Raw genomic sequence first — 57,671 nt, 5'->3', positions numbered from 1 at the left:
CGGCCTTCTGCATGGCACGCAGTTTCGAGATTTTTTCCAGGCCCGGCCAGTCCTCGTGTTTGAGCATGAGGCAGGACGGATGGTCGGATATGATCTTGGCAACGACGCCCGAGGACATGACGACCGTCAGCGTCAGCGGATAGTCTTGCAGCACCCACGGAACGTCCGTGCCGACGGCTTCGACGGCTTGCGCGAAATACTGGATGATCTGCTCGTCGGTGCGGAGCGCCGGGGTCGGCGCGATCATGACACCCGCAGCACCCATGTCCATCGCATCGCGGGCGAGCGAACGCATCGCCGCAAAACCGGCTGCGGAAACACCGACAATGACCGGCACCCTGGAACGGCCGACGACCTGACGGATGATTGCCCGCGATTCGGCGGGCTCCAGTTTCGGCGCTTCACCCATGATCCCGAGGATAGTCATGCCTGTAACGCCGCTGTCCTGATAAAAATCGGTCAGCCGGTCGATCGACGGCGTATCGAGACTCCCATCCGGCAGGAATGGCGTGGTTGCGATAGCGTAGACGCCCTTGGCGTCAGTCCCGAAGCTCATTGTGCATCCTTCCACGCCTGATAGCGTGCCTTCGTTTCAGTATTCATGGGATAGAGACCGGGCAGCGGTACGCCCCGGTCGATTTCGGTCATGATCCAGCCTTCCATACGCTCCTGCTCCGGCGCTTCGGCAAGCACCGCATCCAGCAGAGCTGCCGGGATAAGCACGGCGCCGTCCTTGTCTGTAACGACGATATCGCCGGGGAAAACCGCAACACCGCCGCAAGCGATCGGCTGCTGCCAGCCGACGAAGGTCAGCCCGGCGACGGAAGGCGGTGCCGCCATGCCGTCGCACCAGACCGGCAATCCGCTCGCAAGTACGCCTTCGAGATCGCGCACGACGCCATCGGTCACCAGGGCCGCGACCTTGCGCTTCATCATCCGGGCGCAAAGGATATCGCCGAAAATGCCGGCATCCTGCACGCCCATGGCATCGACCACGGCAATGCATCCCTCGGGCATGTCTTCGATTGCCGCTCTTGTAGAAATCGGTGAAGCCCAGCTTTCAGGCGTCGCCAGATCCTCACGCGCCGGTACGAAACGCAGCGTGAAGGCCGGACCGACGACCCGCTCCTGGCCGAGCCGTAGCGGCTTGGTGCCGCGCATCCAGACGTTTCTGAGCCCCTTTTTCAGAAGCACGGTTGTCAGCGTCGCCGTGGAGATGCCCTTCAGAGTTTCTATGGCAGCCGGATCGAGAGACATTGTCAGCACCTCATATGCTCTGGATGAGGCCGCCGTCGATGCGGATGACGGAGCCGGTAATGTAGGATGCGCGCGGGCTTGCCAGAAAAGCAACCGTGTCGCCATATTCCTCTGGCCGCCCATAGCGTCCGACAGGGATAGCGGCCGTGCTTTCCGCCGTCACCTCTTCCACCGGCCGGTTCTCCCGCTTGGCCTTCTGCTCATCGAGGAAGGTGATACGGCCGGTCGCGATACGTCCCGGCAGCACGATATTGGCGGTGACGCCGTCACGTCCGATTTCGCGTGCAAGCGTCTTCGACCATCCGACCAGCGCCAGGCGCAAGCTGTTGGAAATACCGAGATTGGGAATCGGCGCCACGACGCCGGACGAGGTGGAGGTAATGACGCGGCCCCAGCCGCGCTCTTTCATGCCGGGCAGCACGGCATCCGTCACGGCAATCACCGAGCGCACCATCATGTCGAAATATTTCGACCAGGTTTCCGCCGATTGACCGGAAGCCGGTGTCGGTGGCGGCCCACCCGTATTGTTGACGAGGATATCGATGCTTCCTAACGTATCGGCGATCACAGCCAGCCTCGCCTCGATGACGGAGAGATCGGCAATATCCCAGCCGATCGCCAGCGCCTTTCCTCCCGCAGAAACAATGCCTTCCGCCGTCTTCGTTGCGGCACCTTCGTCAATATCGGCGACGGCAACGCGAACCCCCTCTGAAGCCAACGAGCGGGCAATCGCCCCACCCAGTCCGCCGCCCGCGCCGAACACCAACGCAGTCTTTCCGTTCAATTGCATATCCAAGGCAAATACTCCCGTTTCGCCCGCATTATGGCGATCGGGAAAAGAAGAAAAATCTCGCTTTTTCTGGTTTCAGAAGATAGAAAATCTATCCTTATGGAGACGCGATTTCTCGATACATTTCTACTGGTTGCCGAGCTTGGGTCACTGGCCGAGGCCTCCCGCCGCCTCGGCATTACGCCTGCCGCGGTGGCCCAACGCATGCAGGCACTGGAAGACGACGTCGGCGTGCCGCTGCTGACCCGCGTCGGCCGCCGTGTCCGCCCGACCGATACCGGCCACGCCATTATCGAAAAGAGCCGCAGGATCCTTGCCGAGGTCCGAGATCTGCGCAGCCTCGCCAATGCCGACCTGCCCTCCGGCGAGCTTCGCCTCGGCGCCATCACCACCGCGCTGACCGGACTGCTGCCATCAGCCCTGCACGACGTCTTCGCCAGCATGCCGCTTGTCGAGGTCTTCCTACTGCCAGGCCCGTCGACCGATCTCTACCAGCGGCTGATAGATCGGGATATCGACGCGGCAATCATTGTAAAACCACCTTTTTCGATACCGAAAACATTGGAATGGGAGCTACTGCGGGCCGAACGTCTGGTTCTCGTGGCCCCCGCCGATTGCCAGGGCAAGAACCCGCACGAACTCCTGAAGACCCGCCCCTTCATCCGCTACGACCGGAACAACTGGGGCGGCCGCCTTGCCGACGAATATCTTCAAAGACAGGGTCTGAAGCCGGCTGAACGTCTGGAACTCGATTCCCTCGAAGCAATCTCAGTCATGGTCGCCAACGGGCTCGGCGTCTCGCTGGTGCCGGACTGGGCAAGGCCCTGGCCGGAAGGCCTCAACCTCGCCGTCCTCGAACTGCCCGTACCCTTTCCACCGCGAGAGGTCGGAATGCTCTGGCCGCGCAGTTCCCCGTCGCGTCGGCTGACGGGCATCGTACTCGACGCGCTCAAACGCTCGCAGACCGCCATCGGGCCCTAATCGTTTTTGGCCGAAATCAGGTTCTTGCGCTGATAGACATGGATATAGTCGACCAACAGATAGGATGGGTTCGGCGTTTCATCGATCGGCCAGCCCGATCCGAGCGCAAGATTGACCAGCGGATAGAACGGCATATGGAATTCCGGCGGCGTATCGAAGCTCCACAACGGTTGACGATCCAGATAGAAGGTCGATTTCTGCGGACCAATATCGACGCCAAACGTATGGTAGTCGCTGCTCAGCGAGCCTTCAGGCACATTTGTCAGATGACCGTCCGTCGTGTGCTGGTTGCTTGGGCGCCAGACATGATAACCCATGCTGAACTCGCCGGGCGCGCGACCATAATATTCGATCACGTCGATTTCAGAGGTAAATTTGGACCGGTCGAGGCCGATCAGCCAGAAAGCCGGCCAGACGCCCTTGCCGGGCGGTAGCTTCATGCGTGCTTCAAAATAACCGAACGTCTGCGAAAAGCCCTCACCCTTCGGATTGGTCGAGGCTAGCAGGCCGGAACGCCACTTGCCTTCCGCATCCTTCCGGGCCTCGATGCGCAGGATGCCGTCATTGACCGTAAAAGGGAAACCGTCCATCGGGTCGGTAAACTGTGCATCGCCGAAATCACCATTCCATGGGGTGTGGGCAATCCACCGCGATCCCTTCTCGCCCCAGGCCGAAACGTCAAGCGTGTTGAAGTCTTCGGCGAAGGTTAGCTGGAAATCGTCGAGATTGAGCGGTTCTTCCGCTTCGCTGGGCCGGGGGCCCGGCGGACCGAAAAGGCCGATGATGATCAGAAGTGCAAATCTTCCGGCAAATTTCGAGTGACGCATTGTTCTCCCTCCCGGAGATGTTGAGCCCGCTGCGGGTTTTGCGAGCCGATCATGAAACGACGACTCCGTTTCGCCAGGGTACGATCTTTCTGACGATAATAGCTTCGAGCCCAGCTGGCCTTCCGACGGCCTGCCACAGGAGCAGCGAGAAAACCCAGAAGAGCGCCAGTGCGCCAATGCTGCAGAAACCGACGACGACGACGAGTTCCAAGCCGAGCGGTATGGCTACGAGAACTGGCTGGACCAAAAGCAGGAAGCCGACCATCGGCAGGCAGGCGACAAGCGGACGGACGAACGCGTAAAGCTGCGCGCCGATCGAGACGCCGATCAGCCGCTGCATGATGACAAGGCAGACGAGATAGGCGACGACGGCGGCGATGACGCGTGCCGCCAGGGCGCCTTCAAGCCCGAACATCACGACACCGACCACCGTAACCGGCGCTCTCACTGCGAATTCGGCAAACATCCGCAGCGCCACATAGCGGGTCTTGTCGAGAACCATGACGAGCGAAGGCATGATAGTGGTCGGCAGGCCAATCAGGCTGACGATGCAAAGCCACTGCAGGATCGGCGCTGCAACGATCCATTTCTCGCCAACGACGATACGCACGATCGGCTCGGCCAGAAGAATGATCACGAGCAGGATAGGCGCCGCCACGACCATGATCGCATTTGTGGCCTTCAAATAGGCGGTGATCTGCTGACCCCGGTCGCTGACATTGGAAAAGGCAGCCATCAGCGGACGCATTAGCGGGCCGACGAACGTCTGATAGGGGATACCGGCAAGGTTGTCGGCAACGCTGAAGGCGCCATAGGTGGAAAGGCTCGTAAAGCGCGGCAGCATCAATCGGTCCATCTGCCAGTTGAGCGAGTTGAGAACCTGAGAAACCGTATTCCAGCCAACCATGTCCTGGAAATGCTTCCATTCCGAAAGGCTGAGCCTCGGTCGCATCGGCGCGAAAATATAGGAGACGATGGTAGACGTCGTCGGCCCGGCAACGGCGCCAATCGCCAGCCCCCAGTAACTGTCGGTCGCAAGCACGACACCGACGCTGAAGATCAGCGTCGCCCCCTTGGCAAGGAGGTCGAGGGCGAATTCACGCCGGAAGTCGAAGCGCTGCATGAAGAGCACCATGCGCGGGCTGATCACGCTGCGCATCGCCGGCGCTATCGAAATCACGGCGACCAGCGGTAAAAGCCGCGGATCATTGTAGAAGAGAGCCATCGGCCAGGCGACGACGATCATCAACAGGCTGATCGCCGTTCCTCTCATGAGGCTCAACGTAAAGGCTGTTGCAAACATCCGCTCGGATGGCGAGGGAATGCGTACCAGCGCCTGGGTGAGCGGAAGATCGAGAATCGCCTCGACGATGACGAGCACCGACGTAGCGATGGCGACGATCCCGAAATCCGCCGGGCTCAGAAGTCTCGCAAGCACGAGCAGGCTCACGAAGTCGAGCAGTCGTGCCAGGAATTTTCCGCTTATTGTCCATATGCTTGCTGTCGCCGTTCTATGCGATACGCTTGACACGATTTATTCCTTGGCCATCTACAACGAACCTCTTCTGGGAGCGCCGTAGTACCGCCGCTCCGGGGTTTTGCCGGCCCTTTGGCCAGTTGTGCGTGTCAGCTTACTTTCTTCCTGACGGGACTTGCGGCCTGATAGCCGTGCTTAACGAGTTGCTCGTCGATGAGCGAGCCGAGGCGGTCGCGGAAAACCGCTGCGGAGAATTTCAGGGCGTGGTTATGGATCGCCGCCGGATCGAGCGCATCCTCGACCGCTTCGAACGCTGCTATCGTTTCCATCAGCGCTTCCACGCTTTGCTCGGCAAAGCGGAAGCCGACATGCGGCGCGCAGACGGTCTCACGTGCGCCGCCGGCGTCAAAGGCCAGAACCGGCCGGCCGGACGCCATTGCTTCCACCGGCAGTATGCCGAAGTCTTCGATGCCGGGAAAAAGCAGTGCACGGCAGCGCGACAAATGATCACGCAGAGCCGAGAATGGCTGATGGCCAAGAAACTGCACCGTCGGTCCAGCGATCGATCTCAGATAGGCTTCCTGCTCGCCCTCCCCGATCACGATCAGGTTGCGGCCCATTTCGGTGCAGGCCTTCACGGCAATATCCGGCCGCTTGTAGGCAGTGAGCTGGCCCGCATAGAGATAGAACTCGCCCTTGCCCTGCCCGATGACGAATTCGTCGGTCGCAACCGGCGGATAGATGACGACGGCATCGCGGTCGTAGAAGCGGCGGATACGGCCCGCGACATAGCTCGAATTCGCAACAAACGTATCGACGCGCGCGGCGGTCGTCACATCCCAGGCACGCAGCACCGGAGCCGTGAGCGACATCATTGCCTTGCCAATCCAGGAAACGCCGCGCCGGTACAGGTGAAACTGGTCCCAGATATAGCGCATCGGCGAATGGCAGTAGCAGATGTGAAGCGCATCCGCCCGCGTGATGATACCCTTGGCGGGACCGGATTCGCTTGAAATGACAAGATCATAGTCCTGAAGGTCGAAGTGCTCGAGCGCAAACGGCATGAGCGGCAGCATCTTCGTGTAATGACGCGTCGAACGCGGAATCTTCTGCAGGAAGGACGTATGGATGTTGCGGCTGTTCAGGAAATCACTGGTGCGTTCGGGATTGTACACCAGCGTGAATATGTCGGCCTGCGGGAACATGCGGCACAGTTCTTCGACCACCTTCTCTCCGCCGCGCATCGATACCAGCCAATAGTGGACGATCGCGACGCGAAGCGGTTTCGCATCGGCCCTGCCGCCGGCTTCGACGGGCCGGCTTCTTGCCACGACGGGCGCATCGCCACGGAATGCCATTGTTTCGGGGAGAGAGCTTGCTGCTTTGACAGTCACCTGAACGCTCCTTGTACAATTGCCTCGCCCTTCGGCTCGGGCACTACATGTGTCGGAATCAGACTGCGGTATTGTGCGAGAAGGGCATCGCGCCATTCTTCGTGCGTTGTTGCCAGATTGGGCGACAGCCGGAAGGCGCGCTCGCTCATGAGGCGAACATCCTCCTTCGGCATGTGCCGGAAGGCCGCAAGCGTTGCGGCAAAGGCCTCCTCATCCATCGTATTGCAGGAGATCGCCATTCCGGCCCTCTCCATCTCCTCGGCAAGGAAGGCGCCCTTGGTCATGATGACGGGAAGGCCGCTGCGTGCCGCCTCGATTGCCACGAGGCCGAACGGCTCCGGATAGCGGGACGGCATCACGAGCGCACTTGCCGTGCGGATGATACGACCGATCTCGGCATGCGACTGCCAGCCCATGGCCCGGACATGATCGCCGGCCGCCACGACATCAGGCATCAGTGGCCCATCGCCGATCACACAAAGCCTTGCTCCGGCTCTGCGCGCAGCGGCAAGCGCGTCTTCGATACCCTTTTCCTCATCCAGCCGGCCGATGAAGACGAACTCGTCATTGTCCTCGGCTGCAACACGCTCTGCCGTCAGCGGCGCGATCGGATTGCGGATGGTGATGAGCCGTTCCGGCTGGTAACCGGAGCCCTCAAGGAACTCGGCCATCTTTTCATGGAGCAGGATGATTCTGCCGAAGGCGGGACGGCTTCTCAGGGCACGGAAGAGATTGGCACCGCGGGCCGTCCGCCACAGTTTCTGCGCATAGCTGCGCTTGTCGCAGGATGTGGCAATACAACTCGCTCCAAGCGGACGCCGCTGGCAGATCTCTTGCGCCTGATAATCAAAAAACGCCCCGTTCGGGCAACCGGTGAAAAAGTCATGTGCGTGAACGACGCATCGGCCGGCAACGGGCGCAAGCGCGTCGAAGACGGCCGGCGATAGGATCTGATGCCAGCCGTGGACATGATAGGCCGTCCTCGGCGTATCATTGGCACGCACCCAGGCGGAAATCATGCTGGCTGCGGCAGGATTGTGAATGCCGGTCGCGAAGGCCTTCACTCGATTGGCGCTCAAGAGGTCGCGACTATTGAGCTTGACGATAGAAACGTCGAGAGACGCAAGCTCTTCACTGGCGCCGTCATCACCGCAGATGTAGGTGACAGCAAGGCCCAGTCCGCGGAACAGCTTCGCTGAGAGTACCGCAAGCGCAGTCGCCCCACCCCTCGCCGTCGAATAGTCGTCGATGACGACCACGCGGTCGAGCGCCGGGCGGGCGGCGATGCCGTCTCTCCATATTTTCGCGTAGCGTCCGGAAGCCGGCCACCGCAAGGTCGAAACGGCAGGCCCATTCTCATCAGGACGCAGTTGGCCCATGTCGTTCATAGAAGCTCTCCGACGACAGACACAATGGATGCTTTTGACGGCTAGGCCCCTAGGCCGTCTATGAGGGGTGAAGTGGTCGCGATCCGGCTGCGGACGGCAGCTGGATCGTGACGAAGTGCATCATTTGGYCAACGCTGCACCGTCGGCATAGGCTTCCAGCGCCTTGCGGTTGAGGATACGGATCCTGCCCTGGGCTCCGTCGATCACCTTGCATTCACGCAGGCGCCGCAAGCACTGGTTGACTTTTTCACGAGAAGCCGGAAGCGTCGCCGCCAGATCGTTCTGCGAAATTATCAGCACGTCCCGGTTGGCTGGCGTATCCTTTCCGTAGACCGAAGATAACCGCAGCAACATCGCCGCCAGCCGCGACTGCAGGCTGGATCCGGCGTTCGAAATGATGCGGCGCTCAAGCTCGGAAACACGCGCAAGCGTTCTCGAGAAAACCTTCTCCTGAAACTGCGGATCGGTGGCGTACCTTTCGCGCAGCAACCGACCTTCGAAGAAGTATAGCTCGCAATCCGAACTGGCTCTATACTCCAAATTCAGCATTTGCTTGCGTAATACTTCGAGTTCGCCGATCAGACCTCCCCTCGGAATGATCTCGACGATGAACTCCCTGCCATCCGGCAGCATCGTACTGGCACTGACCAGCCCGCGCTGCACGCGAGCGAACATGTCCACAAAGACTCCAGCGCCAGCAATAAGTTCGCCGCGACGGAAGTTGCGTACAGTCGCGCGGCAGAACGGGAAGTCGTCGTCACTTGAGATGCGATTGTTCAGAGATGTATCCGGAACAACGCTAATAGCCGCTTTGCCCATAGCGACTCTATAGTCTCTCGTTTGTGTAGCTCCGTCCATGCGCATAACTCCCCAACAAAACAGATTGGTCGTAGCTGATGCTGCACTGCATCATTTATATTGTCCTAACTTGAGAGTCAAATAACAATCGAAGATGACAAGAGCATCTCAAATAATAGTGACAATACCACCAGTTATGTAGATTATATTTTTTCTAGTATCCGTCGAATTCAGGGGGAGTACTACGCCAACCTGCCCATTTTTGGGGCTATTGGGATTAAAATTGCCCAAAAATAGCTACAACGCCCGGCTTCATCTATTCAAGCCGTGCGCGCAAGACGTCATATAAGTTAAATTTTCGAATAAATTAGGGTGTAGAAATCCCCTGCCGCCGAATTCGTAGAGAACTCTGTAGCATTACAGTATTAGCATAAATAATTTGCTAATCATTATGACCGCGGTCACAGACAAGCACATTGCGCTGCACCAAACTTCACGAGGTTCTAAACTTTTGGAGTCGGTCGATGACTTGGGAAGCACAGAGTATTGAAGTTCGTGAATCCTGGCCGAACGTTGACCAGTCCGGGCCGAATAACAATCCTCGCAGAGTATCGCGGCCTCATGTGGTCGGCAAAGCATCCAAGCGGGCAGTTGATATCGTATTGGCAGCCGCTGCTCTGGTTTTGCTGTCGCCTCTGATGCTCATCGCGGCACTCATCGTAAAGTTGAGTGACCAGGGGCCAGTCTTCTATTCGCATACGCGTATCGGATATGGGGGCGCCGCCTTTGGCTGTCTCAAGTTCCGCACCATGAAGACCGACGCCGCCGAAAGGCTCGCCGAGCTGCTGCGCGCCAACCCGTCAGCGCGGGCCGAGTGGGAAACGACACGGAAGCTGAAGAACGATCCGCGCATCACCGCTGTCGGCGAAATCCTCAGGAAGTCCAGCATTGATGAGCTTCCGCAGCTCATCAATATCTTGCGGGGCGAAATGAGTATCGTGGGCCCGCGGCCGGTGACGGCAGAAGAACTCGCCCGCTACGGCGAGCATGTCACGAGCTATATGGCCGCTAGACCTGGCCTGACGGGACAATGGCAGACCAGCGGCCGCAACGATGTGAGCTATGAACACCGTGTCGCGCTCGATGTCCAATATGTCCGTCATTGGTCGCTCGCGCGCGATTTCATCATCATCGCAAAGACCGTTCCCGCCCTGTTCTCACAGCGCGGCTGCTACTGATCCAGCCCGGACGCCGTGTGGCCCGACAGGGTCATGCGCACCAGCTGGATACCAATGAAGAAGATACTCTTGCCCTTTGGATCAGGACACTATGAACTCAAATCACGTCTTCAGTAGCGTCGCCCCGATATCCTTGCCGGCCACCGCCAGCAGTAGTTCGTCGTTGACACTGCGGGACATGTCCTTTTTCGTCAGGATGCGTTGGCCGTGGATTGTATTTACCACCGTGGTCTTCCTTGCCCTCGCCGCCGCCTATCTCTTCATCGCCAAACCGACCTATGTGGCCAGTACCCAGCTGATGGTCTTCCCGCAGGTGAACGGTTCGGACGCCCAAAGAGCCTTCGCCGAAGACGCCTTCATCGATGCACAGCTTGAAATAGCAAAGTCGAGCGATGTCCTTGGCGGGGCCGCCAGCGCGCTGAACCTTGCCAACGATCCGGCCTTCTCCAATCAGACCCTTTCCCTGCAGGATAAGGTCAAGGACTGGCTGACCGGCAATCTCGACGCCGCTCAGCCCCGGACTGCACAAGGAGATGCGACCTCGGGCAATGCCCAGCCTGCCAGTGCAAACCAGGAAGAGGCGGGAATCGACCGGGCGATCGCTCGTCTGCGCAACATAGTTGCCATGCGCCGCATCGGTCAGTCGACGATCCTCGAAATATCCGCATCCGCATCCAGCCCGCAAAAAGCGGTCGAGATCGCCGATGCGGTTGCCCAGCAATATATCCGCAAGAATGTGCAGATGAAGGCCGCCGCAGCCCAGCAATACAGCGAATGGTTGGAGCAGTTCGTCAACGAGCAGCAGCGTGGGCTCGCCGATGCCGCGAGCGCGCTGGCAACCTTCAAGGCCAATCCGCGCGACCAGTTCAAGCTCGCTGAATTGCAGAGCGCCACCGACGCCCGGCGCACCCTCTTCGAAAACACCCTGACGCAGTATACCGAGGCCAAGCAGCGCATCTCCTATCCGGTTTCCGACGCGACCATCGTTTCGCGGGCGACCTCGCCACTCTCCAAGGCGCAGCCGAACAATTCGCTGATCCTTGCCTTCGCGCTGGTGGTTGGCGCCGGTTCCGGCCTCGGCCTCGCCATGATCCGCCATGTCAGCGACCGGCGCATCATGCGCACCCAGCAGCTCTCGCATGCGACGGGCCTCTCTTTCGTTACACCTCTCGGACGCGCAAAGAGGACGAGCCGCGCGGCGGCGCTGTCTACGTCCAACGACAGCGGCACCGTCGCCTATCCGATGATCCCAGGAATGGCCGAGCTTGGGGCGACTGTCACCGGCTTCCGCCGCAGACGGCGCGTGGTAATCGGTATCGTGGCCGTCAATCCGGGCGGCGGCGCATCCACCATCGCCTGCGAGCTCGCCGTGCTCTCGGCAATATCCGGTTCGCGCACCCTGCTGATCGATGCCGCGGCGACAAAGTCTTCCCTGAGCAAGTCCATTGCGCCGAACAGTTCGGCTGGCCTGATCGACGTGCTCGACAATGTCGAGGCGATCCGCACCGCCACCCTGTCGCTGACGCCGACATTGAAATTCCTGCCTCTCGGCAAGGTCCGTGCCGTGACGCCCGCCGTCCGTCTGAGCTCGCGTCGCACCCAGCTCAACTTCAACGATCTGAAAAAGGAATTCGACGCCATTTTTGTCGATATCTCCGCCTTCACCTCGTCGCCGGACGCAAACGCGCTCGCTCCGGAGTTAGACGGTGTTCTCGTTGTAACCTCTTACGGCCGCACGTCGATTGACGAGACGGTTCGCGTCATCGACAGCATGCGCAATGTCGGCGCCGAAATCCTCGGTGCGATCGTCAACAACACACCATCGAGTGTTCAGATATGATGGCTCCGACCCCACAAGCAGCAAAGCTGAAGGTCGCCGTCGGCATTGCCTCGGCCGGCCGGCCTGCGACGCTTCTGGAGACGGTAACCTATATTGAGGGTCTTCAGCCTCACCCGGAGCGCATCATCGTCTGCGTCCCCAACCTGGATGACGCTGCCGGACTTGCCAATCGAAAGGGCGTGGAATTGATGGCCGGCCCCCGTGGCCTGACCTGCCAGCGCAACCGGATTATCGAAGCCGCCGGTGCGGACATGGATGTGCTGATCTTCCTCGACGACGACTTCATTCCGGCTCCTGGCTACATTCCACGCATGGCGGCGGTCTTCGCCGACAACCCGGATGTGGTCATTGCGACCGGCGACGTCCTGGCTGACGGGATTCTCGGCAAGGGGCTGACCCAGTCCGAAGCCATGCATGTCATCAAGACCGCAAGCGAAAGAGACGAGCAGGTGACGGAAGTCTATAACGCCTACGGATGCAACATGGCGGTTCGGCTGGCGCCAATTCTAAGTCACGGGCTCGCTTTCGATGAAGAATTGCCGCTCTATGGCTGGCTGGAGGATGTCGACTTCAGCCGGTCTATAGCGCGCTACGGACGGTCGGTGCGTATTTCGGGCGCTTGCGGTGTACATCTCGGCGTCAAGTCCGGACGCCAGCCCGGCAAGAGGCTCGGCTATTCGCAAGTCGCAAATCCCGTGCATCTGCTGCGTAAGGGCACGATGTCCCTGACCCGTGCTCTGGCGCAGATCGGCCGCAATATCCTGGCCAACGCCCGCGGCACCCTTCTCAATGATCGCGCAGTTGACCGTCGTGGCCGACTGAACGGCAATTTCCTGGCTTTGTCCGACCTTCTGATGGGACGCGCATCACCCATGCGCATCCTCGAACTCAGCCAGTCCTCAAATCGCGAGATGTCTTCGCCATCCATCGCGGCAAAACGGAGGTAACAGACGCCATGAGGCTTATGTCTTTCCCTGATCGTCTTACGCTCGCTGGCCTTGCCGCCGTCTTCACCTGCCTGCTGGGATGGACTGCCGCCCATGCCGACAACTACACGCTCGTTCCCGAGGACAAGATAAAGCTGCGTGTTGTGGAATGGCGTTCCACCGACTCCAAATATGCGAGCTGGGAAGCTCTCGACGGAACCTACAACGTCGATGATGCCGGCAATCTGTCGATCCCGATTGCCGGTCAGATCAGGGCCTCCGGGCAGACGACCGAGCAATTGTCGGAGACCATTTCAGACGCGTTGGCTGAAAAAGCCGACCTTCCCGGAAGACCTTTCATCGCTGTCGAGATCGACCAGCATGCGCCGATCTTCGTCAACGGCAGCATCGAGCGGCCGGGACGCTATCCCTTCGAGGCCAACATGACTGTCATGAAAGCCGTCAGCATTGCTGGCGGCTATATGCGGGCGCGTGACGAGAGCAGCTACTATGACAGGGACCGCATTCAGGCAGCCGGCGACTATCGCACAGCCGTCTTGAACCGCCGCGATCTCCTGATGCGCGCTGCGCGCCTGCGGGCCGAGATTGCCGGTCAGCCCGATTTCGACATTCCCTCGGAGATCGGCGGTGTGCCCGACATCGGCAAGCTCAAGGCAGAGGAACTGAACCTGATGCGCCTGAGAGCTGTCGAGACCAACAGCAAGGTCGAGGCGGCTGATGATCTGAGCCGTCTCTACACCCAGGAAATCCAGTCTCTCGAAGCCAAGGTTGTCTCCCAGAAGCGGCAGATCGATCTCGCACAGCAGGAGCTAAACAACGTCAACAGCCTCGTCAGCAAGGGCTTGACCAGCAATACCCGCCAATTTTCCGTCGATCGGAGCCTGGCAGAAACTCAGAGCGAACTGCTGGATCTGGAGATCGCACTCACCAAATCCCGTCAGGGCCTGAACGAGAGCCAGCGAGAAAAGGCTGATGTCATCAACAAGCGCAATGCCGAAAACCAGCAGGAGCTGAACACGATCAGCCTCGCCATCAACAAGGCAGGGATCGACATGCAGGTGGCGCAATTGCTCGGCGACCAGGCCGGATACAGTGCGGAACTCGCCCGCATGGGCGCGGAATCGACCTTGCTCGGAACGACGAAGAAGAACTTCAAGATCGTCCGTCGCAACGAGGATGGTAGTTACAGCAATATCGTCGCAGACGAGAACACGGCCCTGTTGCCGCACGACATCATCGAGATCGGCGTCGAGGCAGCCGCGGATGCCTCCTCTGCGGCGTCGCAGCCTCGGCAGCCGGCCGGCGCCCTCGTTCCCAATGTAGCCCGAAGCGATGCGCCCCGTCCGGAATGGGTACCGCAGACGGGATCGAACTAGGAGACCACGGTAGGAATATGCCTGTTAGCGTCGGAATTGAGTTCATGTCCGCATCTATGGAAAGTCTTCGACCCGGCTCGGAGGTTTCTGCATGACAATTGAACCGATCGGCTTCCTCGTCTTCCTGCTTGGCCTGGCGCTCGTCTATTATGGATTCCGCTTTGCGATCACGGCGCTCTGCATCTCCACGCTGCTCGGCGCGGCCGCAGCCTTCCAGCTTCCCGCACTCGGCGGCAGCAGCATTCAGCCGAGCCATCTCCTGCTGCTGTTCGTGACGATCGGTGTGCTGCTGCGTCCGCGCCAGAAACAGGCGGCGCTGACAAGTCTCGCCTATCCCGGCCCCGGCTTCTGGTTTGCTGCCTATGTCCTGTTTTCTGCGGTATCGGCCTTCTTCCTGCCGCGTATTTTCGCCGGCGCGACATTGGTGTATTCATCCGCACGCAGCAGTTCCGGCTTGATGTCGATCATGGCATCGCCGCTGGCGCCGGGTTCCTCCAATCTCACGCAGTCCGTCTACCTGCTCGGCGATCTCATATGCTTCGCCATTGTCTGTGGTTTTGCCCGGCTTGGACACGGACGCTTCATTGCCCGCCAGCTCATCGTTACGGCGCTCATCTGCCTGGGTTTCGCCCTCGTCGATATTGCGACCTTCACGATCGGCCAGCCCGACCTGCTCGATTTCATTCGAAACGCCAACTACACGATGCATACGGCCGAGGTGATCGGCGGCTTCAAGCGCATCGTCGGCTCCTTTCCGGAGGCTAGCGCCTACGGTGCAGCCGCCTTGGTCTTCTTCTCTTTCACGCTCATCCTGTGGCTTGAGCGCTTTCCGAGCCGTTTCACCGGCTTTGCGACGATATCGGTCGGCCTCACCGTGATCCTCTGCACCTCGACGACCGCCTATGCCGCCGGTCTCTTCATGATCGTCGTTGCAGTATTGTTCAGCCTGAGGCGCCTTCTGAGCGGCCAGGCGACTCGTCCCTATGCAACCTTCCTTTTGATCATGCTGCTTATGGTGCCCTGTTTGATCATGGCCGTGGCGCTGATCCCGAGTGCCTGGAACGCCATTGGCGACCTGGCGAATGCAACAGTTGCCAATAAGCTCGAATCCCAATCCGGCGAAGAACGAACCGCCTGGAACACGCTCGCGCTGATCTCCTTCATCGAAACGGCGACCTTCGGAGCCGGGCTTGGTACGGTGCGGGCGTCGAGCTTCGCCGCAGCCCTTCTGTCGAATGTCGGCCTTACCGGCACTGCTCTCTTCCTGCTCTTCCTCTATAGCCTGCTGAAGGCTGCGGGTCGCAGCAAGCTGGTGAACCGTGAAAACCGGGCTATCGGTATGGCGGCGGTTTTCGCCTCCGTCGCACAGATCGCCTCGGCGACGATTTCCGGAAGCAGCACCGATCTCGGCCTGCTTTTCAGCATCACGGCTGGACTTGCAAGCGGCTGCCTGACCGCACCCTACCCGCTGACAAACCGTATGGCCCGCCTGCAGAGGACACCGGCATCTCTGATGAGTACGCCGGTATTTTCGTCGCGATGATGCGCGGGGCGGAAAAAATGTCGGTTACGTCAGCCTTGCCGCTCGCTCGGCACAGGCGCCTGATCGGTAATCGCGCTTTCCTTGGACGACTTGCGGCTGCGGCGCCAGAAGCCGGTCGCAAAGACCCCCGTCACATAGCAGACCTGCATGAGCAGGAGGATACCGAGACCATAAAGCGCGGCTTCAAACAGCGACGTGTTTTGATGGGCTACGATGCCGAAACCAAGAGCTACAATAATCGCGAAAATCGCGAAGGCCCAGGCGCGAATGGCTGCTCCGGCTGCGAGCGAAATCAGTATCACAATGATTGTGCCGTTCAGCATTGCGATGCCTTATTCCTTTCTATCGTCCCACCGAGCCCTGCGCCGGGTTTCACATTACAGGACCAGATCCACAACACCCAGCTTTTGGTAGTGGAGCGATAGCAATGGTTAATTTTCCCACAATCCGTCGTGATCAAACCGCCGAAGAGGCACGATTGGCTCCCGAGCGGATGAAAAATTTCCCGCTTGCGACAAGTGGGAGACAGCACCTCAACAACGGTAAATTTTTGACGGATTTGAATAAAGGCACTTCGAGACGAAGAACTGCGAGAAGGATTGTATCATGAGTAATCAGTGCGTGGCCTACGTTACGGATGTCGAATATTCTTTCCCCACTATTCTTTCGGCACTGCAGGCGCGGAAGTTTGCAAATCCCGAGACAGATGTCTGTGTTCTCATGTCGGAACACCTCGACAATTTCGAGGAGCTGAAAAGCCTGCTGGCGCTCAGCGGCGTCACGTTGATGGACGCGACGGAAGCGCTGCACGAATCTCTCGGCAAGCTCGACGGTTCGCATTTCATGGGCCGTATCAGCGTCAGCACCATGGCCAAGCTCGTGCTCGCACAGATCCTGCCTGACAACTATACTCAGATCATCTATCTGGACGGCGACACGCAGATCGTCAGCAGCCTTGCTGATCTCGAAAATGCGTTCGCTCCTCCCGGAAAATTCTTCGCAGCCCGCGATTACACGTCGATTCATGGCCTGTTGCAAAACGGCAAGGACAGCAATTATTTCAATGCCGGCGTTTTGAAATTCCACCGCGACGGCTGGATCGGACCGGAAGCACTGCAGCTCTTTGCCACGAACCCGGAGGCTTGCGATGGCAAGCATGATCAGGGCGCGCTGAACTATGTCTGCGGCTCCTCGCTCATCCTGGTGTCGAACCGCTGGAACTTCCCCAAGCAATTCCTGCATCTGGTGGACATGTCCTCGCTTGCCATCGTCCACTACATGGCGCACCCGAAACCCTGGCACGGCACCTTCTTCCCGTGGAGCGACACCGAAAGCCAAGTCTACATCGACCTGCGCAAAACACACCCGGCCTACAACGCGCTCTACCGGGGCATCAGCTTCGATCGGAAGATGGTCTACAAATATCGTTCGATGCGCGAGCGCGTGAGACATGCCCTGCAGAATGAGATGCCCAATCCACGCGTGCAGACGCTGCTCGCCGGCGACTATGTCGTCTGACGAAAAATTGGCCCGATCCCTGCAGGCAGAGCTGGATATCAAAGCCAGCGCGAGTGTTCAGGAGCAGAAATGAGTGCTTTGACGACCAGCATCTCACACTACGCCAAGGCCCGTCTGCGCCGTTCGCTGAAGGCCGGCCAGATCGGCTATGCCGGCCTTCGCGACAGCCTGAAGCAGGCACGCCACGTGCTGATCTGCGTGATTCGCGACGAAGGACACCGGATGGAGTTCTTCCTGCAATATTATCGCGATCTCGGTGTCGAGCATTTCATCTGCATCGACAACGGCTCAAGCGACGGCACGGTCGAGCTGCTCTCCGGCATGGAGGATGTTTCGCTGCTGTCAGCCACCGGTTCCTACAAGGCTGCGCGCTTTGGCAATGATTGGATAAACGCCGTCATGAACCGTCATTGCCAGCAGAAATGGGTTCTCTATGTGGATGCCGACGAATTTCTCGTCTATCCGCATTGCGATACGCGTTCGATCAGCCAGTTGACCGCCTATATGGAATCCGTTGGCGCCCGCTCGCTGCGCTCGGTCATGATTGACATGTACAGCCGCAATCCCGTCAGCGAAAACGTCTGCGAGCCCGGCCGCAATCCGCTCGAAGTCTGCAGCCTCTTCGACCGCTCAGGCTATGAATCGCATTTCGACAGGAATAGTCGCACCATCTGGATCAAGGGCGGGGTCCGAGGTCGCGTCTATTTTCGGGGCCGCATCTGGGATGGCCCTGCGCTCAACAAGATCCCGCTGATCTACGTATCCGGCGAGCGCCTCTATCTCAAATCCTCGCACCAGGTCTGGCCGCTCGCACTGAACCTTGGTGAAATGCGCGGCACCGTTGGTATCACCAGCGCCCTCCTGCACTTCAAGTTTCTGTCGAGCTTCCTCAACAAGGTCGCCGATCCCGCCAACCGCTCGGAGCATACTGCCGAATACACGATGTATTCCTCCCCCGAAGACGCCCGCAATTTCGTCTATACGGGTACTGGCACCTTCAGCCACTGGAAGGATCTCACCGACAGCGGTCTTATACAGGGCGAAGGCTGGCAATTCTGGCGCAGCGCCTCCGATAGCGAGGTGCAGCAGCAGACCTTGCTCTCACAGGAAAAAGCAGCCACCCCGGCGCAGGGAGGCGCAGTCATTGTGGGTGAAGCGCAGGCCTCCCGTTGAATTCGCGCCCCTTCACCTCGTCGCTGTCGAGGCTGCTATAAAGACTCGTATTAACACCCGCATTTACGGTAACTTACTTCCATCCGCGATTTGCCGCGGCCTAGAGTGCCGGACTGTTGAACCAGGAAGTGATCATGCTGCGACGCATTCTCCTCGCCGCACTTTCCGTGCTGGCAGGCTGCGGCCATCCGACCGGGGTGATGACCCCTGTCGTCCTCACGGCCAATACTCCGAAAACCTCACAGGTCGAAATGCTGGTGGCGACCACCCGTCAGCCTTCCGCAAATCCTGCGACGCTTTTCAATGGAGAGCGCAGTCCGAAACCCTACCTGACGGATATTGCAATTTCCATTCCGCCGAAGCGTGCGGCCGGCACCGTACAGTGGCCCGAAAAACTGCCGCCAAACCCGGCGACAGATTTCGCGGTCACGCGGGTCGAGAAGCTCGAGACGCGGGCGGAAGGGCGTGCCTGGTTCCAACAGCATCTGGTCGACGGCCACGCACTCGTTTTCATACACGGCTTCAACAATACCTATGAGGATTCCGTCTTCCGCCTTGCGCAGATCGTCCACGACAGCGGCATGAAGGCGACGCCGGTCCTTTTCACCTGGCCTTCGCGTGCAAAGCTGACGGCCTATGAATACGACAAGGAAAGCACGAACTATTCGCGCACGGCACTCGAACAGGCGCTGCGAATCCTTGCCCAGGATCCAAGCGTCAAGGATATCACCATTCTTGCCCATTCGATGGGAACCTGGCTTGCCATGGAATCCCTGCGCCAGATGGGCATCCGTGACGGGCATGTGAACACCAAGATCCGCGATGTCATTCTTGCCTCCCCCGATATCGACATACAGGTCTTTGCCAAGCAGTTCGTGGAAATGGGCACACCCCGTCCGAAATTCACGATCTTCGTCTCGCAGGATGATCGGGCTCTGGCAGTTTCGAGCTTCATCACCGGAAAAGTATCCCGGCTCGGTGCCATCGATCCATCCAAGGAGCCCTATCGCAGCCGGCTGGAAGAAGCCGGCATTACCGCGATCGATCTGACCAAGGTCGACACCGGCGACAAGCTCAATCACGGCAAGTTTGCCGAAAGCCCCGAAATCGTCCAGCTCATCGGCCAGCGGCTGATGACGGGCCAGACCCTGACGGATTCCAACATCACCCTCGGCGAAGGCGTTGCCGCCGTCGTAGGCGGTACGGTGCAGACTGTGGGCAAGGTCGCCGGCACGGCGGTAGCCGCGCCGCTGACGATCGTCGGACAGCCTCTGCCAACCGCCGCAAAACCAGTAGAAGTCGAAGATACTCTTCGCGCCGATCCGCAATCGCAGCCGCTGACGCAGTAACGAACGCGATTTACGTGGGCGGTTACGTCCAGCAACATCGGCATTTACGGTAACGTACTTCCGCAGATGGCCTCAAAGTAGAAGTCTCTCCCGGTCGAATGGCGACGATCCAGTTCCGGCGGGCTCCGGCCTGCCCGACACCAGGGAGAGCGTAATGTTGAACGACCTTGCGGCGGGGAGAACGTGATGGCCACGACACTCTCCGGCAGACTTCTTTCGGCGACGGCAGCAGTGGCAATGRGCCTTGCCGCAGCACCTTTCATTTCATCGGCCTATGCCCAGGAAGCGTCCCCAGCCGCCCCGGCCGCGCCAGCCCCTGCACCGACACCCGACAAGCCGAACATTCTCGTCATCTTCGGTGACGATATCGGCCAGACCAATATCAGCGCCTATTCCTTCGGCGTGATGGGCTACAGGACCCCGAATATCGACCGTCTGGCCAAGGAAGGCCTGATGTTCACCGATTATTACGCCGAAAACAGCTGCACGGCCGGGCGCTCCACCTTCATCACCGGCCAGGTCTGCCTACGCACCGGCCTCTGCAAGGTCGGCATTCCCGGCGCCACCGTCGGCCTGCAGCCGCGGGACATCACCATCGCCCAGGCCCTGAAGCCGCTCGGTTATGCGACGGGCCAGTTCGGCAAGAACCATCTCGGCGACCGCGACGAATTCCTCCCGACCAATCACGGCTTCGACGAATTCTACGGCAATCTCTACCACCTGAACGCCGAGGAAGAGCCCGAACGTCCCTATTATCCGAAGGACGACGCGGAATTCGTGCGCACCAATTCGCCACGCGGCGTCCTGAAGGCGTCTGCCGACGGCAAGATCGAGGATACCGGCGCGCTCAACACAAAGCGCATGGAAACGATCGACGACGAGACGACCGCAGCCGCGATCGACTTCATGGACAGACAGGTGAAGGCCGGCAAGCCCTTCTTCACCTGGATGAACACGACCCGCATGCATGTCTTCACCCACGTGCGGGAATCGATGAAGGGGCAAAGCGGCATGCCGGGCAACGACTATGCCGACGGCATGGTCGAGCATGACGGCGATGTCGGCAAGCTGTTGAAAGCGCTCGACGACCTGAATGTCGCGGACAACACGATCGTCGTCTACACAACCGATAACGGCCCCAACCAGTTCTCGTGGCCCGACGCGGCAACGACCGCATTCCGCAGTGAGAAGGATACGAACTGGGAAGGCGCGTTCCGTGTTCCCGCGATCATCCGCTGGCCCGGCAAGATCAAGGCCGGCGAAGTCTCGAACGATATGATGTCCGGGCTCGACTGGTTCCCGACCCTGCTCGCCGCCGCCGGCGACGGCGATATCAAGGATAGGCTTGCGAAAGGCACCTCGATCAGCGGCAATCAGTTCAAGGTTCACCTCGACGGCTACAACCAGCTCCCCTACCTGACGGGACAACAGCCGAAGTCGGCGCGTGACGAGTTCTTCTACTTCAACGACGACGGTGAACTCGTCGYCTATCGCTACGGCAACTGGAAGATCGTCTTCTGCGAACAGCGGCAACCGGGAGGCTTCGTGGTATGGGCGAACCCCTTCACCTGCCTGCGGGTGCCGAAAGTGTTCAACCTGCGGATGGATCCCTACGAGCGCGCGGATGTCGTGTCGGATCAATATTATGACTGGGTGATGAAGAATGCCTATATCGTCCAATATGGCGTCTACAAGGTCGCACCCTTCCTCCAGACCTTCCGCGAATACCCACCGAGCCAACGGCCTGCAAGCTTCAGCGTCGACCAGATGATCGCGGCCCTGATGAGTTCGCTCGACCAGAATCCGGGAGGAAGCCGGTAGCTCTTTCTCCCGACCAAGACCGGCGCGGCGATTTCGCCGCGCCCCAATGCAATTGGCGAGGCTCCCATGACGGCACGTGACGACATCCTCGATCTCGGCAAGCGTATCGGCCAATCGATTATCGGACAGGAGACGATGGTCGAACGGCTGCTGCTCGGGCTGCTCGCCAACGGCCACCTGCTCGTCGAAGGGCTGCCTGGACTAGCGAAGACGAGGGCAATCAAGAGTCTCGCAAAAAACCTCGATTCAGAGCTTTCGCGCGTCCAATTCACCCCGGACCTGCTGCCTGCCGATATCACCGGATCGGAGATCTATTTCTCGGACGGCGGCAAGGGCGAGTTCAAGTTTCAGCAGGGACCGATCTTCGCCAATCTCATTCTTGCCGACGAAATCAACCGTGCCCCCGCCAAGGTACAGTCGGCCCTTCTGGAGGCGATGGAGGAACGGCAGGTCACTGTCGGCGGCAAGAGTTATCCGCTGCCTGATCTTTTCATGGTCATGGCGACGCAAAACCCGATCGAGCAGGAGGGCACCTATCCCCTGCCCGAGGCGCAACTCGACCGCTTCCTCATGCATGTCGAGGTTACCTATCCCGATGAGCAATCGGAAGCCGCGATCATGCGTCTCAACCGAGACGAGGAGAACAGTGCCCACAGCAAAGGCGCCGCTCCGGCCACCGAGCGACTGAACCCACAGGCGGTCTTCGATGCCCGCAAGGAAATCGGCGCGGTGACGGTCTCCGAACCGGTCGAGAAATATATCGTCGCTCTCGTCTTCGCCACGCGTTACCCGGATCGCTACGACAAGGATCTGGCGAGCCTCCTGCAGGTTGGCGTCAGCCCGCGTGGCGCCATCAGTCTCGACAAGGTCTCCCGCGCATATGCCTGGCTGAAGGGTCGCGACTATGTAACCCCCGACGATGTGAAGGCGATCGTCAACGATGTCTTTCGCCATCGCGTCATCCTGTCTTACGAGGCCCATGCCGCCAATACGAGCGCCGATCAGGTCATCGATCGCATCACCGAACTGGTTGCGGTCTCATGAGCACGGGCGCCCTCAGAAGCGACGGCGTCTATGTCACGACGGAACAGCTCGTCGCTCTCGAGGGTCGTGCCCGCAATCTGACTTTCGTCCAGAAAGCAAAAAGCCATCAGCAGCTCGCCGGCCGGATGCAGTCAGCCCTGCGCGGCCGCGGCCTGATCTTCGAGGAATTGCGGGATTATCTGCCGGGCGACGATATCCGCTCCATCGACTGGCGCGTGACGGCGCGCACCGGCACGCCGGTCGTCCGCATCTACGGCGAGGAGAAGGAGCGGCCGGCAATCCTCGTCGTCGACCAGCGGATCAATATGTTTTTCGGCAGCCGCCGCGCCATGAAATCCGTCACTGCCGCCGAAGCGGCCATGCTCTGTGCCTGGCGCATCCTGGGATCAGGCGATCGGGTGGGCGGTTTTATCTTTGGGGATGGCGACATCGAGGAAGTAAAGCCGCATCGTAGCCGCAATGCCGTCATCGCTCTTGCCGACAAGATCGCCACCAGGAATGCGGCGCTGAAAGCCGCCTTTGCCGGCACGCCCTCGCCGGGTTCACTCGATGACGTGCTGCGGCGCGTCACAGGCATCGCCCATCACGATCATCTCGTCGTCATCATCAGCGATTTCAGCGGACACGGCGAAGCGACCCGCGACCTGCTTCTGGCGCTCACCGCCCGCAACGACGTGATCTGTCTTTTGATCTACGACCCATTCCTTCTGGAGCTTCCCAAATCCGCCGATATCGTCATCAGCGGCGGCGGATTGCAGGCGGAACTGTCACTGAGCCAGGCCGGCGTGCGGAAATCCATCGACACTTTCGCTCGCAATCGCGGTCGCGAACTGATGGCCTGGCAGCGTGAACTCGGCCTCCCCATGCTGCCTGTCTCGACGGCGGAGGAGACTGCCCCACAGCTGCGCCGCCTGCTCGAACAATCCGCCTGGCGGCAGCGGAGGCGCTGATGGAGCAGACAATCCAACTCGATCCAATGACCCAGACGGCGCTCCGCTCTTTGCATGACATCGCAATTCCGCCGCCGGTCTCCTGGTTACCCCAAACCTGGGGTTGGGCGGCATTGGGTGCATTGCTCGTCATCGCGCTGCTATCGGCCATCCTTGTCTGGCTCAGGCGATATCGCCGCAATGCCTACCGGCGGGAGGCGCTCCGGATGCTTGCCGCTATCGAAACCGACATCCGCAACCCGGCACGCCGCGACAAGGGCATCCACGAACTCACGGAACTGCTCAAGCGGACAGCGCTCGCGGCATGGCCGAGGAGCGATGTTGCGTCGGTGACCGGTCGGGCATGGATTGAGCGTCTGAACCAGAGCGGAGGGGCCGGCGCACTGGCGCGCCTGCTTGATGATCTCGAATATCACGACAGCGCGGCCATTGCCGCTCTTCCTCCTGATAGCACCGATGAACTCGTCCTCAAGTCAAGGCGATGGATCAGGGGGCACCATGTATCAGCTTGAGTATCCGTGGCTGCTTCTGCTGCTTCCGCTCCCCTTGCTGATCTGGTGGCTGCTGCCGCCTCATCGAGAAACATCGGCATCAATCCGCCTGCCGTTCTTCGATCAGGTCACACGTGCCGCCGGGGTTCAGCCGACAGAAGGTTCGGTCGTGCCGAAACGGACCTGGCTGCAGACGATCGCCGAGGGGCTTGCCTGGTGCCTCGTTGTGCTGGCGCTTGCCCGGCCGCAATTCGTCGAACCACCCCTGGAAAAGACGGAGCCGCAGCGCGATATCCTGCTCGCGCTCGATCTCTCGCAATCGATGGAGACGCGTGATTTTCCGGTGCCTGATGGCAGCCTTGGAGCACGCGTCGATGCGGTGCGGTCCGTGGTCTCCGATTTCGTCACGAAACGGCCTCACGACCGCCTGGGCCTGATCGCCTTCGGCGATGCGCCCTACCCGCTCGCGCCTTTCACCATGGATCATGAACTCGTCCGGCTGATGATCAATGGGTTGCTGCCAGGGATCGCCGGCCCACGCACATCGCTCGGGGATTCGATCGGCCTTGCACTCAGAATGTTCGAAAAAACCACGGCACGCGAAAAAGTCCTGATCCTGCTGACCGATGGCAATGATACGGCAAGCAAGATGCCGCCGCTGAAGGCGGCAGAGATCGCCGGAAGAAATGACATCATCATTCATGCAATCGGCATCGGTGATCCCGCCGCGACAGGCGAGGACAAGCTGGATACGGCCACATTGCAGAAGATCGCCACCGATACCGGCGGACGCTATTTCTTCGGCGGCGACCAGAACCAGCTCGCGGCAATATACGACGTTCTGGATCAGATTACGCCTGACGAACAGAAGGTGGTGTCCTGGCGGCCGCGTATCGAACTTTTCCATTGGCCGTTGGGCGCTGCGATCGCCATTCTCGCTCTCTATCATCTCTTCGCAGGCTCTCGGGGCCTGATCCGCCGGAGGGCAGCGGCGTGATCACCGATCTTCATTTTCTGCGCCCGTGGTGGCTGCTCGTCTTGCTCGTTCCGCCCCTCATCCTCTGGCTTGCAGCCCGGTCGGATGATATTCGCGACCGCTGGAAGGGCATGATCGCGCCGCACCTGCTCGACAAACTGATTGTCGAGGCAAACCGCCATAGCCGCATCAATCCCTCATGGCTTCTGGCCGGCTTGATGGCTTTGGGCACGATCGCCGCGGCAGGTCCGACATGGCGGCGCGAAGCCCCGCCCTTTGTCGAGGATACCGCGCCCCTCGTCATTGCCGTTGATCTTTCCTCGACCATGGATGCGATCGACATCAGCCCCAGCCGCATCGAACGCGCCAAGCTGAAGATCCACGATATTCTCGCTGCGCGGCCAGGAGCAAAGACCGCGATCGTCGCTTATGCCGGCACCGCCCATCTCGTCGTTCCACTGACGGAGGATGCCTCCCTGATCGAGAGCTATTCGGATGCGCTGGCGACACGCATTATGCCCAAGCCCGGCAAGAGCACGCCCGACGCACTTTCGCTGTCGAACAGCCTGTTCAAGTCGGAGAATACGACCGGCACGATCGTCTTCCTGACCGACGGCATCGAACCGGCCGGGGTCGATGCGCTCAAGGCGGCAAATGCCAACGGCATCATCATTCTAGGTATCGGCACCGCCGAGGGCGGACCGGTCAGGACGGCCGACGGAAACTTCCTGACCAACGCCGGTGGCGGGCGCCTGCTACCCAAGCTCGATATGGGGGCCCTGAAACAGCTGCAATCGGCAACGGGGGCTGACGTCGCCACCATCAGTGACGACGATACCGATGTGCGCTGGATCATCCAGCGCGTCAGCAAGAACTTTTCCGATGCGCGGGCGTCCGAGGGCAATCGCTGGCGCGATGCCGGCTGGTGGCTGGTCGCCCCGATTGCCCTGCTGCTTGCTTTTTCCTTCCGGCGTGGTTGGGTGGTCAGGGTCGGCGCCGTGCTTCTCGCTTTCCGGCTGCTGATGCCATCTCCGGCGGAAGCGGCTGGTTTCGTCGATCTATGGCTGACGCCGGACCAGCAGGGCCGACTGGCTTTTGAACAGGGGGATTTTGAGGGGGCAGCCGACCATTTCCGAAACCCGATGTGGAAGGGCGCGGCACTTTACAGGGCTGGCCGCTTTCAGGATGCACTCGATGCCTTTGCCGCCGTCGATACTGCCGAGAGCTGGTACAATCAGGCAAACACGCTTCTGCATCTCGGCAAATTCGAGGAGGCCGTCACGGCCTATCAGAAGGCGATTGAAAAACGGAAGGACTGGCCGGAGGCTCAAGCCGATCTCATTATCGCAGAGCGATTGCTGAAAGAGCAGCAGGACAAGGAGCAGGAACAACAGCAACAGGACCCGAATCTGAAGCCTGACAGCGTTCAGTTCGACGACAAGGGAAAGCAGGGCAAGGAAGGCCAGGTGAGCATCGCCGAACAGACGTCGGAAATGTGGATGAAGAACATCCAGGCGAGCCCGGCGGACCTCATGGCGCGCAAGTTCGCCCTTGAAGCACAGGGACAAAAGCCATGATGCGCTTTATCCTGTCGCTTTGGTTGCTCCTGTCGGGAAATGCGCTCGCCGCCGAACCTTTTGCTCGTGCCGCGATCGAAGGCAGCGGCGAGATCGTGCCGGGACAGCAGGTACGCCTGACGGTGGATGTCTTCGTGCCCAATTTCTTCACTTCACCGCCGCAGTTTCCTCTGTTCGACGTTCCCAATGCCATGGTCACCCTGCCGGAGGAGCGCAGCGTGAACCTGACACAGACCATCGACGGTGTGCAATATTCCGGCATCCGCCGCAGCTATGCGATCGTACCGGAAGCATCCGGCCCCTACAGCCTGCCGGATATTCCGATTGAACTCGGATATGGCGTAGACGGAAAGCCGACGAAGGCGACGGTGACCATGCCCGGCATTTCCTTCACCGTTGGCGGCAACGCCCTGCCAAGCCAGCCGGGTTTTGTCGCACACGGCCTGACGATCGAGCAATCCTTCGATCGCGATCCATCCAAGTTGAAGGCCGGCGATGCGTTTTCGCGCACCATCACCATCACGGCCCTGGACACGCAGGCGATGATGATGCCGCCGGTGGAACTCGGCAGCGCAGCCGGCCTGCAGCAATATGTGAAGCCGCCGAAGATCGAAGACGGCATAGAAATGAACCGGGAAACAGCCAGCCGGCACACCGAAACGATCGTCTACACAGCCCCCGCCGCTGGCACATTCGACATACCAGCGGTTTCCTACCCCTGGTTCGATGTGGACAGCAAAGCCGAGAAAACCGCGACACTTCCCGACATCAAGGTCACGGTCGGCGCCGCAGCGGCCAAAGAGGCGATCGCACCGCAGCTTGAACAGCAAGAAGACCGTCGATCGCAGCAGATCAGCATCTGGCTCATTGCCGCGTTAGCCGTTGTCCTGGCAGCTGTCGCCTTCCTTCTCCGGCAGCTCATTCCCCGCTTCGCAGCATGGCGCACGAAACACCGGGATCTCAGGCAAAATTCCCGCTCATACCGGCTTCACCGGATGAAGCAGACCATCAGGAGCGGCAACGAAACCGCGGTCTATGCGGCCCTGCAGGCCTGGGCCTTCCAATGCGGATACCGGACCATCGCCGACTGGCTCGCAAGGGAAAGTTCCCCCGTCCTCAGGCAGCAGATTGAGCTTTTGGAACGCAAGCTTTTTGGAGCACAGGTCGGACCTGACATCGACAGGGCGGCGATCATCAGGGCCGTCGCCCGGAGAGACGCAACGATCAGAGATAGAAAACCGCCAGCGCTGCCGCCGCTCAATCCGATCGCCATCAACGGAAGAGACCTCGCCAGATAATGCGCCGCGGTCCCTGCTTAAGAATGCAGGAAGGGGCGTAGCCAGCCGGAGCAGGCTGGTGCCGTAAATTTACGCCTGCCGTTACACCATCCGCGGGCGTGTTTACCGTAACGTACTTCCTTCCCTTCTACATACGCGCGAAGCTTCCGGCGCATATTCCGGAGGCGGTGATGGCATTGGCATTCGACGATCAGCAGAGGCCCGGTGCGACGCCCGAAGGCATGGTCTGGATTCCAGGCCGGACCTTCATGATCGGCTCCAATGACCACTATCCCGAAGAGGCTCCCGCCCATCCTGTAAAGGTCGATGGCTTCTGGATCGACGAAATCCCCGTCACGAACCGCAGGTTCACTGAATTCGTCAGGGCGACCGGTTACGTGACGTCAGCCGAGAAGGCACCTGAGGCAAAGGACTATCCCGGCGCCAGGCCAGAGATGCTGCGCGCCGGATCGCTTGTCTTCTTTCAGCCGAAAAAAGTTGAGGGCCCCGATATCACTCAATGGTGGACCTTCAAATTCGGCGCGAACTGGCGCCGGCCGCTCGGCGGCCTGAGCGATCTGCGCGGCAAGCTCGACCATCCTGTCGTGCACATCGCCTGGTGCGACGCAAAGGCCTATGCCGATTGGGCCGGCCTCGACCTGCCGACCGAAGCAGAATGGGAACTCGCAGCCCGCGGCGGTCTCGACGATGTGGAATTTGCGTGGGGCGACGAACTGATGCCCGACGGCATTCCCATGGCCAACACCTGGCAGGGAACCTTCCCCGTGATGTCGGCGAAACCGAAGGGCCATGAACGGACCTCCCCCGTTCGCAGCTTCCCGCCGAATGGTTACGGGCTTTACGACATGATCGGCAATGTCTGGGAATGGACCACGGACTACTGGTCCGACAGCCATCCCGAGCCCGCCGCAAAAGCCTGCTGCATTCCTGCCAATCCGCGCGGCGGCGGCGTGGAAGCCAGTTACGACCCGCGCCAACCGAGCATCCGCATTCCGCGACGGGTCTTGAAGGGCGGCTCGCATCTCTGCGCACCGAACTACTGCCGCCGCTATCGCCCCGCCGCGCGCCATGCCGAGCCGGAGGATACCTCGACCAGCCATCTCGGTTTCCGTTGCATTAAGAGAATTTCAGCTTCACCGGAGGATGTCGATGAGACGATCCGTTCGAGCCTTTGATGCCTGCCTTGCTTGCCTTGCCATCGCAGTCACTCTTCTGATCACGGCCACATGCAGCCCAGTGTCCGCGCAAGACGTATTGCCCTCCTGGAACGACACATCCGCCAAAACACGCATCACGGATTTCGTTAGGGCAACCACGACGGAAGGCGGAGAGGCTTATGTGGCGCCGGAGAACCGCATCGCCGTCTTCGACAATGATGGCACGCTCTGGTCCGAGCAGCCCTATTATATCCAGCTTGGTTTCGTACTCGATCGCGTCAAGGCGCTGGCACCCCAGCATCCGGAATGGAAGACCAAGGAGCCCTTCAAGAGCGTTCTCGATGGCGATCTGAAAGGCATAGCCAAGGCTGGTGAAATGGGCATGGTGGAACTCATGATGGCAACGCATGCCGGCATGACAACAGACGAGTTCACCAAGATCGCCACGGACTGGTTCGCCACGTCAAAACATCCCAAGACAGGCAAGCCTTTTACCGAGATGACCTACCTGCCGATGCGCGAACTGCTGGACTATCTGCGTGCCAACGGCTTTCGCACCTATATCGTCTCCGGCGGCGGCATCGAGTTCATGCGTCCCGTCACGCAACAGCTCTACGGCATCCCGCCCGAGCAGGTCGTCGGCAGCACGATCGCGACCGAATACGAACTCGTCGGCGATGTACCGGTTCTCAAACGCTTGCCGAAGATCGACTTCGTCGACGACGGCCCGGGCAAGCCCGTCGGCATAAACAAGTTCATCGGCCTCAAGCCGATATTCGCGGCCGGCAACTCGGATGGAGATTACGAAATGCTGCGCTGGGCGACGTCAGGTAAAGGCTCGAGCTTTGGCCTGCTGGTCCACCACACCGACGCAGCCCGCGAATATGCCTATGACCGTGAATCAGCCTTTGGAAAACTGGACAAGGCGCTCGACGAGGCGGAGGGCCGCAATTGGCTGGTGGTCGACATGAAGAAAGACTGGAAGAAGATTTTCGCCTTCGAACAGTGAAAAAGCACTCGCGACAGCGCCGCGAGTGCCTTCATCCGATCTCAGAAATGGAAGACGACGCCAAGGATCGGGCCGTGCTCGACGATGTCGCTGGTCAGGGTGTCGTCACTGTAGTTCACGCCAAGAGCGCGATAGCCGGCCATTGCGGAAATGGAGTCATTCCATTTGTAGCCGATACCCGCCATCACATCCCAGTCCAGATCGGCGCCACCGGCACCGATCAAACCCCACCCTGTCAGATAGACTGAAGGCGTAATCGAATAGACGCCGCGCAATCCTGCCATGGCATCGACCCAAGTGGCCTCATCGGTGCCCGACACGCCATCCAGCGGCCCGCCGGAAAAGGAAATTGTCGTTTCAGTGTACCAGATCTTCACGCCGCCGATGACATCGAGGCGACCACGGGGATCGTCAATCACCGCATAGCCTGCACCGATCATCGCCGTGAACGTTTCCTCCTTCAGGTCGACCTCATCGGCCAATATACCGCGCGGTGTGGCGGAATCCGTGGTCACGCGGACATAGGCGATATCGGTAACGACGCTGAAACGATCGTAGCGCGCTTCGCCGGCGGCCATAAAAGCAAAATCGAGATCCGACAGAATGTCGCTGAAACTTTCGTTGGTATGAACTTCCGGAAGGCCGAAGACGGCGGTATCGCCGGTAATGCCGGCTACCCAGAAATAGGGCGATACTGAAAAAGTCCATTTATCCGGCTCGGCAGGCTGCGGCTGGGGTGCCAGAACAGGAGCAATATCCGCAGCCTGCACGACTACGGGTGCAGCCAGAATGGCCGCGGAAAGCAATAGTACGGTGGTTCGCATCCAATATCCCTCTGCTGACCCACGAAATGAACTTTGCCCCTGTGCCGATAGGATACATCTCCAGCTTCCGGCGTAAGTACGTTACGGTAAACCGCACCGTAAACGCCGCCGTAAACAGGCCTATCGTCTTTGGAATCTTGTGTCGCCCTTGTCATGGAAGCCGACAGGAGAGGCGCTTGCAGTTTTCCCATAGCGCCGGCGGACTGGCTTTCAGATGAGCTTTGCAGACAGCGGACGCGAGCATCTGGTCCCATCTATCGGCTCACGGCTCCGGTAACGTCATTGAGCGCAAACACTGCTCCAGCCTTGGCGAGCCCTTCCTCAATCTCGGCCGAAAGCAGCGGCTGGAAGCGTCTCGCCTCCAGCTTCCGCCGCAGGGTTCGTTCGAAATCAGGATCGCTGCCCCTAACATCGGCAAGCCGTTCTTTCGCCTGATCCGAACCGAGCTGGCCGAGTGCTGCGGCGCGCAAAGCGCGCACGACAAAATCAGTGCAGTTCACTTGTTCGGCAAGCAGTGAAGCCTCCGACCAATCCCCTCGGCGATAGGCATCCAACGCAAGAACGAGCATGGCATCGCGCGGCACGATATCGACAGCCCGTGCCGCATCCTGCGCCATGGAGACGCCGGCATCGAAGTAGCCGACCGAAAACAGCACGGAGGCAAACTTCGCCACCGCATCGGGATTGCTCGGATTGAGCGAAATCGCCCGGTTTCCTGCCTGCAATGCGGCATCGATGCGCCCATCGGCGAATTGCGCCATCATCAGCGCCACGTGGGCGCGATCCGACATGGGAGCGATTGAAACCGCACGGTTTGCCAGACCAAGAGCGCGCGCGCGCACCATGGCATCTCCGGCAGCGCCCTCCGGCGCGATGAGAACGCGAGCAAGAAGCGCATTTGCATCGGAATTGCTCGGATCGGCCGCAAGCGTCCGTTCCAGGCAGGAGCGCACCGCCGCCATATCGCTCGAGCTGCCGTCATCGAGTTGGTATTCAGCGCGCAGAACACAAGCGTTTCCGATGGACTCCGCGCTGCTGGCATGCGTTTCGATATTGTTGATCGCCCCCCGTGTCGCTGCAAAGCTGCGAGCAAGAACATCGACAATCTCCTGGCGGGCAGCGGCAGGGCTCTTGCCGTCGATGGCGATCGTTTCGAGCCCCGATTTCAGGAGGTCACCAGAGCGACGGTCAACGATCTGCCACCAGACGCTCCTGATATCGCCGTCGCCATAATATTTCATGTCGATTTCATAGGTCATTCCGACCACTTTTTGGGTACGCACATCCGCATAACCGGACTTCGCAACCGTCAGCGTCTGGAATTGCGTCAGCGCCGTCAACAGCATGTCGCGCGTCTGGCTGGCTTCGCCCTGCAACCTGGTGTCGACGGCATCCATGGAAAGAGTGACCGACGGACGAACCGTGAGAGGCGGCTTCGATGCGTAGACGGCAACGCCTGCGGCAATCGCGGCGCAGAGCAGCAGCGCTACACCCGCATGCATCGCCAATGGTCGCCCTGAGGGTGGAGCGGAAACTATGCTCTCGGCAACTTCGGGAACCGGAACATCATCCGGCATCTCAGGCAAATCGCCTTCCAGCGCCAGCTCATCCTCTTCATGTTCGTAAGACAGGTGTGACCGGGGGAAAAGCGTCACATACGTCCCCTTGGGGATATGGATTGTCACATCCCGCTCGGCACCGAAGGCTTCGTAATAGTTCTCGACCGACGAGCGCAGCCGGCTGACCTCAATGCGCACGATTGGATCGTTCGAAGCATCGAAATTGCTCGCTCGCCCGAGAACATCCAGAGCGATGGAATAGGCCTTCACGCCCTCCTCGCAGCCGGCAAAACGCCTTTCCGCAAGATATCTGAGAATGGCCCGTTGCCGTTCCGTAGCATGGAATCTAGGGTCGGACAGAATTCGTTCGAGTTCCGCCCTGGCCTCTGACAACGATACTTCGGATGCCCTTGCGTAGTGTACTTCAGCACCCATGACCGCCCCGTATGCGCTGATTAGGCTAAAGTAGAACAGAGATGTTTATCGCCGAGACGGTGGCCGGTTGCAACCGAAAATGCTAACAAAACCAGCAGGCGATCGATTTTAACGGGAGTTTACACCTCAATCCGGCACATTTGGGCGGTGTTCCAGCACGTATTGGATGATGTCGGATTCGATTTCGGCACAGATGGTCTCGTACTCGACCACCATCGGACAGTGTTCCTCTCCCTGCTGCCGCATGAGGCGTTCCAACGTGAGGCTCGCTTCCTCATAAGCCTCGAAGAGATCGTTGAGCGAGCGGGATTTCGATGCGAGAAGCTGCAACCGACCCCGCATCGCGGGTAATTTCAGCATAAGCCGCCACAGCCCGCGCTGTGCGGTTTCCGTAGCGTTCCGCTTGATGCCTCCTTCCTTGTCCATTGGAGATCCGTGCCTCCTGCTCACCCAGCCCGACTATGAAGTGACAGGTGCAAGATGGAAGTACGTTACCGTAAATCCGCCGCCATTTACGCCTTTTCCCCGCCTTTACGCCAGAGTTTACAGTAAAGTACTCCCATAAACGCGTCGGCTGTGCGCATTCTTCCAGTATGGAAGGAGCCGTGCATGAACAGATCGGTAACGAGCTTTTCTGCGGCCGTCGGCTCCGCCGGGAGACATGGCAAATGATCAGGCTGGCGGTATTTTTTCTGGCTTTCCTCATCGGGACTTCGGTAGCGGCGCAGACCACGCCACCGCCGCCCCAGCAGAAGATCGACCAGTTGATAGGTTTGCTGCAGGATCCCGAAATCCAGGCCTGGCTGGAAAATCGCAAGAAGGAACAGGACGCGACAGCCGCAGCCGCTCAGCCATCGGGTTTTGCGACTTGGGAGGCACAGGCCCGCGCGCGCATCGACGGCATCCTTGCTGCAGTTCCGCGCATCCCCTCTGAAATGTATCAGGGCGCTGCCCGTGCGCGCCACGACGCCATCTCGCACGGCTATGCACCGATCTTCCTGATCTTTGCCGGTTTGGTCGCCATCGGCGGGGCAGCCGAATGGCTCTACAGGCGCGTCCGGCCTGCATCGATCGGCCCGATCGCCCGGCTTGTCCCGGTGGCGGTTTTCACCGTGGTCGTGGCAATCATATTCTTCGCCGTTGAATGGCCGCCGCTCGCCCGGCTCGTGCTGCTTGCCTACCTGGTTGCCTTCATCGTCTATCGCGTCGGTGCAGTGCTGATCGGTCTCGTGGAAAGCGACCGCCCCGCGCTCGCCATCCGTGCGAAGATTTTTCTCGGCATCGCCTTATTCGCCGCGGCAACTGCAACACTTGGAGGACCGCTTGGTATCGATCCCGCTGTCACCGAGGCGATCGCCTACTGCTTCTCCATCCTTTTGCTGGTACTCGCGATTGAAACTGTCTGGTCGGCATTAAGCCACCCCCTCGTCATAAAGGCCGGCTTGACCGTTTTCCTGGGCCTCCTGTGGGGGCTCTGGTGCCTGGCGCTGCAGGGCCTTTTCTGGATCGGCGTCTACGCCCTTGTTCTGCCGGATCTGTTGCGGGCCACAGGCCGGGCCGCGGCAACGCTGACGACGGCGCCGCCAGAAAGCCCCAGGAGCATATTGCTTGTGCGCGGCAGCCGCGCAATTGTCACCGCGCTCGCCGTGGGCTGGCTGGCGCTCGTCTGGCGCTTCAACCCCAGTTCCATCGCACAGCAGAACCCGACGGTATCAGCCATTCTCTCCGGATTGCTGAAAGGTGTCATCGTGCTCCTGATCGCCGATCTTCTCTGGCAGCTTGCCAAAGGCTGGATTGACCGCACCATCAAGACCTCGGGAGATTCCACCGGTCTCGCGCCTGCCGACGCCGCCAAACGCGCGCGGTTCCGCACGCTGCTGCCGATCTTCCGAAATGCGCTCGCCGTCATGGTCGTCGTCATGGCCGCCCTTATCGTACTCTCCCAGCTCGGCGTGGAGATCGGGCCGCTCATAGCCGGCGCCGGCATTTTCGGCGTTGCCATCGGCTTCGGATCGCAGACCCTCGTCAAGGATATCATCAGCGGCGTCTTCTATATGTTCGATGATGCCTTCCGCGTCGGCGAATATATTCAGGCGAAAAACTACAAGGGAACAGTGGAAGGCTTCAGCCTGCGCTCGGTACGGCTGCGCCATCACCGAGGCCCCGTCTTCACGGTGCCCTTCGGGGAGCTTGGTGCCGTGGAAAACATGAGCCGCGACTGGGTGATCGACAAATTCCGTATCTCAGTCGCCTATAACACCGACATCAACAAGGCCCGGAAAATTACCAAGGCGATCGGCGCCGAGCTGAAAGAAGATGCCGAGGTGGGGCCGCTCTTCATCGAGCCGCTCAAGATGAAGGGCGTCGAGGAATTCGGCGATTATGGCATCGTCCTCAGCTTCGCGATGACGACGGTGCCTGGCATGCAGACTTATATCCGGCGCAAGGCCTATGCGATGATCCGTGAGGCCTTCCAGAACAACGGCATCGAATTCGCCCAGCCGATGGTGCAGGTTGGCGGCGAGGACAAGAATGGCGCTGCCGCCGCCGCAACGACCTTACGGACTGCCCAGCAGCAGGCGAAAGCCGCGGGCGCGGAGGGCTGAGGCTTCGTGGCAGAATACTCGTCCGATGGACGGCTGCTGTTCCCGTCGCCGGCCCGACCTAGTCGGCTTCCATCAGATACCGCGTCAGCTTGGCGCTCGACATTTCGCGTGCAAGGCTTGCGGCCTGACCAGCCCACATATTGCTGAAATCCGACCTACCTTCCATCTCGGTCACTGCCCTCAGCGGCGCAAGCGCACCGCCAGGGGTCGGAAATGCTGGCGCAGTCTCGGACAGCGGTCCGATCTCTCGCATGATGCGATTGACGATGCCGCGTGCGGGACGACCGGTAAAGATATTGGTCAAGGCAGTATTGTCATCTCGCGCCGATTTCAGCGCATCGCGGTGAAAGGCCGTGACCTTTGCTTCCGGCGTCAAGAGATAGGCAGTCCCCACCTGAATGGCAGATGCACCAAGTGCAAAAGCGGCACGAACACCCCGGCGGTCGCTGATGCCACCCGCTGCGATGACAGGCACGGAAACAGCATCGACGATCTGCGGCACGAGCGCCATCGTGCCCACTTGGCTTATCATGTCGTCGTCAAGAAAATTGCCACGGTGCCCGCCGGCTTCCAATCCCATGGCGATGACCGCATCGACACCTCGCTCCACCAGCCAGCGCGCCTCCGCGACTGTCGTCGCTGAAGCGATGATCTTCGCACCCGTGCGCCGCACACGTTCGAGCAGGTCCGCCCCCGGCAGGCCGAAATGGAAGCTGACGACCTCGGGCCGATAGCTTTCGACAAGCGCGCAATAGTCGTTGTCGAACGGCGCCCGCCCTGCTGCCGGAACCGGCGCAGCAGGATCGAGCCCCAGCTCGACATAATAGGGAGCAAGCACACTGCGCCATTTCATCTGGGCAACGGGATCTGTTGCCGGATTGGCATGTGCGAAGAAATTCACGTTGATCGGCTTTGATGTCGCCGAGCGTATCTGGTCGAGCGCCGCTTTCGTCTGTTCGATCGTCAGTAGCGCAGCAGGGAGGGATCCGAGACCGCCGGCCTCACTGGCCGCAATCACCATTTCGGGTGTGGTGGCCCCTGCCATCGGCGCCTGAATAATGGGAAGCTCGATCCCGAAGAGGTCGATGATACGATTGTCCTGCCAGTTGCCCATGACACGATGCTCCATGCATTGCACTTGATAATAAAGCGAGCGGCGGCCTTGCGGGCCGCCACGACACTATTTCTGCTTTGCTGCTTTTTCCGCAAGCTGCTTGCGATATTCAGGTACGGGCAGCCCACCCACACCCCAGCTTTCCATCTCCACTTCATCGATGACGACGAAGGTGCTGTCATGCGGCTTGCCCATGATATCGAAGAGCAGATCGCTGACACCCTTGATCAAGGCAGCCTTCTGCTCCGGCGTCGTGCTGTTTGCACCCGGAGCCGTGCCTTCACGCGTCACTTTGATATTCACATAGGGCATTGTCGTTCTCCTTGAAGGACGGGGCGATGAGCGCCCCGTCCGTTGGCTACTCTCTCGGTTTACCAGCGACCAGCGTGCTGGCCGCCATCGACATTCAGCGTTTCGCCGGTGACGAAGCCGGCACGCTCCAGATAGAGCACGGCATCGACGACTTCGCTCACCTCACCCAGGCGGCCCACAGGATGCAGGGCGCTGAGGAAAGCATGCGTTTCCGGCGCATGCATCGGCGTCCTGATGATGCCGGGCGCCACTGCATTCACGCGAATGCCGTTCTTGGCATATTCGATGGCAAGCCCGCGCGTGACAGCGTCAAGCCCCCCCTTGGTCAGCGTCGCAAGGCCCGTCGGAACATCGGCAATCGGCTGATCCACAAGGGCTGTCGTGATCTGAACGATGTGACCATGGCCTCGCTTCAGCATCTCGGCAATGGCAAATTGCGTGACATGGAAGAAGCCGGCAACGTTGACGTTGATGACATTGTTGAAATCTTCGACGGTATAATCGGTAAACGGCTTACCGATGAAGATGCCGGCATTGTTGATCAGCGTATCGACGCGACCAAAACGCTCGACGGCCGTCTTCACGACCTGTTCGGCGACACCACGCTCGCCGATGCTGCCGGGTACTGCGATGACGCCTGCATCCGACGACGGCTGGATATTGCGGGAGTTGGCAACGACGACATAGCCTTCCTGGCGATAGGCTTCGACGATGCCTGCGCCGATACCCTGCGAGGCACCGGTGACGATTGCGACTTTCTGTTCATTGCTCATGGTATGTCTCCTTGGAAGATGACGCTTTGCGCCATGTTTGAGAGGTGATCAGGCCGTCAGGTCGACGGCCAGCGGCTTGCCTTTTTCGAAGAGCTGCAGGCGATCTTTGAGTTTGAAGACCGAGAAAGTGTGCGCGAGCTGGTCCTGAGTTTCGCGAAAGTGCACCCAGCCTTCGTTATGCGCGGATAAGAGGAGAGCGTTCGGGAAGGCGTGCGCTGCCTCCAGAGCATCCTCGCTGCCCATCGTCACGTGGAAGCGGCCGCGTGGCTCGGCAGCCCCCGTAAACAGCAGCACGACTTTGGGAGAAAAGAGCCGCGCGACCTCGGCGGTGCCCTCATACCAGACCGTATCACCGGTCACGTAGAGGAGGTCGCCCGGCTTTTCGCGGCCGAGTGCGAAGCCCACGACATCGCCGGAAATTGGCTCGATACCGACGGGGCCGTGTCGAGCGGGCGTTGCCGTAACCAGCAGCTTCTCACCACCGGCGCCTTCCAGCGTGACGGTTTCGAAGGGATCGAGCCCGAGCGCATTGCCACCGAGCCGCTCTGCTCCAGCCTTCGTCGTGAAGCTGGTGCCAACGCCAGGAAGCATTGCCCGGCCGGCATCGTCGAGATTGTCGAAATGCTGATCGTGGCTCAAAAGAACAGCGTCGAGCCTGCCGATCTCTTCGATTGACAAGGCCGGGCCAGACGTCTTTTCGAAGCGGACAGGCGCTTCCTTGTAGAGGCCCGGCGGGTCGAAGGTTGGATCGGTGAGAAGCCGAAGGTTACCGTATTCTACTAGGACGGTCGGCCCGCCGATCAGCGTAAGTGTGAGACTGGAGGAGGTCATGTCGGCAACCTTTCTGTTTCGAGGTCGCCTCTATTTAGTCCCATTCCCTTCTGCGAATAATTCGCTATTCTTTGCCAATGGCTGATAAAAAACGCACAGAGCCAGACTGGCAGGACATCCGGGTTTTTCTGGCGCTGGGGCGGCACGGCAGCCTGTCAGCCGCCGCCCGCACCTTGCGCGTCAACCACGCAACGATTGCCCGACGGCTGCATTCTCTGGAGGAAACGCTCGGCGAAAAACTGGTCGAACGGCGCCCGGACGGCTATGTGCTCACACCCGCAGGAACCCGCGCACTGACAGCAGCAAGCGATATGGAAGCCTCTGTCCAGACGCTTGGACGGGGCTGGAAGGATGACACGCCGAAAGGCCTGGTGCGCATCAACGCTTCGCCCGCATTGTCACAGGGCTTCCTGATTCCCCGTCTGGCGGAAATCACCAAACAATATCCAGGCCTCGACATCGACCTTGCGACTGATCTGCGCACCATAAGCCTTGAACGCCACGAGGCCGACATCGCCATACGCCTGACAAAACCGCAGGACGGCGATCTCATTGCCAAGCAGCTCGCGACGATCGGATACGGATTTTACGGAACGCAGGAAGTTTGCCGGCAGGTCGAAAACGGCGCGGAACCTGTCTTCGTCGGATTTGACGAGGTGAACGGCTATGTGCCCGAGGCGATCTGGCTGGCCCGCCAGTTCCCACATGCGCGCGTGTCTTTCCGCGCCAACAATCAGGTTTCCCAGGCGATGGCTGCCAGGTCAGGCGCAGGTCTGGCACTCCTGCCGCATTACATCGGTCGCAGCGAAAAAAGCCTCTATGTCTGCTCGCTTGAGCTCGTCCCGCCGCCGCGGGAGGCCTGGTTACTCACCCGACGCCAGCAGCGCAAGGACCTGCCGATCCGGACCGTTGCCGAATTCATCACCAAGATATTCGCGACGGAACGGGTTTTATTCGAGGAATGAGGCCTCGAGTCCACCTCCCCAAGCCGCCTTCCTCAGAAGGACAGGTCGAGCACGCGTCCTTCAAACAGACGGTCGCGTGAACCCTCTAGGTGAGCGCGCATCAGGTCACGGGCATTCTCTGCCCTGCCCTCGGCGATCGCTTTGTAGATTTCGTTGTGCTCCTGATACACCTGCTCAAGGCCCGGCCGCGGGCCGAGCAACGAAAGTCCGTGCAGATGCATCCCAACGGCGATATGCGCTTTCAGCGCATCCATGGAGGCAGTGTAATAGTGATTGTTAGCTGCCTCGGTGACAGCGCGGTGAAAGACGAAATCCGCATCCACCCGGTGCAACTGATGGCTCGTCGCTTCACGCAGATCGGCAAGGGCTGCGGCGATCTTCTGGATCGCGGCATCGTCGCGGCGCTTGGCGGCAAAATAGGCGGCAGCCGGTTCGATCGTCAGGCGGAATTCATAGCAGCGCTGGATATCGGCAATCGTCTTGACCGGTGAATAGGCAAGCTGCGCGGTTGGCGAACCATGTGCACTGACGAAAGTGCCGGCCCCCTGCCGTGCATAGACGATCCCTTGCTCCCGCAGACGCGCCAGTGCATCGCGCACGATAGGGCGTGAGACGCCAAGCAGCGAGGCCAGCTCATGTTCGCCCGGAAGGCGTGAATCCGGCGGATAGTTGCCGGCGCGGATCCGCTCCATCAGCTGATCGAAGACACGGTCGACCAGCTTCACGGCCCTGCCCGGCCGGGCTGCAGGCGCCGCTTCCGGATTCACCGATCCGCCATTCGCTTCATCCACTCTCATTCTCCCTACTGGCATTCGCTCAAGCCGCCTGATTCCGAACGATCAGTCTTAGCAAACTATCGGAATTGCCGAAGCCCCCCGACTTGACCGCGCAACGAAATTGCCGCCCGTCGGCGCCGGCCACATCGAACCACGGAATGCCGGCCTCGATCTCACCCTTCGGCAACAGAACCGAAACGCCCAGTTCGCGGAAAACGGCAAGCGCGGTATCGCCGCCGCCCACCATAATCATGTTCGGATTTGTATCATCTATGACCGATTTCACGCCCTGCGCAAAGCGAGCGGCAACGAGCGCGGTCTCGCTCTTCATTTCGCCCGTGCAGCGCATCAGCGCCGGCAGCGCCAGACCCTCGCCGCTTTCGACCACGCCCATCGGCGCATCGACGACGACGCGCAGTGCGCCAGACGCTTCGAGACGATCCATCTGCGCAGCTGTGATCGGATCGCGGGACCCGAAGGCGAAGAGCGTCTTTCGCGCCGCGAGAAATTCCGGCGTCAGCCGTGCAGGTCCGCCGAGCCGGCGCGCGAGCGCCGAACCCAGACCACGGGCCCCGACGGCAAGGGTGGAACGCCAGTCATTCTCTGCGACTACAATGTCGAGATCCGCATCGTCTTCGGCATCGGCAACCATGACGTCACGGCCAGATCCGGCAAAGAGCGCGGCTATCGGCAATGGATGGTCCACACCGCGCCCGACTACGCAGCCACGGTAGGTGATCCGCTCCTGATCGGGAATGGCGGGCGCCATGAGGATTGTCTCGAGACCAAGCACATCGGCGAGCGCGATGCTTTCGACCGCTACATTGCCCTTCAGCCGCGAATCGATCTTCTTCATGAAGACGGCCGATCCGGCAGCGCGCAGGGTCTCGGCAACGGCTCGTACGCGCGCGGCCGCTTCAGTTTCCGGCAATCCGCGCGAAGCGGTATTGACGACAACGACTTCGGCGCCGGTTTCAAGTGCCTTGCCGACAGCTTCGACATCGATGGCCACGGCAACCGACAGCCCAGCCTCCACGAAGGGCGTCCCGGTATCGAGCGAGCCGGTCAGGTCGTCGGCAATGATGGCGACTTTCAACGTCATGAAGTCTGCCCCGGATTGACGGCATGGCAGGCGACGAGATGGCCAGGCTTTGCTTCCTTCCATTCCGGAATGACCTTGCTGCAAACCTCCATCGCGATCGGGCAGCGCGTGTGGAAACGGCAGCCGGTCGGCGGGTTCAGCGGGCTCGGCACATCGCCCTGCAGGATCTGGCGCTTGCGACTGCGCTCCAGCTCAGGATCGGTTTCCGGCACGGCCGAAAGCAGCGCCTTCGTATAGGGATGCAGCGGATTGTCGAAGAGTTCTTCGCGCGTTGCGAGCTCGGCCAGCCGACCGAGATACATGACGCCGACGCGCGTGCTGATGTGGCGCACGACGGCCAGGTCATGGGCAATGAAGAGATAGGTCAGGCCATACTTTTCCTGCAGATCAAGCAGCAGGTTGATGATCTGCGCCTGGATCGACACGTCGAGCGCCGAGATCGCCTCGTCGCAGACGATGAATTTCGGCTGGCAGGCAAGCGCACGCGCAATGACGACACGCTGGCGCTGGCCGCCCGAGAGCTCGTGCGGGTAACGCTGGGCAAAACGCGTCGGCAGGCCGACATCGGTCAGAAGGGCTGCGACCTTGTCCTTCAGCTCCGCCTTGGTGGCAAGCTTGTGAAACAGGATCGGCTCGCCGATCGCCTCGCCGACCGTCATGCGCGGATTGAGCGTCGAATAGGGATCCTGGAAGACGATCTGCAGGTCCCGGCGGAAGGGCCGCATCTGCTTTTCATCGAGCGTGGCGATATCCTGGCCCTTGTAGACCACCTTGCCGCTCGTCGCCTTGTAGAGATTGAGGATGGTGAAGCCGGTCGTCGATTTGCCGCAGCCGGATTCGCCGACGAGGCTCAGCGTCTCGCCTTCCATGATCTCGAGATTGACATTGTCGAGCGCATAGACGGTCGCCGAGCGTTCTCCGAAAGCACCGAGCTTGACGTGGAAATGCTTGACGAGGTTTTCGACCTTCAAGAGCGGTTGGGCACCCATCACGCAGCCTCCTGCATTCTCTGGACGACGAAACAGGCGGCGCGATGCGCTTTATTGCCGGCAATCGGCTCAAGACGCGGCACGCGTTCATGACAGACGGCTTCGGCCAGCGGGCAGCGCGGCGCAAAGGGGCAACCCTTCGGACGACGGCCAGGCTCCGGCGGCGTGCCGCCGATCGACGACAGGCGGCTTGCCGGCGCATCCGAAAGCTTCGGGATCGAGGACAGGAGGCCACGCGTATAAGGGTGGCTCGGACGAGCATAGAGCTCGTCCACCGGCGCATCTTCCACGACCGTGCCGGCATAGAGCACGGCGACGCGATCGACGAGGCCCGCGATCAGCGCGAGGTCATGGGTGATCCAGACGACGGACATGCCGAGCTTGGCGCGCAGATCCTTCACCAGATCGACGATCTGGGCCTGGATCGTCACGTCGAGCGCGGTGGTCGGCTCGTCGGCGATCAGAAGCTTCGGATTGCAGGCAAGACCGATCGCGATCATCACGCGCTGACGCATGCCGCCCGAAAGCTCGTGCGGATAGGCCATCAGTCGTTCTTCCGGGCCGGGAATGCCGACGAGGCGCAGAAGCTCGACGGCGCGAGCCTGCGCCTCTTTCTTCGACATCTTGCGATGATAGATCAGCGGCTCGCAGATCTGGTCGCCGATGCGCATGACGGGATTGAGCGAAGTCATCGGATCCTGGAAGACGAAGCCGACATCGCCGCCGCGCACCTTGCGCAACTCGCTGTTCGACATCTTCTGCAGGTCGCGCCCGTCGAACGTCGCCGTTCCCTTCGTCACTTTGATCTTGTTGGGCAGGAGCCGCATCAGGCTCAGCATCGTCAGGCTCTTGCCGCAGCCGGATTCACCGACGACGCCGAGCGTTTCGCCCTTGTTGACGTAGAGGTCGATGCCGTCAACCACGACGGCCGGGCCACGGCGCGTATCGATCTCGATGGTGAGATCCTTCACGTCCAGCAGGCGTTCGTTGCTTGTTGCATTCATCATTTACTGCCCCGCGGATTGAGTGCATCGTTGAGGCCGTCGCCGAGGAAGCTGAAGGCCACCGAGGCAAGACCGAGCACGGCCGCCGGAGCGGCGAGGAGATGCGGATAATGCTGCCAGACGCGCAGGCCGTCCGAAATCATGTTGCCCCAGCTGGGGGTCGGCGGATTGACGCCAACACCGAGGAAGCTGAAGGCGCTTTCCAGCACCATGGCTGTGCCGAGGCCCGCGCTAACGGAAACGATGAGCGGACCGAGCGCATTCGGCACGATATAACGCAGGATGACGATCCAGTTGGAAAGGCCAAGCGCCTGTGCCGCCATGACGTAGGGACGATTGCGGATCGACAGAACCTGGGCGCGCACGAGGCGCGCATAAGGCGGCCAGGAAATGAGTGCCATCGAGCCGAAGACCAGGATGAAATCCACCCAGACCGTCTGGCGATAGAAAGGATTGAGGGTCGCAAGATACTGCGTCTCCATCCACCGGGTGATCGGCGTCTTCAGCGATGCATTGATGACGACGACGAGAAGCAGGTTCGGCACCGACATCGTCACATCTGTCAGCCACATGATGACCCGGTCGAAGGGATTGCCGAAGAAGCCAGCGATGGCGCCAAGCAGAAGCCCGATCACGACAGCGATAAAGGTGACGATGACGGCAACGAGGAAGGCCGTGCGCGTGCCGAAGACGATACGGCTGAAGACGTCGCGGCCGAGATCGTCGGTGCCGAAGAAATGCGCCAGTGACGGCGGCGCGTTGCGCGAAGCGAGATCCTGGCTGAGATAGTCATAGGGCGTCAGAGACGGACCGAAGATCGCCGCGAAGGCAAGGATTACGATCACGATCAGGCCGAAGATCGCAAGCTTGTTGCGCTTCAGGCGATGCCAGGCATCACGCCACAGATTGACGGGCGGTTCCTCGGCCGTGTCGATCGTTGAAAGAGGAATGGCGGACATGGTCAGCGGCTCCTTCTGGAATCATTGGCGCGCGGATCGAGCAGCGGGTAGAGCACATCGACCAGCAGGTTCGACGCCATGACGAGGAAGGATCCGATCAGGGTAATCGCGAGAATGACGGGATAATCGGAGTTGGTGAGCGCCTGCACGGTCAACCGGCCGAGACCCGGCAGGCCGAAGACGAGCTCTACGAAGATGGCCCCATTGACGATCGTGATCATGATGAGACCGAGCTGTGTCACGACAGGTGTCAGCACCGGACGCAGGATATGCTTCAGCGCGACGACGATTTCCGGCACGCCCTTCGCGCGAGCCGTGCGAACGAAATCTTCGGACAGCACTTCAATGACGGCGGCGCGCGTCTGGCGCACGATGAGCGCGACCGGCTGGAAGGACAAAACGATGAGCGGCAGGAAGATGCGCACATCGAAGATGCCACCCCAGCCATAGGGCACCTTGATCATCGGTAGAAGCACGATAAGCGCCACCATCAAAAGCGGACCGGCGACATAGGCCGGGATCGCCCAGAGGAAAAGCGCCGTACCGAGGATTGTGTAGTCGACACGGTTGTTCTGGTTCAGAGCGGCGATCATCCCGAGCGGGATCGCAACGACCGCCGTCAGGATGATGGAACAGAGAGCGAGCTGGAAAGAGACGGGCGCGGCGGCAGAGACCATGGCCCAGACCGAACGACCCGAGCTCAGCGAATTGCCGAACTGGCCGTGCAGGAGGTTCCAGATGTAAAGACCGAACTGCTCGATGAAAGGTTTGTTGAGACCTGCACTTTCGCGGATCGCCTCGATGCGCTGCGGGTTATAGGCGACGTCGCCAGGTGCGCGAAGGAAGATCAGCTTGATCGGATCGCCCGCACCATAGAAGGCCATCGCGTAGACGGCCATCATCACGACCAGGACGGACGGAATCCAGATGGCAAATCGCGTGAGCACGTAGCGTAGCAAGGCCACCTCCCATTCTTGCCCGGCGCATTCCCGCGGGAGGCCGCAGCCGCCGGTTCTTCTTGAAACGTGGCGCGAAGACCTTTCGGCCTTCGCGCCGCTGCTTTGGCCGCATCATGCGGCCCTGCTATCGGCTTCAGCCGATGGAAACGTCCCAGGGAGCCACGACCTGCCAGTCGAGGTTCTTTTCCATCGCCTTGACTTCCTTGGTTGCCCAGCGCGACATCGCCTGAGAATACCATGGAAGGAAGGCCCAGTCGTCGCGGAACACCTTCTGGGCTTCCTGTGCCAGCTTCACGCGATCCGGGTCGTCGGCAGCCTTGGTCGCCGCTTCGGCAAGCAGGCTATCCACCTTGGCGTTCTTGTATCCGCCGAGCTTGTTCTGGGCATTCGAAGACGAGGACGCGATGGAGCCTGCAAGATAGGAGACGGCATCGGGAACACGTGTGCCGACGTCATCACGGAAGATCTGCACCGCGTTCTGGTCCGGACCGGCATAGGAGTCCTGCTGCGGCTTCATATCGACTGCGGTGATGCCGAGGTTCTGGCGCCACTGCTCGGCGATGAACTGGGCGGCCGCCTGGATCGCCGGGCCGGAAATGCCGACGAACAACAGCTTGGGAAGACGCTCCGGACCACCATAGCTCGATTCAGCCAGCAGCTTCTTGGCCGCTGCCGGATCATACGGATAGGGTTCGAAGCCGGAATTGTCCGCTCCCGGAACCGAGTTCAGGATCTGGTCGGCCTTCTTGTGCGGACCATCCGGATAGGACGCCTTGAACAGACCATCGCGATCGACCGCCATGATCAGCGCCTGGCGAACCTTGGGGTCATCCATTGGCGCGCGCGACGTGTTGAACCAGAAATGCTGGCTGGTCGGGATCAGCGGGCCTGCGGAAAATTCCGGGCCGAGATCCTGGATGATCGTCGATGTGACGAGCTCGGTATGAGCATTATATTCGCCTGATTTGATCAGCGACGTCGCGGTGACATTGTCTTCGATCGAGCTGATCTCGATGCGGGCGAGCTTCGGCTTCGGGCCGAAGAACTTCTCGTTCGGCTCGAAGGTGAGTGTGCCGGCATCGATATCGATTGCCGTCAGTTTGAATGGGCCGGAATAGACGGCCTTGCTGTCTGGCTTGTACCAATCAGCTACTTCCTCGCCATCGCTACCGCGCGACTGCTCAGCCTTGGTGATCGGAACGATATGGTTGGCGAGACGCATGAAGAAGATCGGATCGGCTTCCGTCAGCGTGCAGACAACGGTCGATTCGTCAGGCGTTGCAACGCCTGTCAGCTCATTGGCGGAGCCGTCAGACATTTCCTTATAACCGGCGACCTTGCTCAGAACCTGATCGACGCGCTGGTTCTTCGTATTGGGCATGGCGGAAACCTGCCACGAGCCCTTGACATCGGCCGAGGTAATCTTGCTGCCGTCGGAGAAGACGGCCTTCGGGTCGATCTTGAAAGTCCAGACCTTTTTGTCCGGCGAGTCCCAGCTCGTGAAGACGTAAGGCTGGATCTTGCCTTCCGTGTCGAAATACATCGGCGAAGCCCACCAGAAGGAGTTCCAGCGGAAGGTTCTGCCGCCGCCGCGCAGCGGCGACCAATCCTGGTCGAAGGCCGGATTGATGGCCTTCAAGACCTGGCCGTCCTGCGCCATGACGATGCGGGCGCTCGCGCCAAAGAGCGAGAAGCCGACGCCGGCCGCAAGCCCGAGCTTCAGCGCGTTACGACGGGAAATCTGCGAAAAGTTTTGGTCGTTACCAATTGTCATTTGCTCCTCCGTGGCAAATAGCGCGCCTTTCGAAAGACCTCCCCGAAGCTGCGCGATATGGCCCTGACATTTGCGCGATAATGTAAATCTGTCAATGGAAAATAACGAATGAAAGATTAAATACGATAACGCCAATTATTTGTCTAGAAAAATCAATACCATAAAGATTGGCGTTCGAAGTTTTCAGATTTGTAAGATTGACAACTCCGTCACATTGGGATGAATACGACAGCGTAAGAACGTGCCTGGAGGGCCCGATCTGACGAGGAGGACAACTTTGAGCAATCACAAGATTACAGGCGTTTATAGCGCCGCTACCACCCCTCTCAACGCCGATGGCAGCCCGGATCTCGGCCTGTTCACCGAACATTGCCAGCGACTGATCGAAGAAGGTTGTCACGGCGTGGCACTGCTCGGAACGACGGGCGAAGCCAACTCCTTCTCTTCCGCTGAGCGCCGTGTGATCCTTGAAGCCGCACTGAAGGCTGGCATTCCCTCGGACAAGCTCCTGCCGGGCACTGGCGTTGTCGCCATTCCCGAGACAGTCGAGTTGACGAAACATGCGCTCTCGCTCGGCGTTACCAAGGCGGTCATGCTGCCCCCCTTCTATTACAAGGGCGTCTCCGACGAAGGGCTGTTCACGGCCTATGCGCAGATTCTGGAGAAGATCGGCGATACCAGGCTGCAGGTGATCCTCTATCATATCCCGCAGGTCTCAGGCGTTCCGCTCTCCATTCCGCTGATTAGCCGCCTTGTCGAAGCCTTCCCGGAGACGGTCGTCGGCATTAAGGAATCTGCCGGTGATTTCAATAACATGCAGGAAATCATCGCAACCTGCCCTGGCTTCTCGGTACTCTGTGGCGCCGACCCGCTGCTGTTACCACTCCTGAAGGCTGGCGGCGCCGGCTGCATCACCGCCACGTCGAACCTCGTCGCAAACTCGCTGCGCACGGTTTACGACCACGTTCACGACGAAACGAAGGGTGCAGCGGTCGAGGCCGCACAGGCGCGCATCAATGCCTTCCGCACGCTGTCAAACTCCTATGTCCAGATCCCCACGATCAAGGCCATGGTCGGCCTGAAGACCGGCAATGCAGATTGGAGACGCACGCGCCCGCCGCTGGTGCCGCTCAATGATGCCGAATACGCGGCACTCGCCGAAGGCTATGCCAAGCTGCCGTAAAGGAGGAATGCCATGCAACCGACAGGTTTGAAGCCCGAGGACGTGCCGGCTTTGATGGACGGTGTCCTCAGGACAAATACCGCCCAGACTGGCCGTTTTGATGCCTATCTGCCCTCTCCCTGCATTCAGAACCATGCCGCCAATCTCGCCTTTCTGGCCGATGGCACGCTGACCTGCGTCTGGTTCGGCGGCACGATGGAGGGCATGGGTGACATCTCGATTTACATGTCGCGGCTCGCTCCCGGCGCGGATCGCTGGTCCGAACCTGAGAAAATGTCTGATGATCCGGCGAGATCCGAGCAGAATCCCTTGATTTTCAACGCACCGGATGGTCGTGTCTGGCTGCTCTATACTTCGCAAACGTCTGGCGACCAGGACGGCGCAGTTGTCAAATGCCGGATCTCCTCAGACGGCGGCAAGAGTTTTGCCGCACCGACCATCCTCTGCGACCTGCCCGGCACCTTCGTGCGCCAGCAAATTATCGTGAATGGCAATGGCGACTGGCTGCTCCCCGTCTTCCGCTGCATCAGCTTACCCGGCCAGAGATGGAGCGGCGACGCCGACACAGCAGGCGTTCTGATCTCCCGCGATCGCGGAAAAAGCTGGCGGATGAAGGAGATAGAAAACAGTCTGGGTGCCGTGCACATGAATATCGTGCCGGTCGGTGCCGACAGGATGATCGCTTTCTTCCGCGACCGGTATTCGGAAAACATTCGCGCTTCGCTGTCATCAGACCAAGGCGAGACCTGGAGTGCGCCGGAGCCGACCAATCTGCCCAACAACAATTCCTCGATCCAGGCCACAAGGCTGACGGACCGGAGAATCGCGATGGTTTACAACCACAGCAACGCCGCCTCCTCCGACGCCAGACGTCAGTCCCTCTATGACGAGATTGAAAGCGACAAGGCGCCTGTCGCAGAAATGTCGAATATCCCGGCCAGAAAGGCCATCTGGGGAGTTCCGCGCGCGCCGCTCAGCCTTGCGGTTTCTGCCGATGCAGGCGGTCATTTCGAACGTAAACTCGATCTCGATACCGGCGACGGCTACTGCCTGAGCAACAATTCGAAGGATAGGCTCAATCGCGAGTTCTCCTACCCCTCCATCACGCAGGGGCCGGATGGCGCACTTCACGTGGGGCCGAATGTTTGAAGCAATTCGGCCCGCCAATACTCGCAGTCATTTTACAAATGAACCAGACGCGATTGACAAGCTGAGCCAGTGAGACGAAGCGCCGTCTCGGAATACATATATTTATATATATCAACATGTTGCGCTGAATTCGAGGCTCAAGAAACCCCTTTGCGATCACCGAAACCAATCAACATGCGATAAAAATCCGCATTCATTCTTGCCAAAAACCATCGGACAGGATAACAACTTTACATGATAGACGGTCAAGTCCGTCGCGCATCGGGAGGACCGTTTATGGTCAGTTTGGATTCACCTGTTACCGTTGTTCGGCCACACCTGATCGAGTTCGGCGTCGGAACCTCGGGGAAATTGGGCGCCTGGGCGGCCAGCAAGGGTTATCTCCGAACGCTGATTATCTCGGACGCCTTCAATGCCGCACGCATCGATATGTTGCAGTTGAACGGCGAAGTTTCGGTCTTCTCGGATGTTACGCCCGAGCCGGATATTGCCAATCTCGACAAGGTGCTTGCTGCGGCCGAAGCGACACAGGCTGAGCTCATCGTCGGCTTCGGCGGGGGCAGCGCCATGGACCTGGCCAAGCTCGCTGCCGTACTTGCCGGCTCTCGGCAGACGCTTCGCGAGGTTGTCGGCCCCAACAAGGTGCAGGGTCCGCGAAAGGTAGCGCTCGCGCAGGTTCCGACGACATCGGGCACGGGCAGCGAGGCCGGCATCCGCGCTCTGGTAACAGATCCCGAGACCAAGGCCAAACTCGCGGTCGAGAGCCTTCACATGCTCGCCGACATTGCCGTCATCGATCCGTCGCTGACCTTCTCCGTTCCGGCCCGCACCACGGCGGCAACCGGTGTCGATGCCATGGCCCATTGCGTCGAGGCCTTCACCAATCGCAAGGCGCATCCGATGATCGACATGTATGCGATCGAAGGAACGCGGCTTGTCGGCAAATATCTTGCGCGCGCCGTCCGCGACGGCTCGGATGCCGAAGCTCGTGCCGGCCTTTCGCTGGCCTCGCTCTATGGCGGCTTCTGCCTCGGCCCGGTCAACACGGCGGGCGGCCATGCGCTTGCCTATCCGCTCGGCACCCGCTGGCACGTCGCTCACGGCGCCGCCAATGCGCTGATCTTCCCGCATGTGCTTGCCTTCAACACACCGGCCGTACCGGAGAAGACAAAGGCGGTAATGGAAGCCCTCGGCTATGACACGTCCGATACCGTCCAATCGGTCTTCGATGCAGCCTATGCCTTTTGTGCCAACCTCGGCATCGAAATGACCTTGTCGGGCCTCGGCGTGCCGAAGAACGATCTCGACGCCATGGCTGACGACGCGTTCGCCATCCGCAGGCTGCTCGACAACAATCCGCGCGACTTGACGCGTACTGACATACGCTCGATCTATGAAGCGGCCTATTGAGGCGGGGCTTTCAAGAGGAATTTGATTGATGGACAGAAATGCAAAAGTCGCGGTGACCCTTGGTGACCCCGCCGGCGTTGGCCCCGAAGTGATTGTCAAGGCACTGATCGCCCTGCCGGCAGCCGAACGGCGCGATTTCGTCATCGTCGGCAACACAGAAGCGCTGGAGCGAGCTGTGCACGCGGCCGATGTCAGCCTGAGCTTCGGCCCCTCAGCCTCCGACGATGGAAATACCATCGCCGTCGATGAAGTGCCGCTCGATGCCCCCCTCCCCGAGATTGGCAAGGTCAGCCCTGTCGCGGGCGATGCGTCGGTTCGCTACATCGCCCGTGCCGTCGATCTGGCAATGTCGAAAGAAGCCGACGTCATCGTTACCGCGCCGATCAACAAGGAAGCGATGAACCTCGCCGGCCATCATTTCGATGGCCATACCGGACTGCTGGCACACCTGACCGGTTCCAAGAGCTCCTTCATGCTGCTCGCCTCCGAGCGGCTGAATACCATTCACGTCTCCACCCATGTCTCGCTGAAGGGTGCGATCGAGCGGGCGAAGACCGAACGCGTGCTGGCAACGATCGAAGCCGGCCACAATCACTTCATGCGCCTCGGCAAGAAGGCTCGCATCGCCGTTGCCGGTCTCAACCCGCATTGCGGCGAAAACGGCCTCTTCGGAACCGAAGACACGGAATTCCTGGCACCTGCCGTCGAACTCGCACAGGCCAAGGGTATCGACGTGGTCGGCCCCATCTCCGCCGACACGGTCTTTGCCCGCGCTTATAACGGTGCCTTCGATCTGGTGATCGCGCAATATCACGACCAGGGTCACATCCCGATCAAGCTGGTCGCTTTTGATACCGCCGTGAACGTCTCCCTCGGCCTGCCGATCGACCGCGTCTCCGTCGACCACGGCACCGCCTTCGACATCGCCGGAACCGGCCGCGCCAACCACGTCAACATGTTGTCGGCCATCGCTTATGCACGGCTGATGGCGAGGTCTCCACGCCGGGCGGCAGTGCCCGCCTCCTGAGCAATGGAGGCCTAATTCAGTGCCTGGCCGCAAGAGCCGCCGGCAGCCGTGCTTTTCCGCCGGCATACGCGATAGAGGCCGTCCGGCCCATCCTCGGCGCGATTGGATACCAACGTCTATCGCGACCACCGTGCTATAATATGGTCTGTATTCGCCAGCAGCTTGCGGACGGCGTTGCGCGCCATGTTCGGTCGTTGCAATCGGACGCTTTTCTCAATGTTTTCATGAAGCTTGATAACGTATTGCAAGTCGTCTTCCTCTCGCGTGACATGGGCGAAAAGGTGGTTCAGCGCCGATTCGATCAATACGCCGAGCGGCACCAGCAGATCATTTCCCGAGGCATGCAAGATCGCGATGTGAAATCGCGCATCGGCTTCTGTTCGCTGCTGGAGTGACGTCGCCTGATCCATGTCTCGCAGGGCTTGACTGATCGCCTCCATTTGCGCCTCGCTTCGGCGCGCAGCAGCAAGCGCTGTCGCTTCCGGCTCGATCATGTGCCTGAGTTCTTGCACCGCCCGTAAAAACGATTCACGATCGGGAGAGGCCACATACCAGCCCAAAACATCCCGATCCAGCAGGTTCCACCGCTCCTTGGGTTCGACCCAACTGCCGATTTTCGGGCGCGAGGAAAGCAGGCCCTTTGCCATCAGCATCTTGATCGCCTCGCGCACCGCCGACCGGCTGACGTCAAAGACTTGTGACCATTTTGCCTCGTTTGGCAGGATCGTGCCGGGCGGATAATCACCACGCACAATCCTGAGGCCGATCTCGCCTGCCAAAGACAGATGAACACTCGCTCCGGTCATGCGGGCGGCATTTGGGCGCCTTGTGGTAGCTGAGCTGTCAGCCGTCGCCACCTCGACCGGGGTCGTCGGCTTTCCCGATTTCTTGTCAGGCATTTATTTCTACTGCCTCAGCATTCTTTCGACTGTCCGCACGGACCATCAAAACAATTGTAATAACGAGGAAGTCGCCTGCGATTGGATCCGGCGCAGCGCGCGGAATTCAGGGCGCGTCAAGCCCTGCAGATCTTTCGATCCGTCACATGAAGGCAGCCGGCGCACCCTGACCTGGTGCGCCGAGCCATGAGCCTACTTTTGAATGCAGGTATCAACCGTGTCCTTCGTGCACTCATCGAGGCCGGTGAAGACCGGATCGTCGACTGCCTTGCCCGCAATCAGATCCATCATCACCGTCGGTGCCTTGTAGCCCATCTCGAACGGCCGTTGACCGACGAGTGCAGTCACCAGGCCTTCCTTCGCAATGGCAATCTCGTCGCCGATCGTGTCGGCCGCACCGATGACGAATTCATTGCTGCCAATCTTCTCAGCCATCGGCTTGAACAGGTCGCGATAGGGTTGCGGTGCGCCGAACAAGGGCCAGCCACCCATGATGCCGAATGCATCGAGGTCGGGATTGGCCGCGAGGATATCGGTCATTGCCTGCACGCCCTTGGCACCGTCGTCATTGGTAAAGACCGGGCAGCCGGCGACTTCCGTCCAGCCACCCTCGCCTTTCAATTCCGTAAGGCCCTTCTGGCCGGTGAGCGTGTCACGCATACCCTGCGCGCGACGCAAAATATTGTCTGCTCCCGGATTGCCTTCGATCGTGCAGATCTCGCCACCCTTCGGCTTGGCCTTCTTGATGTACTCACCGATACGTGCGCCCATCAGATAGTTGTCGGTGCCGAGATAGGTCTTGCGCAAGGCTGCGTCCTCGGCTGCAAGATCGGCATCAAGCGTCATCACCGGAACGCTCGGATTGGCGGTCTTCAGCGTCTGGGCGATGAGCTTTGCGTTTGACGGCGAAATCGCGATTGCGGCAGTGTCTGCCTTACCCAACATATCCTGTACGATTTGCGCTTCGCCGGCTTCATCGGATGTTGATGCCGGACCGGTGTAGAAGCACTCATATTCCGCGGAAGGGTTCTCCTTGTTCCACTTCTGGCAACCCTGATTGATTGCTTCGAAGAACGGATTGTCGAGACCCTTCACGACGATGACGAGCTGCTTCTTCGCCAAGGCCTGCCCTGCGGTCAATGCTAAAACTGCGGCTGTAAGTAGTAATGCCTTCCTCATGGTTTCCTCCCTTGAAACAGACGGGCACGACATGCCCGCCACGCGAAATCAACCCGGATACCACACGATACGAGGCTCCTCCTTCGAACGCTCGTATTGCCACGCCGAGTTGATAAGCATTTCGAGATCGTAGTCTGGCCGCCAATTCAGCAGGTATTTCGCCTTGCTGTTGTCCATCCAGTTGGAATGGAAGCGGCTTGGTATCTCGACCGAGTCGAGATTTCGCATGCGGGACAGGTAGGCGGCGACTTCAGCATAGTCGACGGGCCGGTCCATGCAGATATTGAAGAGTTGCCTCTCCGCCCTGGGGTTGTCGATCGCTGCCAAAATTGCCGATACGAGGTCGTCGACATGCACGAAGTTGCGTTTCAGCGGACGACCGTCAGCATCGAGCAGCAGCGGCACCGTGCCCATGGCCGCATAGCGTCGCGCCGCTTCTTCCGGAACGAGCGTCTTCCAGTCCGGGCCGCCAAAGACGTCATCCCCAAAGGACAACGAATACTTGAAATCGTCCTTCTCCATGATCCACGGCGCCCGGAGGCAACACCCGTTAAGGCCATACTGAATGCCGAACTGCTCCAGCATGACCTCCTCCAGAACCTTGGAGAGCGCATAGCTTCCGGGGTAGGCGCAATGGGGGGCGCTCTCGGTGATCGGACCGGAATGGCGATAGTGGAAATGCCCAATGCCCGCGTCGCCGCCGATCAGGATGAACTGACGTGCCGTGACGCTTCCGCGGAACTCTTCGAGAAGCCAGAAGAGACCCTTAACCGTAACGTCCATGACGTCTTCAGGGGTTTCCTTACACGTGGCGAGATGCACGACATGGGTAACATCGTTCAGCGCTGCTGCCACGATATCGCGATCGGCGATCGAGCCGCGGATGACTTCGACGCGATCGGTCGCCTCGCACAAACGGTTGTGACAAAGCGCGCGAACACGGGCTTTGGAAAATCTCGGATCGTCAAGCAGCCCAGCAATGAAGCGCTGCCCGACCTTGCCCGTCGCACCGGTAACAAGGATCAGCATGCTCTCTCTCCCAGTGATAGCTAATATTCGCGCACCACTTCCGTCAATTGATATTTGTCTGACAAAACAGATTTTTGTTACAATAGGCTCAGCATCTCGGACAATGAGTTGACGCTGTCGCAGGGTTTTGCGTAAATGCTCATATTCGCTTTTCCTGGGAGGATATTGGAGAAGCGAATTCGCCCGAGCCTCGCATCAAAAACAGGCTGGGCTTGGAGCGAACGGATAGCGACAGTTTTGGGAGGCCAGAAGGCTGGTGGCGGTTCTCGAGCTCACCAATATTTCCAAACATTTCGGTGCCATCCAGGCCGTCAACGACGTTTCGTTTTCGCTCGAAGCGGGACAAGTCGTCGGCCTCATGGGCGACAACGGCGCGGGCAAGTCCACGCTGGTCAAGATGATCGCCGGCAACTTTCGACCGAGCCACGGAACCATGAGTCTCGATGGAACCGAGATCGTGCTGCATAAGCCGAAGGAGGCGCGGCTGCATGGCATCGAAATCGTTCATCAGGATCTGGCGCTCTGCAACAACCTTACGGCGGCGGCAAACGTGTTCCTCGGACGAGAATTGCGACGCGGCATATGGCCCATTCGCATTCTCGACTACAAAGCCATGTACAAGCGCGCCGGCGAGATCTTCCGCGAGCTCAAATCGGAGACGCGGCCACGCGATCTCGTCAAGCAGATGTCAGGTGGCCAGCGGCAAGCCGTCGCGATTGGCCGGACGATGCTGTCGGAAGCGAAAATCGTGCTGATGGACGAGCCGACGGCCGCCATTTCCGTGCGCCAGGTCGCCGAGGTTCTCAATCTGATCCGCGAATTGCGTGACCGGGGCATTGTCGTCGTCCTGATCAGCCACCGCATGCCCGACGTCTTTTCGGTCGCAGACCGTGTGATCGTGATGCGGCGCGGTAGAAAAGTAGCCGACAAGCCAATTGCGGCAAGTTCGCCTGAGGAAGTGACGGGGCTTATCACCGGCGCCATCGAACAGGTGTGATCGATGCTATCCGCCGCAGCGAGAAAGAAGAAGGTCGACGATGGCGATTACACTTGACCAGACGATCGGGCAGAAGCAACGGAGCTGGCTTGCGTCGATCTTGGGCGGCCAGACATTCTGGGTTCTGATTGCCGTCATTCTCGCCTGCATCTTCCTGTCGATGGCGACAGATTCATTTGCAACGTCGAAGAACATCTACAACATCACCCGCAACGTCACGTTCGTCGCAATTATCGCGCTGGGCATGACGCTGGTCATTATCACTGGCGGCATCGATTTGTCCGTTGGCTCCGTACTCTGCCTGTGCAGCATGGTGCTGGCGGTCGTCATGCATGCGGGATACAGCATTGAGATCGGCATCGCCGCGTCGATCGGGACTGCTCTTGTGGTTGGAGCGTTCAACGGCCTATTGATTGCCTATCTCGGCTTCCCACCCTTCGTCGTCACGCTTGGAATGCTGTCGATTGCGCGCAGCCTGGCGATGGTCGCATCCAACAACACCGTCGTTTTCCAATTCGGGCCCGATCACGACAAGCTGCTGGCGCTGGGTGGCGGCGCCTGGCTTTTCGGCATCGCCAATCCGGTGCTCTACATGATCGTGCTGGCGCTCCTTACCGGCTTTGTGCTGCGCTGGACCAAGTTCGGCCGCTACGTTTTTGCCATCGGCGGCAATGAGCACGCCGCGACACTGACAGGCGTTCCCGTACAGATGATCAAGGTCGTCGTATATATGATCTCCGCCCTCTCGGCGGGGGTCGCCGGCATCATTCAAACCGGCTGGCTCGGAGCAGTCACCACAAATATCGGTGCGGGCATGGAACTCCAGGTCATTGCCGCCGCGGTCATCGGCGGCGCCAATCTGGCTGGCGGCGTCGGCACTGCCTTCGGGGCGTTGATCGGCGCCGCGCTCATCGAGGTTATCCGCAACAGCCTGGGCCTGCTCGGAATCAACGCCTTCTGGCAAGGCAGCTTTATCGGCGGGGCAATTGTGCTCGCCGTTCTTTTCGACCGAATTCGCAACCTGCGACGCGATGAATAGGCGAACGCGGTTCCTCAAGCTGTTGCAAAGCGGGTCCCGTTAAATGTTTCCAGGCTCGCACTTGCGTCACGACTAGCCATATTCGGTAATTTGCAAGCCGCACCGACAATCAGCGTTCGGGCAAGGCAAGCCCCGCTGCAGACACACAAAAGCCCTCCGAGATGGAGGGCTTTTGTTTTGATCCTTTAGGAGGGACTGTTTGTTTTGGTTGCGGTGTTTGCGGCATCCGCTTCACTTGGCCTTGAGGTTATGGTCCGCAGGACGGCGAGTCACCCTCGCCAGCGGCGCAGTTGTTTTCCGCGCCGGCGATAGTCACCCTGCGATGTGTTTCGCAAGCGAGAGAGGGGAAGGTCGGCCGAGTGCTCGGGCTTTGCAGTTTTCTGTTTCGCTGCGTCGGCTTATGGCCGCTTTTGGGAGCTTATGCGGCTTTCGAGGCGTTGAACCTCGCCGTGTTATCAAACAAAAAAAAGCCCGCTTGGATGCGGGCTATATGTTTGGTTGCGGGGGCAGGATTTGAACCTGCGGCCTTCAGGTTATGAGCCTGACGAGCTACCGGGC

General features: G+C 59.9%; 52 protein-coding genes (1 of these 52 running past the window's edge). 26 read left to right on the top strand and 26 right to left on the bottom strand.

Features of this window, described 5'->3' with window-relative positions; translation table 11 throughout:
* The 3 genes in view from AC1DF8_RS20545 to AC1DF8_RS20535 are tightly spaced (at most 10 nt apart) and all read right to left on the bottom strand, a layout consistent with a single transcriptional unit that may run on beyond the window.
* On the bottom strand, positions 1-556 hold the 5' portion of the coding sequence (locus AC1DF8_RS20545; protein ID WP_478154694.1) for a dihydrodipicolinate synthase family protein. 371 nt of this gene lie to the left of the window's left edge; only the first 556 of its 927 coding nucleotides appear in the window; it begins with the start codon at positions 554-556; its stop codon lies off the left edge, out of view.
* Positions 553-1,257, bottom strand: a complete 705-nt coding sequence (locus AC1DF8_RS20540; protein WP_478154692.1) for a ribonuclease activity regulator RraA — start codon at positions 1,255-1,257, stop codon at positions 553-555. The genes AC1DF8_RS20545 and AC1DF8_RS20540 overlap by 4 nt, the downstream gene beginning before the upstream one ends.
* 10 nt (positions 1,258-1,267) lie before the next feature.
* Positions 1,268-2,053 carry an SDR family oxidoreductase gene (locus tag AC1DF8_RS20535; protein ID WP_478154690.1) on the bottom strand — a complete coding sequence of 262 codons (786 nt, stop codon included), beginning with the start codon at positions 2,051-2,053 and terminating at the stop codon, positions 1,268-1,270.
* Between the two features lie 93 nt (positions 2,054-2,146).
* On the opposite strand from AC1DF8_RS20535, the gene AC1DF8_RS20530 reads away from it, so the two are divergent.
* A complete protein-coding gene (locus AC1DF8_RS20530; RefSeq protein ID WP_112543894.1) occupies positions 2,147-3,028 on the top strand; it encodes a LysR family transcriptional regulator in 882 nt (293 codons plus the stop codon).
* Here the strand turns inward: AC1DF8_RS20530 and AC1DF8_RS20525 are convergent.
* The 5 genes from AC1DF8_RS20525 to AC1DF8_RS20505 form a co-directional block, all read right to left on the bottom strand.
* Complete coding sequence (locus AC1DF8_RS20525) at positions 3,025-3,855, bottom strand: glycoside hydrolase family 16 protein (RefSeq protein ID WP_113209935.1); 831 nt, start codon at positions 3,853-3,855, stop codon at positions 3,025-3,027. The genes AC1DF8_RS20530 and AC1DF8_RS20525 overlap by 4 nt on opposite strands.
* 49 nt (positions 3,856-3,904) lie before the next feature.
* Positions 3,905-5,386, bottom strand: coding sequence for a lipopolysaccharide biosynthesis protein (locus tag AC1DF8_RS20520; RefSeq protein WP_478154687.1), 1,482 nt, complete (start codon positions 5,384-5,386; stop codon positions 3,905-3,907).
* A gap of 95 nt (positions 5,387-5,481) precedes the next feature.
* Positions 5,482-6,726, bottom strand: a complete 1,245-nt coding sequence (locus AC1DF8_RS20515; RefSeq protein ID WP_478154685.1) for a glycosyltransferase — start codon at positions 6,724-6,726, stop codon at positions 5,482-5,484.
* Complete coding sequence (locus AC1DF8_RS20510) at positions 6,723-8,114, bottom strand: glycosyltransferase family 4 protein (protein ID WP_478154683.1); 1,392 nt, start codon at positions 8,112-8,114, stop codon at positions 6,723-6,725. The genes AC1DF8_RS20515 and AC1DF8_RS20510 overlap by 4 nt, the downstream gene beginning before the upstream one ends.
* A 120-nt stretch (positions 8,115-8,234) precedes the next feature.
* Complete coding sequence (locus tag AC1DF8_RS20505; RefSeq protein ID WP_478154681.1) at positions 8,235-8,972, bottom strand: Crp/Fnr family transcriptional regulator; 738 nt, start codon at positions 8,970-8,972, stop codon at positions 8,235-8,237.
* A gap of 464 nt (positions 8,973-9,436) precedes the next feature.
* On the opposite strand from AC1DF8_RS20505, the gene AC1DF8_RS20500 reads away from it, so the two are divergent.
* The 5 genes from AC1DF8_RS20500 to AC1DF8_RS20480 all read left to right on the top strand — a co-directional run bounded on the left by AC1DF8_RS20500 (position 9,437) and on the right by AC1DF8_RS20480 (position 15,856).
* Complete coding sequence (locus AC1DF8_RS20500; protein ID WP_029868884.1) at positions 9,437-10,150, top strand: sugar transferase; 714 nt, start codon at positions 9,437-9,439, stop codon at positions 10,148-10,150.
* A 91-nt stretch (positions 10,151-10,241) separates the two neighbouring features.
* A complete protein-coding gene (locus AC1DF8_RS20495; protein ID WP_029868885.1) occupies positions 10,242-11,990 on the top strand; it encodes a GumC family protein in 1,749 nt (582 codons plus the stop codon).
* Positions 11,987-12,937: a glycosyltransferase family 2 protein gene (locus AC1DF8_RS20490; RefSeq protein WP_113146627.1), complete on the top strand. Its 951-nt coding sequence runs from the start codon at positions 11,987-11,989 to the stop codon at positions 12,935-12,937. Before AC1DF8_RS20495 ends, AC1DF8_RS20490 begins: the two co-directional genes overlap by 4 nt.
* An 8-nt stretch (positions 12,938-12,945) precedes the next feature.
* The gene (locus tag AC1DF8_RS20485) at positions 12,946-14,313 is read left to right on the top strand and encodes a polysaccharide biosynthesis/export family protein (RefSeq protein WP_113209005.1); all 1,368 of its coding nucleotides are present in this window, start codon (positions 12,946-12,948) and stop codon (positions 14,311-14,313) included.
* Positions 14,314-14,404: 91 nt separating this feature from the next.
* Positions 14,405-15,856: a hypothetical protein gene (locus AC1DF8_RS20480; RefSeq protein WP_478154678.1), complete on the top strand. Its 1,452-nt coding sequence runs from the start codon at positions 14,405-14,407 to the stop codon at positions 15,854-15,856.
* Between the two features lie 29 nt (positions 15,857-15,885).
* Here the strand turns inward: AC1DF8_RS20480 and AC1DF8_RS20475 are convergent, their stop codons facing one another.
* Positions 15,886-16,179: a hypothetical protein gene (locus tag AC1DF8_RS20475; protein WP_478154676.1), complete on the bottom strand. Its 294-nt coding sequence runs from the start codon at positions 16,177-16,179 to the stop codon at positions 15,886-15,888.
* Positions 16,180-16,462: 283 nt separating this feature from the next.
* Here AC1DF8_RS20475 and AC1DF8_RS20470 point away from each other — a divergent pair, with 283 nt between their 5' ends.
* The 12 genes from AC1DF8_RS20470 (at position 16,463) to AC1DF8_RS20415 (ending at position 30,219) form a co-directional block, all read left to right on the top strand.
* Positions 16,463-17,374, top strand: a complete 912-nt coding sequence (locus tag AC1DF8_RS20470; RefSeq protein ID WP_113014859.1) for a glycosyltransferase family 8 protein — start codon at positions 16,463-16,465, stop codon at positions 17,372-17,374.
* Positions 17,375-17,443: 69 nt separating this feature from the next.
* Complete coding sequence (locus tag AC1DF8_RS20465; RefSeq protein WP_478154673.1) at positions 17,444-18,547, top strand: glycosyltransferase family 2 protein; 1,104 nt, start codon at positions 17,444-17,446, stop codon at positions 18,545-18,547.
* A gap of 134 nt (positions 18,548-18,681) precedes the next feature.
* Positions 18,682-19,896: an alpha/beta hydrolase gene (locus AC1DF8_RS20460; RefSeq protein WP_478154671.1), complete on the top strand. Its 1,215-nt coding sequence runs from the start codon at positions 18,682-18,684 to the stop codon at positions 19,894-19,896.
* Between the two features lie 186 nt (positions 19,897-20,082).
* Positions 20,083-21,717 (top strand): arylsulfatase, encoded by a 1,635-nt coding sequence (locus AC1DF8_RS20455; RefSeq protein ID WP_478154669.1) that lies wholly within the window; start codon positions 20,083-20,085, stop codon positions 21,715-21,717.
* Positions 21,718-21,783: 66 nt separating this feature from the next.
* On the top strand, positions 21,784-22,761 hold the full coding sequence (locus AC1DF8_RS20450; RefSeq protein WP_478154667.1) for an AAA family ATPase: 978 nt from the start codon (positions 21,784-21,786) through the stop codon (positions 22,759-22,761).
* The gene (locus AC1DF8_RS20445; protein WP_478154665.1) at positions 22,758-23,711 is read left to right on the top strand and encodes a DUF58 domain-containing protein; all 954 of its coding nucleotides are present in this window, start codon (positions 22,758-22,760) and stop codon (positions 23,709-23,711) included. Before AC1DF8_RS20450 ends, AC1DF8_RS20445 begins: the two co-directional genes overlap by 4 nt.
* Positions 23,711-24,223 (top strand): DUF4381 domain-containing protein, encoded by a 513-nt coding sequence (locus AC1DF8_RS20440; RefSeq protein WP_478154663.1) that lies wholly within the window; start codon positions 23,711-23,713, stop codon positions 24,221-24,223. Before AC1DF8_RS20445 ends, AC1DF8_RS20440 begins: the two co-directional genes overlap by 1 nt.
* Positions 24,210-25,199, top strand: coding sequence for a vWA domain-containing protein (locus AC1DF8_RS20435; protein ID WP_478154661.1), 990 nt, complete (start codon positions 24,210-24,212; stop codon positions 25,197-25,199). The genes AC1DF8_RS20440 and AC1DF8_RS20435 overlap by 14 nt, the downstream gene beginning before the upstream one ends.
* Entirely contained in the window at positions 25,196-26,755 is a 1,560-nt protein-coding gene (locus AC1DF8_RS20430) for a VWA domain-containing protein (RefSeq protein ID WP_478154659.1), read from the top strand. Before AC1DF8_RS20435 ends, AC1DF8_RS20430 begins: the two co-directional genes overlap by 4 nt.
* Positions 26,752-28,053 (top strand): hypothetical protein, encoded by a 1,302-nt coding sequence (locus AC1DF8_RS20425; protein WP_478154657.1) that lies wholly within the window; start codon positions 26,752-26,754, stop codon positions 28,051-28,053. Before AC1DF8_RS20430 ends, AC1DF8_RS20425 begins: the two co-directional genes overlap by 4 nt.
* 170 nt (positions 28,054-28,223) lie before the next feature.
* Positions 28,224-29,228, top strand: a complete 1,005-nt coding sequence (locus AC1DF8_RS20420; protein WP_478154655.1) for a formylglycine-generating enzyme family protein — start codon at positions 28,224-28,226, stop codon at positions 29,226-29,228.
* Entirely contained in the window at positions 29,203-30,219 is a 1,017-nt protein-coding gene (locus AC1DF8_RS20415; protein WP_478154653.1) for an HAD family hydrolase, read from the top strand. The genes AC1DF8_RS20420 and AC1DF8_RS20415 overlap by 26 nt, the downstream gene beginning before the upstream one ends.
* 41 nt (positions 30,220-30,260) lie before the next feature.
* On the opposite strand, the gene AC1DF8_RS20410 is transcribed toward AC1DF8_RS20415, so the two are convergent.
* From AC1DF8_RS20410 to AC1DF8_RS20400, 3 genes are all read right to left on the bottom strand, one after another.
* On the bottom strand, positions 30,261-31,043 hold the full coding sequence (locus AC1DF8_RS20410; RefSeq protein ID WP_018115131.1) for an outer membrane protein: 783 nt from the start codon (positions 31,041-31,043) through the stop codon (positions 30,261-30,263).
* A 254-nt stretch (positions 31,044-31,297) separates the two neighbouring features.
* Positions 31,298-32,872, bottom strand: a complete 1,575-nt coding sequence (locus AC1DF8_RS20405) for a hypothetical protein (RefSeq protein WP_478154651.1) — start codon at positions 32,870-32,872, stop codon at positions 31,298-31,300.
* Between the two features lie 291 nt (positions 32,873-33,163).
* Positions 33,164-33,463: a hypothetical protein gene (locus AC1DF8_RS20400; RefSeq protein WP_018115133.1), complete on the bottom strand. Its 300-nt coding sequence runs from the start codon at positions 33,461-33,463 to the stop codon at positions 33,164-33,166.
* A 242-nt stretch (positions 33,464-33,705) separates the two neighbouring features.
* Here AC1DF8_RS20400 and AC1DF8_RS20395 point away from each other — a divergent pair, with 242 nt between their 5' ends.
* A complete protein-coding gene (locus tag AC1DF8_RS20395; protein WP_478154649.1) occupies positions 33,706-35,643 on the top strand; it encodes a mechanosensitive ion channel family protein in 1,938 nt (645 codons plus the stop codon).
* A gap of 58 nt (positions 35,644-35,701) precedes the next feature.
* On the opposite strand, the gene AC1DF8_RS20390 is transcribed toward AC1DF8_RS20395, so the two are convergent.
* The 4 genes from AC1DF8_RS20390 to AC1DF8_RS20375 all read right to left on the bottom strand — a co-directional run bounded on the left by AC1DF8_RS20390 (position 35,702) and on the right by AC1DF8_RS20375 (position 38,673).
* Positions 35,702-36,757: an NAD(P)H-dependent flavin oxidoreductase gene (locus tag AC1DF8_RS20390; RefSeq protein ID WP_478154879.1), complete on the bottom strand. Its 1,056-nt coding sequence runs from the start codon at positions 36,755-36,757 to the stop codon at positions 35,702-35,704.
* Positions 36,758-36,823: 66 nt separating this feature from the next.
* Positions 36,824-37,069 (bottom strand): tautomerase family protein, encoded by a 246-nt coding sequence (locus AC1DF8_RS20385; RefSeq protein WP_112543869.1) that lies wholly within the window; start codon positions 37,067-37,069, stop codon positions 36,824-36,826.
* A gap of 59 nt (positions 37,070-37,128) precedes the next feature.
* Positions 37,129-37,842, bottom strand: a complete 714-nt coding sequence (locus tag AC1DF8_RS20380; protein ID WP_478154647.1) for an SDR family NAD(P)-dependent oxidoreductase — start codon at positions 37,840-37,842, stop codon at positions 37,129-37,131.
* 48 nt (positions 37,843-37,890) lie between these two features.
* Positions 37,891-38,673, bottom strand: a complete 783-nt coding sequence (locus AC1DF8_RS20375; protein ID WP_478154645.1) for an MBL fold metallo-hydrolase — start codon at positions 38,671-38,673, stop codon at positions 37,891-37,893.
* Positions 38,674-38,750: 77 nt separating this feature from the next.
* Between AC1DF8_RS20375 and AC1DF8_RS20370 the strand changes: the two genes are divergently transcribed.
* Positions 38,751-39,638 (top strand): LysR family transcriptional regulator, encoded by an 888-nt coding sequence (locus AC1DF8_RS20370; RefSeq protein WP_478154643.1) that lies wholly within the window; start codon positions 38,751-38,753, stop codon positions 39,636-39,638.
* A 32-nt stretch (positions 39,639-39,670) separates the two neighbouring features.
* On the opposite strand, the gene AC1DF8_RS20365 is transcribed toward AC1DF8_RS20370, so the two are convergent.
* From AC1DF8_RS20365 to AC1DF8_RS20335, 7 genes are all read right to left on the bottom strand, one after another.
* Positions 39,671-40,429, bottom strand: coding sequence for a FadR/GntR family transcriptional regulator (locus tag AC1DF8_RS20365; RefSeq protein ID WP_018115140.1), 759 nt, complete (start codon positions 40,427-40,429; stop codon positions 39,671-39,673).
* A 25-nt stretch (positions 40,430-40,454) separates the two neighbouring features.
* Positions 40,455-41,516, bottom strand: coding sequence for a four-carbon acid sugar kinase family protein (locus AC1DF8_RS20360; RefSeq protein ID WP_478154640.1), 1,062 nt, complete (start codon positions 41,514-41,516; stop codon positions 40,455-40,457).
* A complete protein-coding gene (locus AC1DF8_RS20355; protein WP_018115142.1) occupies positions 41,513-42,505 on the bottom strand; it encodes an ABC transporter ATP-binding protein in 993 nt (330 codons plus the stop codon). The genes AC1DF8_RS20360 and AC1DF8_RS20355 overlap by 4 nt, the downstream gene beginning before the upstream one ends.
* Positions 42,505-43,509 carry an ABC transporter ATP-binding protein gene (locus AC1DF8_RS20350; protein ID WP_113116803.1) on the bottom strand — a complete coding sequence of 335 codons (1,005 nt, stop codon included), beginning with the start codon at positions 43,507-43,509 and terminating at the stop codon, positions 42,505-42,507. Before AC1DF8_RS20350 ends, AC1DF8_RS20355 begins: the two co-directional genes overlap by 1 nt.
* Entirely contained in the window at positions 43,509-44,468 is a 960-nt protein-coding gene (locus tag AC1DF8_RS20345; protein WP_113116804.1) for an ABC transporter permease, read from the bottom strand. Before AC1DF8_RS20345 ends, AC1DF8_RS20350 begins: the two co-directional genes overlap by 1 nt.
* A gap of 2 nt (positions 44,469-44,470) precedes the next feature.
* Positions 44,471-45,427, bottom strand: coding sequence for an ABC transporter permease (locus tag AC1DF8_RS20340; protein ID WP_029616464.1), 957 nt, complete (start codon positions 45,425-45,427; stop codon positions 44,471-44,473).
* A 133-nt stretch (positions 45,428-45,560) separates the two neighbouring features.
* On the bottom strand, positions 45,561-47,201 hold the full coding sequence (locus AC1DF8_RS20335) for an ABC transporter substrate-binding protein (protein WP_113204169.1): 1,641 nt from the start codon (positions 47,199-47,201) through the stop codon (positions 45,561-45,563).
* A 277-nt stretch (positions 47,202-47,478) separates the two neighbouring features.
* Here AC1DF8_RS20335 and AC1DF8_RS20330 point away from each other — a divergent pair, with 277 nt between their 5' ends.
* The 4 genes from AC1DF8_RS20330 (at position 47,479) to pdxA (ending at position 51,970) form a co-directional block, all read left to right on the top strand.
* On the top strand, positions 47,479-48,384 hold the full coding sequence (locus AC1DF8_RS20330) for a dihydrodipicolinate synthase family protein (RefSeq protein ID WP_113014840.1): 906 nt from the start codon (positions 47,479-47,481) through the stop codon (positions 48,382-48,384).
* A 12-nt stretch (positions 48,385-48,396) separates the two neighbouring features.
* A complete protein-coding gene (locus AC1DF8_RS20325) occupies positions 48,397-49,533 on the top strand; it encodes a sialidase family protein (protein WP_478154638.1) in 1,137 nt (378 codons plus the stop codon).
* 276 nt (positions 49,534-49,809) lie between these two features.
* Entirely contained in the window at positions 49,810-50,943 is a 1,134-nt protein-coding gene (locus AC1DF8_RS20320; protein WP_478154637.1) for an iron-containing alcohol dehydrogenase, read from the top strand.
* Between the two features lie 28 nt (positions 50,944-50,971).
* The gene (pdxA, locus tag AC1DF8_RS20315; protein ID WP_478154636.1) at positions 50,972-51,970 is read left to right on the top strand and encodes a 4-hydroxythreonine-4-phosphate dehydrogenase PdxA; all 999 of its coding nucleotides are present in this window, start codon (positions 50,972-50,974) and stop codon (positions 51,968-51,970) included.
* Positions 51,971-52,086: 116 nt separating this feature from the next.
* On the opposite strand, the gene AC1DF8_RS20310 is transcribed toward pdxA, so the two are convergent.
* The 3 genes from AC1DF8_RS20310 to AC1DF8_RS20300 all read right to left on the bottom strand — a co-directional run bounded on the left by AC1DF8_RS20310 (position 52,087) and on the right by AC1DF8_RS20300 (position 55,077).
* Entirely contained in the window at positions 52,087-52,869 is a 783-nt protein-coding gene (locus AC1DF8_RS20310) for a FadR/GntR family transcriptional regulator (RefSeq protein ID WP_478154635.1), read from the bottom strand.
* A 192-nt stretch (positions 52,870-53,061) separates the two neighbouring features.
* On the bottom strand, positions 53,062-54,048 hold the full coding sequence (locus tag AC1DF8_RS20305; RefSeq protein ID WP_478154634.1) for a substrate-binding domain-containing protein: 987 nt from the start codon (positions 54,046-54,048) through the stop codon (positions 53,062-53,064).
* 48 nt (positions 54,049-54,096) lie between these two features.
* On the bottom strand, positions 54,097-55,077 hold the full coding sequence (locus AC1DF8_RS20300; RefSeq protein ID WP_478154633.1) for an NAD-dependent epimerase/dehydratase family protein: 981 nt from the start codon (positions 55,075-55,077) through the stop codon (positions 54,097-54,099).
* Between the two features lie 256 nt (positions 55,078-55,333).
* Here AC1DF8_RS20300 and AC1DF8_RS20295 point away from each other — a divergent pair, with 256 nt between their 5' ends.
* Together AC1DF8_RS20295 and AC1DF8_RS20290 are read left to right on the top strand one after the other, a co-directional pair.
* Positions 55,334-56,074: an ATP-binding cassette domain-containing protein gene (locus AC1DF8_RS20295; RefSeq protein ID WP_112971311.1), complete on the top strand. Its 741-nt coding sequence runs from the start codon at positions 55,334-55,336 to the stop codon at positions 56,072-56,074.
* A gap of 40 nt (positions 56,075-56,114) precedes the next feature.
* Positions 56,115-57,113, top strand: a complete 999-nt coding sequence (locus tag AC1DF8_RS20290) for an ABC transporter permease (RefSeq protein WP_478154632.1) — start codon at positions 56,115-56,117, stop codon at positions 57,111-57,113.
* The last annotated feature ends 558 nt before the right edge of the window (positions 57,114-57,671 follow it).

This window comes from Rhizobium sp. 05N49, from assembly GCF_056396805.1.
This window is presented reverse-complemented; position numbering and strand designations above follow the sequence as displayed.

Bases quoted from the DNA above. Each gene is read 5' to 3' on its own strand.
- AC1DF8_RS20540 (WP_478154692.1), bottom strand. From the start codon at position 1,257: ATGTCTCTCGATCCGGCTGCCATAGAAACTCTGAAGGGCATCTCCACG.
- AC1DF8_RS20530 (WP_112543894.1), top strand. From the start codon at position 2,147: ATGGAGACGCGATTTCTCGATACATTTCTACTGGTTGCCGAGCTTGGG.
- AC1DF8_RS20525 (WP_113209935.1), bottom strand. From the start codon at position 3,855: ATGCGTCACTCGAAATTTGCCGGAAGATTTGCACTTCTGATCATCATC.
- AC1DF8_RS20510 (WP_478154683.1), bottom strand. From the start codon at position 8,114: ATGAACGACATGGGCCAACTGCGTCCTGATGAGAATGGGCCTGCCGTT.
- AC1DF8_RS20500 (WP_029868884.1), top strand. From the start codon at position 9,437: ATGACTTGGGAAGCACAGAGTATTGAAGTTCGTGAATCCTGGCCGAAC.
- AC1DF8_RS20495 (WP_029868885.1), top strand. From the start codon at position 10,242: ATGAACTCAAATCACGTCTTCAGTAGCGTCGCCCCGATATCCTTGCCG.
- AC1DF8_RS20490 (WP_113146627.1), top strand. From the start codon at position 11,987: ATGATGGCTCCGACCCCACAAGCAGCAAAGCTGAAGGTCGCCGTCGGC.
- AC1DF8_RS20485 (WP_113209005.1), top strand. From the start codon at position 12,946: ATGAGGCTTATGTCTTTCCCTGATCGTCTTACGCTCGCTGGCCTTGCC.
- AC1DF8_RS20480 (WP_478154678.1), top strand. From the start codon at position 14,405: ATGACAATTGAACCGATCGGCTTCCTCGTCTTCCTGCTTGGCCTGGCG.
- AC1DF8_RS20475 (WP_478154676.1), bottom strand. From the start codon at position 16,179: ATGCTGAACGGCACAATCATTGTGATACTGATTTCGCTCGCAGCCGGA.
- AC1DF8_RS20470 (WP_113014859.1), top strand. From the start codon at position 16,463: ATGAGTAATCAGTGCGTGGCCTACGTTACGGATGTCGAATATTCTTTC.
- AC1DF8_RS20465 (WP_478154673.1), top strand. From the start codon at position 17,444: ATGAGTGCTTTGACGACCAGCATCTCACACTACGCCAAGGCCCGTCTG.
- AC1DF8_RS20460 (WP_478154671.1), top strand. From the start codon at position 18,682: ATGCTGCGACGCATTCTCCTCGCCGCACTTTCCGTGCTGGCAGGCTGC.
- AC1DF8_RS20450 (WP_478154667.1), top strand. From the start codon at position 21,784: ATGACGGCACGTGACGACATCCTCGATCTCGGCAAGCGTATCGGCCAA.
- AC1DF8_RS20445 (WP_478154665.1), top strand. From the start codon at position 22,758: ATGAGCACGGGCGCCCTCAGAAGCGACGGCGTCTATGTCACGACGGAA.
- AC1DF8_RS20440 (WP_478154663.1), top strand. From the start codon at position 23,711: ATGGAGCAGACAATCCAACTCGATCCAATGACCCAGACGGCGCTCCGC.
- AC1DF8_RS20435 (WP_478154661.1), top strand. From the start codon at position 24,210: ATGTATCAGCTTGAGTATCCGTGGCTGCTTCTGCTGCTTCCGCTCCCC.
- AC1DF8_RS20425 (WP_478154657.1), top strand. From the start codon at position 26,752: ATGATGCGCTTTATCCTGTCGCTTTGGTTGCTCCTGTCGGGAAATGCG.
- AC1DF8_RS20420 (WP_478154655.1), top strand. From the start codon at position 28,224: ATGGCATTGGCATTCGACGATCAGCAGAGGCCCGGTGCGACGCCCGAA.
- AC1DF8_RS20415 (WP_478154653.1), top strand. From the start codon at position 29,203: ATGAGACGATCCGTTCGAGCCTTTGATGCCTGCCTTGCTTGCCTTGCC.
- AC1DF8_RS20410 (WP_018115131.1), bottom strand. From the start codon at position 31,043: ATGCGAACCACCGTACTATTGCTTTCCGCGGCCATTCTGGCTGCACCC.
- AC1DF8_RS20400 (WP_018115133.1), bottom strand. From the start codon at position 33,463: ATGGACAAGGAAGGAGGCATCAAGCGGAACGCTACGGAAACCGCACAG.
- AC1DF8_RS20395 (WP_478154649.1), top strand. From the start codon at position 33,706: ATGATCAGGCTGGCGGTATTTTTTCTGGCTTTCCTCATCGGGACTTCG.
- AC1DF8_RS20390 (WP_478154879.1), bottom strand. From the start codon at position 36,757: ATGGGCAACTGGCAGGACAATCGTATCATCGACCTCTTCGGGATCGAG.
- AC1DF8_RS20385 (WP_112543869.1), bottom strand. From the start codon at position 37,069: ATGCCCTATGTGAATATCAAAGTGACGCGTGAAGGCACGGCTCCGGGT.
- AC1DF8_RS20380 (WP_478154647.1), bottom strand. From the start codon at position 37,842: ATGAGCAATGAACAGAAAGTCGCAATCGTCACCGGTGCCTCGCAGGGT.
- AC1DF8_RS20375 (WP_478154645.1), bottom strand. From the start codon at position 38,673: ATGACCTCCTCCAGTCTCACACTTACGCTGATCGGCGGGCCGACCGTC.
- AC1DF8_RS20370 (WP_478154643.1), top strand. From the start codon at position 38,751: ATGGCTGATAAAAAACGCACAGAGCCAGACTGGCAGGACATCCGGGTT.
- AC1DF8_RS20360 (WP_478154640.1), bottom strand. From the start codon at position 41,516: ATGACGTTGAAAGTCGCCATCATTGCCGACGACCTGACCGGCTCGCTC.
- AC1DF8_RS20355 (WP_018115142.1), bottom strand. From the start codon at position 42,505: ATGGGTGCCCAACCGCTCTTGAAGGTCGAAAACCTCGTCAAGCATTTC.
- AC1DF8_RS20350 (WP_113116803.1), bottom strand. From the start codon at position 43,509: ATGAATGCAACAAGCAACGAACGCCTGCTGGACGTGAAGGATCTCACC.
- AC1DF8_RS20345 (WP_113116804.1), bottom strand. From the start codon at position 44,468: ATGTCCGCCATTCCTCTTTCAACGATCGACACGGCCGAGGAACCGCCC.
- AC1DF8_RS20335 (WP_113204169.1), bottom strand. From the start codon at position 47,201: ATGACAATTGGTAACGACCAAAACTTTTCGCAGATTTCCCGTCGTAAC.
- AC1DF8_RS20325 (WP_478154638.1), top strand. From the start codon at position 48,397: ATGCAACCGACAGGTTTGAAGCCCGAGGACGTGCCGGCTTTGATGGAC.
- AC1DF8_RS20320 (WP_478154637.1), top strand. From the start codon at position 49,810: ATGGTCAGTTTGGATTCACCTGTTACCGTTGTTCGGCCACACCTGATC.
- pdxA (WP_478154636.1), top strand. From the start codon at position 50,972: ATGGACAGAAATGCAAAAGTCGCGGTGACCCTTGGTGACCCCGCCGGC.
- AC1DF8_RS20310 (WP_478154635.1), bottom strand. From the start codon at position 52,869: ATGCCTGACAAGAAATCGGGAAAGCCGACGACCCCGGTCGAGGTGGCG.
- AC1DF8_RS20305 (WP_478154634.1), bottom strand. From the start codon at position 54,048: ATGAGGAAGGCATTACTACTTACAGCCGCAGTTTTAGCATTGACCGCA.
- AC1DF8_RS20300 (WP_478154633.1), bottom strand. From the start codon at position 55,077: ATGCTGATCCTTGTTACCGGTGCGACGGGCAAGGTCGGGCAGCGCTTC.
- AC1DF8_RS20290 (WP_478154632.1), top strand. From the start codon at position 56,115: ATGGCGATTACACTTGACCAGACGATCGGGCAGAAGCAACGGAGCTGG.